This window comes from Citrobacter sp. CK189 (assembly GCF_030333505.1).
Lineage (GTDB): Bacteria > Pseudomonadota > Gammaproteobacteria > Enterobacterales > Enterobacteriaceae > Citrobacter_B > Citrobacter_B koseri.
The window spans coordinates 1-57,671 of the sequence record NZ_JAOWFV010000031.1; the positions used below are offsets into that span (position 1 = coordinate 1).

At 56.1% G+C, this 57,671-nt stretch carries 53 protein-coding genes (1 of these 53 running past the window's edge); 24 read left to right on the forward strand and 29 right to left on the reverse strand.

What is annotated here, in order from left to right; genetic code table 11:
- The first annotated feature begins 238 nt into the window (after positions 1-238).
- The 4 genes from yqaB (at position 239) to luxS (ending at position 3,525) form a co-directional block, all read left to right on the forward strand.
- Complete coding sequence (gene yqaB / locus OGV83_RS00885) at positions 239-805, forward strand: fructose-1-phosphate/6-phosphogluconate phosphatase (protein ID WP_012134803.1); 567 nt, start codon at positions 239-241, stop codon at positions 803-805.
- Positions 802-1,230: a YqaA family protein gene (locus tag OGV83_RS00890; RefSeq protein WP_071257946.1), complete on the forward strand. Its 429-nt coding sequence runs from the start codon at positions 802-804 to the stop codon at positions 1,228-1,230. Before yqaB ends, OGV83_RS00890 begins: the two co-directional genes overlap by 4 nt.
- A 73-nt stretch (positions 1,231-1,303) precedes the next feature.
- Positions 1,304-2,860: a glutamate--cysteine ligase gene (gene gshA, locus OGV83_RS00895; RefSeq protein ID WP_200026907.1), complete on the forward strand. Its 1,557-nt coding sequence runs from the start codon at positions 1,304-1,306 to the stop codon at positions 2,858-2,860.
- A 149-nt stretch (positions 2,861-3,009) separates the two neighbouring features.
- A complete protein-coding gene (gene luxS / locus OGV83_RS00900) occupies positions 3,010-3,525 on the forward strand; it encodes an S-ribosylhomocysteine lyase (RefSeq protein WP_012134800.1) in 516 nt (171 codons plus the stop codon).
- Positions 3,526-3,808: 283 nt separating this feature from the next.
- On the opposite strand, the gene emrB is transcribed toward luxS, so the two are convergent.
- From emrB to OGV83_RS00970, 14 genes are all read right to left on the reverse strand, one after another.
- Complete coding sequence (gene emrB / locus OGV83_RS00905) at positions 3,809-5,347, reverse strand: multidrug efflux MFS transporter permease subunit EmrB (protein ID WP_012134799.1); 1,539 nt, start codon at positions 5,345-5,347, stop codon at positions 3,809-3,811.
- Between the two features lie 16 nt (positions 5,348-5,363).
- Positions 5,364-6,536 carry a multidrug efflux MFS transporter periplasmic adaptor subunit EmrA gene (emrA, locus tag OGV83_RS00910; RefSeq protein WP_024130884.1) on the reverse strand — a complete coding sequence of 391 codons (1,173 nt, stop codon included), beginning with the start codon at positions 6,534-6,536 and terminating at the stop codon, positions 5,364-5,366.
- 128 nt (positions 6,537-6,664) lie between these two features.
- Complete coding sequence (mprA, locus tag OGV83_RS00915) at positions 6,665-7,195, reverse strand: transcriptional repressor MprA (RefSeq protein ID WP_012134797.1); 531 nt, start codon at positions 7,193-7,195, stop codon at positions 6,665-6,667.
- A 90-nt stretch (positions 7,196-7,285) separates the two neighbouring features.
- Positions 7,286-7,621: an L-valine transporter subunit YgaH gene (gene ygaH, locus OGV83_RS00920; RefSeq protein ID WP_047461737.1), complete on the reverse strand. Its 336-nt coding sequence runs from the start codon at positions 7,619-7,621 to the stop codon at positions 7,286-7,288.
- A complete protein-coding gene (locus OGV83_RS00925) occupies positions 7,611-8,348 on the reverse strand; it encodes an AzlC family ABC transporter permease (RefSeq protein ID WP_012134795.1) in 738 nt (245 codons plus the stop codon). The genes ygaH and OGV83_RS00925 overlap by 11 nt, the downstream gene beginning before the upstream one ends.
- 124 nt (positions 8,349-8,472) lie before the next feature.
- The gene (locus OGV83_RS00930) at positions 8,473-9,657 is read right to left on the reverse strand and encodes an MFS transporter (protein ID WP_012134794.1); all 1,185 of its coding nucleotides are present in this window, start codon (positions 9,655-9,657) and stop codon (positions 8,473-8,475) included.
- A 191-nt stretch (positions 9,658-9,848) separates the two neighbouring features.
- A complete protein-coding gene (gene proX / locus OGV83_RS00935) occupies positions 9,849-10,844 on the reverse strand; it encodes a glycine betaine/L-proline ABC transporter substrate-binding protein ProX (RefSeq protein ID WP_012134793.1) in 996 nt (331 codons plus the stop codon).
- A 189-nt stretch (positions 10,845-11,033) separates the two neighbouring features.
- Positions 11,034-12,098 (reverse strand): glycine betaine/L-proline ABC transporter permease ProW, encoded by a 1,065-nt coding sequence (gene proW, locus OGV83_RS00940; protein ID WP_047461746.1) that lies wholly within the window; start codon positions 12,096-12,098, stop codon positions 11,034-11,036.
- Positions 12,091-13,293, reverse strand: a complete 1,203-nt coding sequence (gene proV / locus OGV83_RS00945; RefSeq protein WP_286463026.1) for a glycine betaine/L-proline ABC transporter ATP-binding protein ProV — start codon at positions 13,291-13,293, stop codon at positions 12,091-12,093. The genes proW and proV overlap by 8 nt, the downstream gene beginning before the upstream one ends.
- Before the next feature lie 354 nt (positions 13,294-13,647).
- Positions 13,648-14,607 carry a class 1b ribonucleoside-diphosphate reductase subunit beta gene (gene nrdF / locus OGV83_RS00950; protein WP_012134789.1) on the reverse strand — a complete coding sequence of 320 codons (960 nt, stop codon included), beginning with the start codon at positions 14,605-14,607 and terminating at the stop codon, positions 13,648-13,650.
- 10 nt (positions 14,608-14,617) lie between these two features.
- Entirely contained in the window at positions 14,618-16,762 is a 2,145-nt protein-coding gene (gene nrdE / locus OGV83_RS00955; protein WP_110493910.1) for a class 1b ribonucleoside-diphosphate reductase subunit alpha, read from the reverse strand.
- Positions 16,735-17,145, reverse strand: coding sequence for a class Ib ribonucleoside-diphosphate reductase assembly flavoprotein NrdI (gene nrdI / locus OGV83_RS00960; RefSeq protein ID WP_012134787.1), 411 nt, complete (start codon positions 17,143-17,145; stop codon positions 16,735-16,737). The genes nrdE and nrdI overlap by 28 nt, the downstream gene beginning before the upstream one ends.
- The gene (gene nrdH, locus OGV83_RS00965) at positions 17,142-17,387 is read right to left on the reverse strand and encodes a glutaredoxin-like protein NrdH (protein WP_024130882.1); all 246 of its coding nucleotides are present in this window, start codon (positions 17,385-17,387) and stop codon (positions 17,142-17,144) included. The genes nrdI and nrdH overlap by 4 nt, the downstream gene beginning before the upstream one ends.
- 262 nt (positions 17,388-17,649) lie before the next feature.
- On the reverse strand, positions 17,650-18,081 hold the full coding sequence (locus OGV83_RS00970) for a carboxymuconolactone decarboxylase family protein (RefSeq protein ID WP_286463043.1): 432 nt from the start codon (positions 18,079-18,081) through the stop codon (positions 17,650-17,652).
- A 103-nt stretch (positions 18,082-18,184) separates the two neighbouring features.
- Between OGV83_RS00970 and pdxR the strand changes: the two genes are divergently transcribed.
- Positions 18,185-19,537: a MocR-like pyridoxine biosynthesis transcription factor PdxR gene (pdxR, locus tag OGV83_RS00975; RefSeq protein WP_286463027.1), complete on the forward strand. Its 1,353-nt coding sequence runs from the start codon at positions 18,185-18,187 to the stop codon at positions 19,535-19,537.
- 33 nt (positions 19,538-19,570) lie between these two features.
- Here pdxR and OGV83_RS00980 read toward each other — a convergent pair whose 3' ends face one another.
- Positions 19,571-19,897 carry an ElaB/YgaM/YqjD family protein gene (locus OGV83_RS00980; protein WP_024130880.1) on the reverse strand — a complete coding sequence of 109 codons (327 nt, stop codon included), beginning with the start codon at positions 19,895-19,897 and terminating at the stop codon, positions 19,571-19,573.
- A gap of 162 nt (positions 19,898-20,059) precedes the next feature.
- Between OGV83_RS00980 and OGV83_RS00985 the strand changes: the two genes are divergently transcribed.
- Positions 20,060-20,416 (forward strand): DUF2002 family protein, encoded by a 357-nt coding sequence (locus OGV83_RS00985; protein WP_012134782.1) that lies wholly within the window; start codon positions 20,060-20,062, stop codon positions 20,414-20,416.
- A 39-nt stretch (positions 20,417-20,455) separates the two neighbouring features.
- Here OGV83_RS00985 and alaE read toward each other — a convergent pair whose 3' ends face one another.
- Positions 20,456-20,905 (reverse strand): L-alanine exporter AlaE, encoded by a 450-nt coding sequence (alaE, locus tag OGV83_RS00990; protein WP_024130879.1) that lies wholly within the window; start codon positions 20,903-20,905, stop codon positions 20,456-20,458.
- 507 nt (positions 20,906-21,412) lie between these two features.
- On the opposite strand from alaE, the gene stpA reads away from it, so the two are divergent.
- Positions 21,413-21,814 (forward strand): DNA-binding protein StpA, encoded by a 402-nt coding sequence (gene stpA, locus OGV83_RS00995; RefSeq protein WP_286463028.1) that lies wholly within the window; start codon positions 21,413-21,415, stop codon positions 21,812-21,814.
- A 107-nt stretch (positions 21,815-21,921) separates the two neighbouring features.
- On the opposite strand, the gene OGV83_RS01000 is transcribed toward stpA, so the two are convergent.
- Entirely contained in the window at positions 21,922-22,449 is a 528-nt protein-coding gene (locus OGV83_RS01000) for a rhodanese family protein (protein ID WP_286463029.1), read from the reverse strand.
- Between the two features lie 190 nt (positions 22,450-22,639).
- On the opposite strand from OGV83_RS01000, the gene lysM reads away from it, so the two are divergent.
- The gene (lysM, locus tag OGV83_RS01005; protein ID WP_012134776.1) at positions 22,640-23,089 is read left to right on the forward strand and encodes a peptidoglycan-binding protein LysM; all 450 of its coding nucleotides are present in this window, start codon (positions 22,640-22,642) and stop codon (positions 23,087-23,089) included.
- Between the two features lie 6 nt (positions 23,090-23,095).
- On the opposite strand, the gene csiR is transcribed toward lysM, so the two are convergent.
- The 6 genes from csiR to glaH form a co-directional block, all read right to left on the reverse strand.
- On the reverse strand, positions 23,096-23,788 hold the full coding sequence (csiR, locus tag OGV83_RS01010) for a DNA-binding transcriptional regulator CsiR (protein WP_012134775.1): 693 nt from the start codon (positions 23,786-23,788) through the stop codon (positions 23,096-23,098).
- 56 nt (positions 23,789-23,844) lie between these two features.
- Positions 23,845-25,245, reverse strand: a complete 1,401-nt coding sequence (gene gabP / locus OGV83_RS01015; protein WP_024130878.1) for a GABA permease — start codon at positions 25,243-25,245, stop codon at positions 23,845-23,847.
- 129 nt (positions 25,246-25,374) lie between these two features.
- Entirely contained in the window at positions 25,375-26,658 is a 1,284-nt protein-coding gene (gene gabT / locus OGV83_RS01020; RefSeq protein WP_286463030.1) for a 4-aminobutyrate--2-oxoglutarate transaminase, read from the reverse strand.
- A 24-nt stretch (positions 26,659-26,682) separates the two neighbouring features.
- The gene (gene gabD / locus OGV83_RS01025; protein WP_110493914.1) at positions 26,683-28,131 is read right to left on the reverse strand and encodes an NADP-dependent succinate-semialdehyde dehydrogenase; all 1,449 of its coding nucleotides are present in this window, start codon (positions 28,129-28,131) and stop codon (positions 26,683-26,685) included.
- Between the two features lie 23 nt (positions 28,132-28,154).
- Entirely contained in the window at positions 28,155-29,423 is a 1,269-nt protein-coding gene (lhgD, locus tag OGV83_RS01030; RefSeq protein ID WP_286463031.1) for an L-2-hydroxyglutarate dehydrogenase, read from the reverse strand.
- Positions 29,424-29,450: 27 nt separating this feature from the next.
- Positions 29,451-30,428, reverse strand: coding sequence for a glutarate dioxygenase GlaH (gene glaH / locus OGV83_RS01035; protein ID WP_058667993.1), 978 nt, complete (start codon positions 30,426-30,428; stop codon positions 29,451-29,453).
- A gap of 254 nt (positions 30,429-30,682) precedes the next feature.
- Here glaH and OGV83_RS01040 point away from each other — a divergent pair, with 254 nt between their 5' ends.
- On the forward strand, positions 30,683-32,158 hold the full coding sequence (locus OGV83_RS01040) for an alpha/beta hydrolase (protein WP_286463044.1): 1,476 nt from the start codon (positions 30,683-30,685) through the stop codon (positions 32,156-32,158).
- Between the two features lie 36 nt (positions 32,159-32,194).
- Here OGV83_RS01040 and OGV83_RS01045 read toward each other — a convergent pair whose 3' ends face one another.
- The 3 genes from OGV83_RS01045 to OGV83_RS01055 are packed head-to-tail and all read right to left on the reverse strand — an operon-like array spanning position 32,195 to position 35,143.
- The gene (locus tag OGV83_RS01045) at positions 32,195-33,709 is read right to left on the reverse strand and encodes a tripartite tricarboxylate transporter permease (RefSeq protein WP_200096419.1); all 1,515 of its coding nucleotides are present in this window, start codon (positions 33,707-33,709) and stop codon (positions 32,195-32,197) included.
- Positions 33,710-33,719: 10 nt separating this feature from the next.
- Positions 33,720-34,154, reverse strand: coding sequence for a tripartite tricarboxylate transporter TctB family protein (locus OGV83_RS01050; RefSeq protein ID WP_286463045.1), 435 nt, complete (start codon positions 34,152-34,154; stop codon positions 33,720-33,722).
- An 11-nt stretch (positions 34,155-34,165) separates the two neighbouring features.
- Positions 34,166-35,143 carry a Bug family tripartite tricarboxylate transporter substrate binding protein gene (locus tag OGV83_RS01055; RefSeq protein WP_049010221.1) on the reverse strand — a complete coding sequence of 326 codons (978 nt, stop codon included), beginning with the start codon at positions 35,141-35,143 and terminating at the stop codon, positions 34,166-34,168.
- Between the two features lie 152 nt (positions 35,144-35,295).
- Here OGV83_RS01055 and tctD point away from each other — a divergent pair, with 152 nt between their 5' ends.
- Both tctD and OGV83_RS01065 read left to right on the forward strand, forming a co-directional pair.
- Entirely contained in the window at positions 35,296-35,970 is a 675-nt protein-coding gene (tctD, locus tag OGV83_RS01060; RefSeq protein WP_058667992.1) for a transcriptional regulator TctD, read from the forward strand.
- Complete coding sequence (locus OGV83_RS01065) at positions 35,957-37,369, forward strand: sensor histidine kinase (protein ID WP_047461775.1); 1,413 nt, start codon at positions 35,957-35,959, stop codon at positions 37,367-37,369. The genes tctD and OGV83_RS01065 overlap by 14 nt, the downstream gene beginning before the upstream one ends.
- 91 nt (positions 37,370-37,460) lie before the next feature.
- Here OGV83_RS01065 and OGV83_RS01070 read toward each other — a convergent pair whose 3' ends face one another.
- On the reverse strand, positions 37,461-37,817 hold the full coding sequence (locus OGV83_RS01070; RefSeq protein WP_012134762.1) for a KPN_00521 family repetitive protein: 357 nt from the start codon (positions 37,815-37,817) through the stop codon (positions 37,461-37,463).
- A gap of 213 nt (positions 37,818-38,030) precedes the next feature.
- On the reverse strand, positions 38,031-38,864 hold the full coding sequence (locus OGV83_RS01075) for a MurR/RpiR family transcriptional regulator (protein WP_286463032.1): 834 nt from the start codon (positions 38,862-38,864) through the stop codon (positions 38,031-38,033).
- A 213-nt stretch (positions 38,865-39,077) separates the two neighbouring features.
- Here OGV83_RS01075 and OGV83_RS01080 point away from each other — a divergent pair, with 213 nt between their 5' ends.
- The 10 genes from OGV83_RS01080 to iolB all read left to right on the forward strand — a co-directional run bounded on the left by OGV83_RS01080 (position 39,078) and on the right by iolB (position 52,225).
- Positions 39,078-40,583: a CoA-acylating methylmalonate-semialdehyde dehydrogenase gene (locus OGV83_RS01080; protein ID WP_286463033.1), complete on the forward strand. Its 1,506-nt coding sequence runs from the start codon at positions 39,078-39,080 to the stop codon at positions 40,581-40,583.
- An 11-nt stretch (positions 40,584-40,594) separates the two neighbouring features.
- The gene (iolD, locus tag OGV83_RS01085) at positions 40,595-42,520 is read left to right on the forward strand and encodes a 3D-(3,5/4)-trihydroxycyclohexane-1,2-dione acylhydrolase (decyclizing) (RefSeq protein WP_286463034.1); all 1,926 of its coding nucleotides are present in this window, start codon (positions 40,595-40,597) and stop codon (positions 42,518-42,520) included.
- Between the two features lie 315 nt (positions 42,521-42,835).
- Entirely contained in the window at positions 42,836-43,822 is a 987-nt protein-coding gene (gene iolG, locus OGV83_RS01090) for an inositol 2-dehydrogenase (protein ID WP_012134755.1), read from the forward strand.
- Between the two features lie 39 nt (positions 43,823-43,861).
- Entirely contained in the window at positions 43,862-44,791 is a 930-nt protein-coding gene (locus OGV83_RS01095; RefSeq protein ID WP_012134754.1) for a substrate-binding domain-containing protein, read from the forward strand.
- A gap of 54 nt (positions 44,792-44,845) precedes the next feature.
- Positions 44,846-46,393: a sugar ABC transporter ATP-binding protein gene (locus OGV83_RS01100; protein ID WP_115181253.1), complete on the forward strand. Its 1,548-nt coding sequence runs from the start codon at positions 44,846-44,848 to the stop codon at positions 46,391-46,393.
- 11 nt (positions 46,394-46,404) lie between these two features.
- A complete protein-coding gene (locus tag OGV83_RS01105; protein WP_047461785.1) occupies positions 46,405-47,433 on the forward strand; it encodes an ABC transporter permease in 1,029 nt (342 codons plus the stop codon).
- A 10-nt stretch (positions 47,434-47,443) separates the two neighbouring features.
- Positions 47,444-48,577, forward strand: coding sequence for a Gfo/Idh/MocA family protein (locus OGV83_RS01110; RefSeq protein ID WP_286463035.1), 1,134 nt, complete (start codon positions 47,444-47,446; stop codon positions 48,575-48,577).
- 12 nt (positions 48,578-48,589) lie between these two features.
- A complete protein-coding gene (locus OGV83_RS01115) occupies positions 48,590-50,494 on the forward strand; it encodes a bifunctional 5-dehydro-2-deoxygluconokinase/5-dehydro-2-deoxyphosphogluconate aldolase (protein WP_047461790.1) in 1,905 nt (634 codons plus the stop codon).
- Positions 50,495-50,509: 15 nt separating this feature from the next.
- The gene (gene iolE, locus OGV83_RS01120) at positions 50,510-51,400 is read left to right on the forward strand and encodes a myo-inosose-2 dehydratase (RefSeq protein WP_199977590.1); all 891 of its coding nucleotides are present in this window, start codon (positions 50,510-50,512) and stop codon (positions 51,398-51,400) included.
- 9 nt (positions 51,401-51,409) lie between these two features.
- Positions 51,410-52,225 carry a 5-deoxy-glucuronate isomerase gene (gene iolB / locus OGV83_RS01125; protein ID WP_286463036.1) on the forward strand — a complete coding sequence of 272 codons (816 nt, stop codon included), beginning with the start codon at positions 51,410-51,412 and terminating at the stop codon, positions 52,223-52,225.
- A gap of 57 nt (positions 52,226-52,282) precedes the next feature.
- Here iolB and OGV83_RS01130 read toward each other — a convergent pair whose 3' ends face one another.
- The gene (locus tag OGV83_RS01130; protein ID WP_112001715.1) at positions 52,283-53,824 is read right to left on the reverse strand and encodes a methyl-accepting chemotaxis protein; all 1,542 of its coding nucleotides are present in this window, start codon (positions 53,822-53,824) and stop codon (positions 52,283-52,285) included.
- 505 nt (positions 53,825-54,329) lie between these two features.
- On the opposite strand from OGV83_RS01130, the gene OGV83_RS01135 reads away from it, so the two are divergent.
- The 3 genes in view from OGV83_RS01135 to OGV83_RS01145 are tightly spaced (at most 20 nt apart) and all read left to right on the forward strand, a layout consistent with a single transcriptional unit that may run on beyond the window.
- A complete protein-coding gene (locus OGV83_RS01135; protein ID WP_047463951.1) occupies positions 54,330-55,832 on the forward strand; it encodes a sugar ABC transporter ATP-binding protein in 1,503 nt (500 codons plus the stop codon).
- Positions 55,829-56,824 carry an ABC transporter permease gene (locus OGV83_RS01140; RefSeq protein WP_286463037.1) on the forward strand — a complete coding sequence of 332 codons (996 nt, stop codon included), beginning with the start codon at positions 55,829-55,831 and terminating at the stop codon, positions 56,822-56,824. The genes OGV83_RS01135 and OGV83_RS01140 overlap by 4 nt, the downstream gene beginning before the upstream one ends.
- Positions 56,825-56,844: 20 nt before the next feature.
- Positions 56,845-57,671, forward strand: partial view of a sugar ABC transporter substrate-binding protein gene (locus OGV83_RS01145; protein WP_012134743.1) — the 5' portion only. It continues 232 nt past the right edge of the window; the window shows 827 of its 1,059 coding nt (coding positions 1-827); it begins with the start codon at positions 56,845-56,847; its stop codon lies beyond the right edge, outside the window.

Genomic DNA, 57,671 nt, shown 5'->3' on the forward strand with positions numbered 1-57,671 from the left:
ATCCGTAGCTCAGCTGGATAGAGTACTCGGCTACGAACCGAGCGGTCGGAGGTTCGAATCCTCCCGGATGCACCATCTTCTTCTCCACCATCTTCTTCTCCACCATCTTCTCCTCCACCATCTTCTCCTGAATACCTCCATTACCTCTCTACCCTGAACAATCCTCATTTCTCTGTCAGCGACAAAATCAGTCAATTACGATAAAGTAACATCTGGTCATTTGGTTTGTGAGAACACGATGTACGAACGTTATGCGGGTTTGATTTTTGATATGGATGGCACCATCCTGGATACCGAGCCGACGCACCGTAAGGCGTGGGACGAGGTATTAGGGCGCTATGGCCTTCGCTTTGATCTGCAAGCGATGGTGGCGCTTAACGGTTCTCCAACCTGGCGTATCGCGCAGTCGATTATCGAACTGAATCACGCGGATCTTGACCCTCATGCGCTGGCGCAAGAAAAAACTGATGCAGTGAAAAGCATGTTGCTGGATAGCGTAGAGCCTTTGCCGCTGGTTGAGGTGGTCAAAGCCTGGTATGGCCGTCGACCTCTGTCGGTGGGAACGGGCAGCGAAAGCGCAATTGCCGAAGCGCTATTGACCCATCTGGGGCTGCGTCGTTATTTTGATGCAGTTGTCGCTGCGGATCATGTTCTGCACCACAAACCCGCGCCGGACACGTTCCTGCTGTGTGCGGAGCGTATGGGCGTTGTGCCGACGCAATGCGTCGTGTTTGAGGATGCGGATTTCGGCTTGCAGGCAGCACGCGCGGCGGGAATGGATGCCGTGGACGTTCGACTATTGTGAGTGACGGGCTGTCGCTCCTGTCACTGTTTGCCAGCAGTTTTCTCAGCGCCACGCTGTTGCCCGGTAATTCCGAAGTTGTTTTAGTTGCCATGTTAGTCTCCGGGGTAAGTCATCCCTGGGTCTTAGTCTTAACAGCAACAATGGGTAATAGCCTTGGAGGGTTAACTAACGTTATCCTTGGGCGTTTTTTTCCGTTGCGCAAAACATCGCGCTGGCAGGAAAAAGCCACTGGCTGGCTTAAGCGCTACGGTGCAGTCACACTATTATTAAGCTGGGCGCCGGTTATCGGTGATTTGTTGTGCCTGTTAGCGGGATGGATGCGCATCTCGTGGGGGCCAGTGCTCTTTTTTTTATGCCTTGGTAAAGCGTTGCGTTACGTTATCGTCGCAACCGCTACGGTTCAGGGCATTATGTGGTGGCACTAATTGTGGGATAGACATTTACCGTCACCATTACAATTATGCTAATTAAAACGATTTTGACAGGCGGGAGGTCAATTTGATCCCGGACGTATCACAGGCTCTGACCTGGCTGGAAAGGCATCCTCAGGCACTAAAGGGGATTCAACGCGGGCTGGAGCGCGAAACGCTGCGTGTTAACGCTGATGGCACGCTGGCAACCACAGGTCATCCTGACGCGTTAGGCTCGGCGCTGACGCACAAATGGGTCACGACAGATTTTGCTGAAGCCCTGCTGGAGTTTATTACCCCAGTAGACGGCGATATTCAGCATATGCTCACATTGATGCGCGACCTGCATCGCTATACGGCCAGAAATTTGGGTGATGAGCGAATGTGGCCGCTGAGTATGCCTTGCTATATTGCTGAAGGGCAGGGTATTGAGCTGGCGCAGTACGGTACGTCAAATATTGGTCGTTTGAAAACGCTTTACCGGGAAGGGTTGAAAAACCGTTACGGCGCGTTGATGCAAACCATCTCCGGCGTACACTACAATTTTTCGCTGCCGATGGCATTCTGGCAGGCGAAGTGTGGCGTCGTGGACGGGGAAGATGCGAAAGAGAAAATTTCCGCAGGCTATTTCCGCCTGATCCGTAACTATTACCGTTTTGGGTGGGTCATTCCGTATCTGTTTGGCGCCTCTCCGGCTATTTGTTCCTCATTCTTGCAGGGCAAACCCACCACGCTGCCGTTTGAAAAAACGGACTGCGGTATGTACTACCTGCCGTATGCAACGTCGCTGCGTTTGAGCGACCTGGGTTATACCAATAAGTCGCAAAGCAATCTTGGAATTACGTTTAACGATCTGCATGAATATGTGGCAGGATTGAAGCGCGCGATCAAAACGCCGTCCACGGAGTATGCGGAGATCGGTCTGGAGAAGGACGGTAAACGCCTGCAAATCAACAGCAACGTGCTACAGATTGAGAACGAGCTGTATGCGCCGATCCGCCCTAAACGCGTGACGCGTAGCGGAGAAACGCCGTCAGATGCGCTTCTGCGCGGCGGGATTGAATATATCGAAGTGCGTTCGCTGGATATTAACCCGTTCTCGCCCATTGGCGTGGACGAGCAGCAGGTGCGTTTCCTGGATCTGTTTATGGTCTGGTGCGTACTGGCCGATGCGCCGGAAATGAGCAGCGACGAGCTGCTGTGTACGCGCACGAACTGGAATCGGGTGATTCTGGAAGGGCGTAAACCGGGGCTGACGTTAGGGATTGGCTGTGAAACCGCGCAGTTCCCGCTGCCGAAAGTGGGTAAAGATCTGTTCCGCGACCTGAAACGTGTGGCGCAAACGCTGGACAGCATCCACGGGGGAGAGGATTATCAGAAGGTATGTGATGAACTGGTTGCCTGTTTCGACAACCCGGAACTGACGTTCTCAGCGCGTATTCTGCGCTCGATGATTGATACCGGGATTGGCGGCACAGGCAAAGCGCTGGGCGAGGCTTATCGCAATCTGCTGCGCGAAGAACCGCTGGAAATTTTGCGTGAAGAGGACTTCATTGCTGAGCGTGAGGCGTCAACGCGTCGTCAGCTTGAGGTTGAAGCGGCGGATACCGAACCGTTTGATGCGTGGCTGGAAAAGCACGCCTGACAGAAAAGAAAAAGGCCACTCGTGAGTGGCCAAAATTTCATCTCTGAAAACAGGGATGATGATAACAAATGCGCGTCTTTCACATACTCAGACTCGCCCCGGAACGAAGAGTTCAGTTTATTTTAAAAAATATTATCGGAGGTGGCTAAATGCCGTTGTTAGATAGCTTCACAGTCGATCATACCCGGATGGAAGCACCAGCAGTCCGGGTCGCGAAAACGATGAACACCCCGCATGGCGATACCATTACCGTGTTTGACCTGCGTTTCTGCATCCCGAATAAAGAAGTGATGCCTGAGAAGGGTATCCATACGCTGGAGCACCTGTTCGCTGGCTTTATGCGTAATCATCTGAACGGCAACGGTGTTGAGATTATCGATATCTCCCCGATGGGCTGCCGTACCGGTTTCTACATGAGCCTGATCGGTACGCCTGACGAACAACGTGTGGCAGACGCCTGGAAAGCCGCGATGGCTGACGTGCTGAAAGTGAAGGAGCAGAATCAGATCCCGGAGCTGAACGTTTATCAGTGCGGTACGTATCAGATGCACTCTCTGAGCGAAGCGCAGGATATTGCACGTCATATTCTGGAACACGACGTTCGCATCAACAGCAACGAAGAGCTGGCCCTGCCGAAAGATAAATTGCAGGAACTGCATATCTAGTCGAATGCAATGCCCGGTGGCGCGATGCTTACCGGGCCTACAATGTGCGCGTTCTGTAGGCCGGATAAAGCGCAGCCGCCATCCGGCGTTATGCCCGGTGGCGCGATGCTTACCGGGCCTACAACGTGTGTTCTGTAGGCCGGATAAGGCGCAGCCGCCATCCGGCATTATGCCCGGTGGCGCGATGCTTACCGGGCCTACAATGTGCGTGTTCTGTAGGCCGGATAAAGCGCAGCCGCCATCCGGCAAAAAAAAGCCAGTTCATCATGAACTGGCTTTTTCATTAATGCGCGCCTCCGCCGCCGCCGCCCGCGCCGAAAGGTGGTTTGGCGAACCAGACCAGCCCAAGCAGCACGAGGAAGATCCCGGCCGACATCCAGAAGATCTCATTGGCGGAAATAATCAGCCCCTGATTGGTAATCTGCTGGGCGATCCAGCCTGACGCCTGCTGCTGCGTCATCCCCAGCCCCTGTAGCTGATCGTACATCGCCTGGGCATTGGGGTTGTACGGATTCACCGACTCGGTCAATTGCGAATGGTGCATCGCCTCACGGTTGGTCCACATGGTGGTGGTAATTGATGTACCAATTGACCCCGCCAGCGTTCGCGTAAAGTTAGACAGGCTCGACGCCGCCGCCAGACGTTCAGGCGGCAAGCCGGAGAGCGTGATGGTGGTGAGCGGCATAAAGAAGCAGGCTACGGCGAAGCCCTGAATAAACTGCGGCCAGGCCGATGCGCCGAAATCCATACCCGGTTCAAACGTCCACGCACGCCAGTAAAAGCAGACGGCATACATGATAAAGCTGAACGTGACCAGCCTGCGCATATCCAGCTTGTGGGCGAAACGTCCGATAATCGGCGACAGGATCACCGGGATTACCCCGACCGGCGCTGAGGCCAGGCCGGCCCACGTCGCGGTATAGCCGTATACCTCCTGCAATAGCTGCGGTAACAGCACAATCGCGCCGAAATAGAGCATATAGGCGAGACTGATACACAAACAGCCAATCGTAAAGTTACGCGACTTGAACAAGGAGAGGTCAACGATTGGGTTATCGTCGGTCAGCTCCCAGACAATCAGGAAACTGATGGCAATGACGGCGACCACGGTCAGGATGATAATCTCTTGCGAGGCGAACCAGTCCAGCTCTTTCCCGCGGTCAAGCATGATCTGTAGACTGCCGATACCAATCACCAGCAGCGCCAGGCCGATAGCGTCGATACGTCGCTGCTCGGTGCGGGTCTCGCGACCGCGCAGGGTTTGCAGCGTCATCAGCACGACCGCAACCCCAATCGGCACGTTGATGAAGAAAATCCAGCCCCAGTGATAGTTATCGCTGATGTAGCCGCCCAGTATCGGGCCGCAGATCGGCGCGACAATCACCGTCATCGACCATAGCGCCAGCGCGATAGAACGTTTTGCGGGAGGATAGTTATTCAGCAACAGGCTCTGTGAGAGCGGGATTAACGGCCCTGCGACGACACCCTGAACCACGCGGAAGAAGATCAGCATGTTCAGACTGTTGGAGACCCCGCACGCCCATGACGCAATGGCAAAGGCGACGGTTGACCACATGAACAGCTTCACTTCCCCGACGCGTTTCGCCAGCCAGCCGGTAATCGGGATGGAGATCGCGTTCGCCACCCCGAATGAGGTGATAACCCATGTCCCCTGGCTCAACGATGAGCCAAGGTTCCCGGCGATGGTGGGGATCGCCACGTTAGCAATGGTGGAGTCCAGCACCTGCATGAATGTCGCCAGCGACAGCGCAATCGTCATAATGACCAGCTGCGCGCCTTCCAGCGGTTTTTGCTGTTGCATTACACGCACCTCAGGATTATCCCGCGTTGGCCTGCACAATCTCTTCGATCAGCTTATTGACCGGAGCGAGATTAATTTCTCGTGCGTTACTCTCAGAAACCGGGGTACTACGAACCTGGCTTGCCAGCACCTGTCCGTCGCGGTTCGACGTATCCACGGTGACGAGGGTTGATAAACCGATACGCAGCGGATGCTGCGCCAGTTGCTGCGCATCCAGTTCAATACGTACAGGCAAGCGCTGCACGACCTTGATCCAGTTGCCGGTCGCGTTTTGCGCCGGAAGCAGGGAGAAGGCGCTGCCTGTCCCCATATCCAGGCCGACAACCTTACCGGTGTATTTCACGTCATCGCCGTAAATATCGCTGATGACCGTTGCCGGTTGGCCGATACGCATATGGGCGAGCTGCGTCTCTTTGAAGTTCGCGTCCACCCACAGGTTGGTGGCAGGCACGACCGCCATCAGCGGCGTGGTCGGGCTAATCTGTGCGCCAGGCTGTACGGCGCGGCGGGAGACGTAGCCGGTCATCGGGCTGACAATTTTGGTACGCTCCAGCGCCAGCCAGGCGTTGCGCACTTCCGTGGCCGCCTGTTGCACGGCAGGCTGATCTTCCAGCTTGCTGCCGAGGATCATCGCCTGGTTTGCGTTATATTGCTGAATAGCCACATCCAGCTGCGCCTGCGCGCTGGCGACGGCATCACGCGCGTGTTGCAGCTCTTCGCGACCGATCAGGTTCGCATTGCCCAGCGGCACGCGACGATTAAAGTCGCTTTGTGCCTGCGCCAGTGCGGTTTTCTGCACTTCAATGCTGGCCTGGAGCTGCTTGCTATTGATCATTAACTGGTGCGTCTGGCGAACGCTGGAGGCCAGCGCCGTTTTCGCTTTTTCGAATGCCTGTCTGGCATCCGTCTGGTCGAGCGTGACCAGCACGTCGCCCTGTTTTACAAAGTCAGTGTTATCAGCCCAGACTTTCGTCACGCTGCCTGATACCTGCGCCATGATTTGAACCTGGTTCCCTGCCACGTACGCATCATCCGTTTCTTCGATATGACGCAGTACTAAAAACCAATAAATCCCATATGCCACGGCAATTGCGATAAAGAGCAAGGTTAAAAGGATTAGCGCGCTTTTACGTTTGCCATTCTTCTTAACCGGTTGCTGCGGGGTTTGAGTCTCCGCATTTGCGCTCATGTTGTTCTCCACGATCTTATTTTTCATATCGGCTGGGCCGACGTTTTTGTCAGAAAGGCCAGCAGTATGACGTGCTGGCCTGTCAGTTTTTTCTTTTATAAATCTGGATGATTGAGCGTGTCGACGCGTTAGCGTAGCGCCTCAAGAACGGCGCCATCCTGATCCATCTGATCGAGACGCGTCAGGAGCTTACGAGTGATGTGCTCAAGTTGATCTTTTTCGGCGGTGCTGAGAGAGGACCATAGCTGGTGCAGGCAGTGATGCTGAGGCGGTAACACCTCGCGCAAAAACGCGTGACCTTTCTCAGTCAGTTGCAGATGCAGGCAGCGACGGTCGTTATCGCTTTCACGACGTTCGATCCAGCCGCGTTTCTCTAACTCATCTGCGATACGTGTTGCGTTGGTACGGGACGAGCCCAGCGCGCAACTCAGTTCAGATGGCTGAATACTGTGGTTTTCCTGAGACTCCAGCGTAATCAACGCCATAAACAACGTCTCGTTAATCCCTTGAGCTTTCAGCATCTTATTGCGGTTTTCCAGCAGTTTGCCTTGCATATGCATGCAAAGGCGGGTCAGAAGGATCTCCTGGTAAGGAAACTCTTCGTGGCGGCTGGCGCGAAATTTTAGCATTTGTTCAATGGGCGTAAACGAACTATCCATTTGGGCATGACCTCATTAATTTCAGCCGATATAGTAACGACAGTGACAAATAAAGTAAATGTATTATTAATTTAAAATGATTCTTTTGGGTTATAAAATGACCCCTATCTTCCAGGCGAGTCCATAGCCCAGAGCGCTCAGTAGCGTTGGGATGATGATGCTGCGCGTCTTGTAGAAACTGACGCCCAGGACGGCAAACCCGACCAGCGTCGGAATGAACCGGCTGGCGTCGTGCATCACTTCGGGAGCCGTAGACACCACCAGCAGGGCGCAGATGGACGCGATGCCAATGGTGTCGAGCAACACGCCCGTTGCGCCGCGCCTGGCGGGACGGGTGTTTCCCATTCGCAGACGAAGCGGTAAATAACGAAAACAATAATTGGCGCAGCCGACCAGCAGCCCCAGCAGCAAAACCTCATAACTCATCGGGCGCTCCTTGCCAGAACGACTGGATCAAGGCGGTCAGACACCCGCTGGCGATACCCGCCAGGATAGCCGCAGGAATGGAAAACAGCGTGACGCCTGCCAGCGCGCCGATTAACGCCGCCGTGACGCACAGCGTTTGTTTGCGTTGAAAAGAGGCGAGCAAAAAGCTCATAAACAGGGCTGGCAGCATAAAACCTAATGCCGCCTCAACGGCGGGGAAGCCTTTCAGCAATCCGCTCCCGGAAAATGCGCCAATGACCGTGCCGAGCACCCAGGATGCCCAGGAGCAGAACGCGATGCCGATCATCCAGTTTTCACTCCAGCGACGGTTATCCCGCACCAGTTTGGCCGTGGCGGCAGCAAACACTTCATCGGTGAGACCAAATGCCCACAGGGCGGTTTTAGGTTTACTGAGCCGTTGGCTGATGCGACTACGCAGGGAAGGGCCGTACAGCACATGGCGCACGTCCATCGCCATCACGGTCAGCGCGGCGACCCATAATGTGCTGCCCGCCGCGAGCATGGTGGTGATGACGAACTGGCTGGCGCCTGCGTAAATAATGCAGGAGAAAAAAACGCTTTCGAGGGGAGTAAAGCCCAGACGGGTGGCGTTAAGGCCAAACGCAAACGCCACCGGAATATAACTTATGACTATCGGTAAACTGTCTTTGAATCCTTCCGTTAATGTTGCCGGACGGGGCTCAGACTGGGGTGCAGGGCTTTCCATAAGATTATCTGATTCGTCACCGATGTTAAAATAACCAGCATAAATGAATCATATAACCTTAACAGAGTGGGGGACGCCTTAACACCCTGGGGAGCTCAATCAAAGGTAAACGCTTGCCATCTGCTTAATTTGCGGCTTCTTGTCGGTGAAAACCTCGCCACCAGACCAGTAGATTGAGTGCGGCGACGGTGGTACCGGCCAGACAAACGCCGGCCCAGCCGGCATGCTGCCAGGCCGATGCCGAAATCAACGAACCGGCGGCGCCGCCGATAAAGTAGCTGGTCATATACCCGGCGGTGAGCCGGTTACGCGCATCCGGGTGGACGCGGTAAATCACCGTCTGATTGGTGATGTGTACGCCCTGCACGGTGAGATCCAGCACCAGGATGCCAATAATCAGCGCCAGCACGGAGCTGTGTCCGTACCAGATAGCCAGCCAGGAGAGCAACAGCAACAGCAGACCGAAAGTCGTGGTGAGATGAGACTTCCCTTTATCGGCAAAACCGCCCGCCGGACGTGCGCCCAGCGCGCCAGCGGCTCCCGCCAGACCAAACAGCCCAATCATCCCTTCGGAATAGTTAAACGGCGGCGCGGCCAGTAAAAAGGCCATCGATGTCCAGAGAATGCTGAAGTTGGCGAACGTCAGGCAGCCTAACAACGCGCGGGTGCGCAGGAGGCCGTCGTGGATAAACAGGCTGAACACGGAACCCAATAGCTGCGGATAGTTAAGATGCGTTTCTGATTTCACCTTTGGTAAACCGCGCCACAGCGCGACGGCCATCAGCGCCATCAGCACAGAAGCGACCCAGAAGACGGTGCGCCAGCCGCCAAGATTCGCCAGCAATCCGGCAACGGTACGCGCCAGTAAAATCCCCAGCAGCAGGCCGCTCATGATGGTGCCGACCACTTTGCCGCGCTTATCCGGCGTGGCGAGCGTCGCCGCCAGCGGCACCAGGATTTGCGCCACGACGGAGAACAGCCCGGTGAGCGCCGTGCCGAGAATCATCATGCCGAGCGACTGACTGCTGGCGGTAATCAGCATGCCGCCTGCGGCCAGCAGCGTCATGGAGACGATGAGCGTCCGGCGTTCGAACATATCGCCCAGCGGCACCAGAAAGAGCAATCCGGCGGCATAGCCCAACTGAGCGGCGGTAACGATAAAGCCCGCCGAACTGGCGGAAAGCGAGAAATTGTTTGCGATAGTATCGAGCAGCGGCTGGGCGTAATAGTTACTGGCGACGGCCAGACCGGTTGCCACGGACATTAAAACAATCAGCGCCGGGCTAAGCCCGTGAGTGGATTTAGTCATTATTTTGAGTCAGATATGATTTCCTGGGGTATCAATCATAGCGGATGTTTATGAATGTGAGTGGTTTGTTGAGTGATGGATTGTGCGGTTGAGGTAGGGCGTATAGGCCGGATAAGGCGCATCGCGCCACCATCCGGCATTGGTGTGGTTACTGCGCCTGATGGCGCGCAGCTTTAAGGCCGACGAGTGGGTTATTTCTGCGCGGCCAGCGCTTCTTTTACCCAGCCGTCAAACTGCTGCTGGTGGGCTTTGATCCAGCCGTCAACGTGACCCTGAACATCGGCCTCGGACGATTTGCCTTCATGCATCATCGCGTTCTGCGCGTTGATATCCGCCAGCGGTACCTTCATGATGGCGAACAGCTTCGCCGCCGCCGGGTTTTTCTCTGCCCAGGCTTTGTTGGCGACAATGTGCATGGTGTTCACCGGGAAGCCATAGTTCGCGCCGTTCGGCAGTTTGGTATCAATGTCTTTCTGCTCGCCCGGCAGGGAAGAGAACGGCACCTGTAACCAGACAACATCTTTACCCGGCTTCATCACGTCGCTCACCCAGTACGGCGTCCAGGTGTAGTACAGAATCGGCTTGCCTTCTTTGAAGCGGGTGATGGTGTCGGCCATCATCGCGGCATAGTTACCGTGGCTGACGTCGACGGTTTTTTCCAGATCGAACGCTTTGTTCTGGTGGTTAATCACCGCTTCACAACCCCAGCCTGGCGAACAACCCATCATGTCAGCTTTGCCGTCGCCGTTGGTATCAAAGATTTTGGCGATTTTCGGGTCTTTCAACTGGGCGAGGTTAGTGATCTTGTACTGCTCGGCGGTTTTCTTGTCGATCAGATAACCCTGCGCGGCGCCCGTCACGAATACCCCCTCGCGATAGAACTTTTTGTCTCCGCCCGCAGCGGCGTACATATCATCATGCAGCGGCTGCCAGTTCACGGCGGTAAAAGTTGCATCGCCAGAGGCAATGGAGGTGTAACCGACGTTGTAATCAACTTCGCTTGGCTTATTGACGGTATAACCCAGTTTCTCCAGCGCGCGGCTGACCAGCAGCGTCTGGAAGGTTTCTTCGGTGATGGTGCTCTGCACCGGCTGTACGGTAACGCCTTTGCCCGGCAGGTCGGCAGCGAATGCGCTGGTAGAGACAAGGGTGGCAAACGCTGTGGCAAATAGAATGTTATGTCGCATCGTTGTTCCTTATTACACTTCATCTTTCAAGCTGCCTCTTTGTTGGCTGCACCCATGCACCCCGGTCACGTACTGCGTGTACGCTCCTGGGGACACATTCGTTTGCCGCCGCGATGCAACTTGAACGATTTTGTGTAAGCTAATGAATTGTAGACCCGGTAAGCAATGCGCCACCGGGCAACGGGTGAATTACTTAACGAAAGGGCGAGTGATAAGCCCAACGGGACCGGTGGTATACCAGCGGCGGTTGCCACGGCTGCGCGAGTCGCGACCAACGGCCTGGGTCAGGCGGTCCAGAATGATAGCGAGGATCACAATACCGACCCCGCCGACGGTTGCCAGCCCCATGTCGAGGCGGCCAATACCACGCAGCACCATCTGACCAAGCCCGCCGACGGCAATCATAGAGGCGATCACTACCATGGAGAGGGCAAGCATGAGCGTCTGGTTAACACCCGCCATAATGGTGGGCATGGCCAGCGGTAGCTGTACTTTGAACAGCATCTGACGCGGACTGGCGCCAAATGAGCGTGAGGCTTCGATCAAATCTGCCGGAACCTGGTTAATCCCCAGAATGGTCAGACGCACAATCGGCGGCAGGGCAAAGATAATGGTCACTACCACCCCCGGCACGTTACCGATACCGAACAGCATCACGATTGGCACCAGATAGACGAACGCAGGCGTCGTTTGCATCGCATCCAGCAGCGGGCGGACAATCTTCGCCGCACGCGGACTGCGCGCCAGCCATATCCCCAGCGGCAAACCGATGACCACGCAGAACAGCAGGGCGGTCAGCACCAGCGCCAGGGTAATCATCGCCTGTGACCAGGCGCCAATCGCGCCGATGGCAATCAGGGACACCAGCGTGGCGGCCCCCATCCCCAGGCCGGAGATCTGCCAGGCGATCAGTGCGAAAATGATAATCGCCACCGGAGCTGGCATACCCAGCAACAGCTGCTGGAAGCCATTGAGAATGTAATCCACCGGTACACGGATGCCCTGGAAAACGGGGCGGAAATGCGTAACGACCCAGTCGATCCCTTCAGTGACCCAGCTGTCCAGCGGGATCAGCGTCTTATGGAACGGGTCCATAATATTAAAATGTTCTGGCGCAGGCGCGGGAGCGCTGGTCAGCCAGTCTGCGCCGCCGCCATCGGCAGGCGCGCCCGAAGGCGTTCCCCAGGCGTCGGCGGATTGCGCGGCGCTATCCGCCGCTGGCGCGGTATCCCACGGATTAGTTTGTTCAGCCATTGTTTGCCCCCTCGCGATCTAAAGCCTGTAGCAGCATGCGTTTTGAAATAATGCCGACATACTGTTGTTCCTCGTCGACAACCGGCACCGCACAAGGCGCCTGTCCAACATGAGAGAGCAACTCGCTAAGAGGTGTTTGCGCATCCACCGCCAGTGACTCGTCAATAAGCGCTGCTTCAATACCTTGCGCCTGGCTTAATGCCACTTTTAATGAGTCGATGGAAACAATGCCGACAAACTTATTACCGCGTTCAATCACATAACCAAACTCACGGTCTTCATCCTGCAATAATTTCAGTGCGGAACGCGGACCAAAACCTGGCGTTTTACGAATTAATCCCACCGGGCTGCGGCGGGCAATATCTTTGGCGCTGAACACCTGGCTAATATCGACCCCACGGAAGAAGGTGCGGACATAATCATTCGCCGGGTTATTCAGAATTTCATCTGGCGTTCCCACCTGAACGACTTCGCCGTTTTGCATAATGGCAATACGATCGCCAATACGCATCGCTTCATCGAGATCGTGGGAAATAAAAACGACGGTACGCTGATGTTTTGCCTGTAGTTTTACCAGCTCATCCTGCATCTCGGTACGAATTAAGGGATCGAGCGCCGAGAAGGCCTCATCCATTAACAGAATGTCAGGGTTGATCGCTAATGCGCGGGCCAGACCGACACGCTGGCGCATACCGCCGGAGAGTTCATCCGGGTAGCCGTGCGCATAATTCTCCAGCCCCACCTGGCGTAAGGCATCCAGCGCTTTTTCACGGCGCTCTTCAGCGGCAACGCCGGCTAATTCCATGCCGAATGCCGTATTATCCAGTACGGTCATGTGCGGCATTAATGCAAATGACTGGAAAACCATCGCAATTTTCTTTCTGCGCACCTCGCGAAGCTCGGCGTCAGATATTTTTGCAATATCAACGCCGTCGATCAGCACTTGCCCGCGGGTGGGTTCAATCAGGCGATTGAGAAGGCGTACCATTGTGGATTTACCCGAACCGGATAATCCCATGATGACAAAAATCTCGCCTTCTTCAATGGCCAGACTGGCGTCTTTAACGCCAAGCGATAGCCCTGTTTTATCCAGAATTTGCTCTTTCGAAAGTCCTTTTTCAATATATTTGAAAGCTCGCTGCGGATGCTCACCAAATATCTTATAGAGATTCTTAACTTCTAATTTAATTGCCATGCAATAGAAAGATTCCTGTTATTTATTATGTCGATACGATACCTGATAGAAATAGTCACCTTTTTCTACCCTAACATACTGAGAATCTGAGACAACCCTGAATTTCCCTCAGACACAAATATTGCCGGAGGCCATTTGCCGGGATTTCCCATGATATAAGGGCTGAGCGGGAGTGGGGGGAGAGCGATATTTTTTGTAACGACCACCGAAAATGCGCCTGAATTGCTGAAATTCAGGCGAATAATGTGGCAGATATTGAGTGTAGATCACACAGAAATAATTGTGTGATAAAAACGTGATCCCGTTAAAATATTATCGCGGAAGTGTGATCGATATTTACCGCGATAATCGCCGTCAAAAATTCCAGTCTTCGTCTTCGGTTTCGATGGCTTTTCCCATCACATAGGAGGAGCCTGAACCGGAGAAGAAATCATGGTTTTCATCCGCATTCGGTGACAGCGCAGCAAGTATGGCAGGATTGACCTCCGCCATTTCTGCGGGGAATAACGCTTCGTAGCCCAGGTTCATCAACGCTTTATTGGCGTTGTAACAGAGAAAGGCGTTAACGTCTGCCACCCAACCGGTTTCGGCATACAGTTCTTCCGTATAGCGAGACTCGTTGTCATACAGCTCCATCAGCAAATCAAGAGCGAAATGCTTCAATTCGTCGCGTTCGGATTCCGACAGTTTCTCCAGCCCTTTTTGGTATTTATAGCCGATGTAATACCCATGTACCGCTTCGTCACGAATAATCAGACGAATCAGGTCGGCGGTGTTGGTCAGCTTGCCCCGGCTGGAAAAATACATTGGCAGCCAGAAGCCGGAATAGAACAGGAAAGATTCCAGGAATACGCTGGCGATTTTCTTTTTCAGCGGATTGTCGGCGGTGTAATGTTGCAGGATAATCTGCGCCTTGCGTTGCAGCGGCGCATTTTCCTCACTCCAGGCATAGGCCGCGTCTACGTCTTTCGTCTGGCAAAGCGTAGAGAAAATCGAGCTGTACGAGCGGGCATGTACCGCTTCCATAAAGCTGATGTTTGACAGCACCGCCTCTTCATGCGGCGTCAGCGCGTCCTGCATCAACGCGGGGGCCCCGGCGATATTCTGAATGGTGTCGAGCAGCGTTAATCCGGTAAACACGCGGATGGTAAGCTGCTGCTCGGCGGCGCTCAGCGTCTGCCAGGCGGGGATATCATTGGAAAGCGGCACCTTTTCCGGCAGCCAGAAGTTGCTGGTCAGGCGGTTCCACACTTCCAGGTCTTTATCATCCTGAATCTTGTTCCAGTTGATGGCGCTCACGCGTGATAGTTTCATCCTGCTCTCCTTATAGCGCGCATGATACGCAGCCTTCTATTTCAGTACCTTCCAGCGCCAGCTGACGCAGACGGATGTAATACAGCGTTTTGATCCCTTTTCGCCACGCGTAAATCTGGGCTTTGTTGATATCGCGGGTTGTCGCGGTATCCGGGAAGAACAGCGTCAGCGACAGTCCCTGATCAACGTGGCGTGTGGCTTCGGCATAGGTATCAATGATTTTTTCAGGGCCGATTTCATAGGCGTCCTGGTACATGTCCAGGTTCTCATTGGTCATAAACGGGGCCGGGTAGTAAACGCGTCCGGTTTTTCCTTCTTTGCGGATCTCTATCTTTGACACGATCGGGTGAATGCTTGACGTCGCGTGGTTGATATAGGAAATGGAACCGGTCGGCGGCACCGCCTGTAAATTCTGGTTATAGATGCCGTAGCGCATCACCTCATCCCGCAGCCGTGCCCACATTTCGCGGCCCGGAAGCGTAATGCCGCTACGGGCAAAGAGCGCACGAACCGTGTCGGTTTTCGGCTGCCAGTCGCCCTGCAAATATTGTTCGAAATACTCGCCGCTGGCATAGCGCGATTGTTTGAATCCGGCGAAGGTTTTACCGCGTTCACGCGCCATCATCATTGAGGTATTCAGCGCGTGCCAGGTCACGGTGTAGAAATAGAGGTTGGTGAAATCCAGCGCCTCCGGGCTGCCGTAGGCAATGCCTTCTCGCGCCAGATAACCGTGCAGATTCATCTGCCCCAGGCCAATCGCGTGTGACGCGGCGTTTCCGGCTTCAATTGACGGTACGCTGCGGATATGGCTCATATCCGACACCGCCGTCAGGCCGCGAATCGCCGTTTCCACCGTGCGGCCAAAATTCGGGGAGTCCATCGTATGGGCGATGTTCAGCGAACCGAGGTTGCAGGAGATATCATGCCCGGTCTGCGCGTAATCCAGATTTTCATCATAGGTGGAGGCGCTGTTGACCTGCAAAATCTCCGAGCACAGGTTGCTCATGTTGATGCGACCAGCAATCGGATTCGCGCGGTTTACCGTATCCTCGTACATGATGTAGGGATAGCCTGACTCAAACTGGATTTCCGCGAGCCGCTGGAAAAATTCGCGCGCGTTGATGTACTGCTTGCGTACGCGTTCATCGGCGAGCAGCTCATCGTACCGTTCGCTAATGGCGATATCTCCGAACGGTTTGCCGTAAATGCGTTCGACATCGTAAGGCGAGAACAGCGCCATCTGCGCGTTTTCTTTCGCCAGACGGAACGTTACGTCCGGGATCACCACGCCCAGCGACAGCGTTTTAATGCGGATCTTTTCATCGGCGTTTTCGCGTTTAGTGTCGAGAAAACGCAGGATATCCGGGTGGTGCGCATGCAGATACACGGCGCCCGCCCCCTGACGCGCCCCTAACTGATTGGCGTAAGAAAAGGCGTCTTCCAGCATCTTCATTACCGGGATCACGCCTGAGGACTGGTTCTCAATACGCTTGATCGGCGCGCCCGCTTCACGAAGATTCGAGAGCAAAAACGCCACGCCGCCGCCGCGCTTGGAAAGCTGTAGCGCCGAGTTAACCGCCCGACCAATGGACTCCATATTGTCTTCAATGCGTAACAGGAAGCAGGAGACCAGCTCGCCGCGCTGTTGTTTGCCGCAGTTTAAGAAGGTCGGCGTGGCTGGCTGAAAGCGCCCGGAGAGGATTTCATCGGTAAGCTGCATCGCCAGCGCTTCATTGCCCTGCGCCAGCGTCAGCGCCACCATTGTCACCCGGTCTTCAAAGTCTTCAAGGTAGCGTTTGCCGTCGAACGTTTTCAGCGTATAGCTGGTGTAATATTTCCACGCGCCAAGGAACGTCTGGAAGCGAAAACCGCTGGCGTGGGCGTGAGCAAACAGCTTCACCACGAAAGCGCGATCGTAGCGGGTTAAAACGCTTTCGTCGTAATAGCCTTCGCGAAGCAGATACTCCAGGCGCTCGTCCTGGCTGGCAAAGGAGACGGAATTGGGGCGGACATGGGTGGCAAAGAACACCTCCACCGCCTGCCGATCCTTGTCGAACTGAATATGGCCTGCTTTATCGTACAGATTCAGCATGGCATTCAGCGCGTGATAATCCATCGTTTCTTGCTTCACACGTTCTGCGGTTGTCGTTGCCAAAATTCGCTCACTCCTTTTCGGACGTTGTCGATGTCGCTTTGCGTTCCCATCAGTTCAAAGCGGTACAGCCAGGGGACGCCGCATTTTTGTGAAATGACCTCGCCAGCGCGACCGTAAGCCTCGCCAAAGTTACGGTTGCCGGAGGCGATCACGCCGCGAATTAACGCCCGGTTATGTTCATCATTTAAAAAGCGGATCACCTGTCGTGGAACCGCGCCTGCCGTACCGCCGCCGCCGTAAGAGGGGACGACCAGAATGTAAGGTTCGTCTACCCTGATTCGCTCGCGTTCATTAAGCGGAATGCGAATAGCGGGCAGCCCCAGACGCTGCATAAAGCGGTGCGTATTTTCGGAGCTGCTGGAAAAGTAGACGAGTTGGCTCATGCGCTGGCCACGCGCGCATCAGGATGCAGACGGTTGATCATATCCGGGCGGAAGCCTGACCAACTGGTATCGCCCGCGATGACCACCGGCAGCTGGCGAAAACCTTTTTCCCGCAGGGTATCTGCCGCGTCGGGAACCAGATCGACGTTCACCATCTCAAAGTCAAATCCACGGCTTTCCATCGCCCGTTTGGTGGCGTGGCACTGAACACAGTCGTTACGAGTGTAAATAGTAATGCGCATGATTCGTATTTCCATTTAAAATGAGAGAACGGCGCGATGATATGCGTCGGGTTGTGTGTGTCTTGATAGAGAGAATACTAGATGTAGATGAATAAAGTTTCAACCACACAAGATATGGGAAATATCGATTAATTTGCTTCTGCTGATTAGCTCAGCGGGGATGGGGGGGTATGGTTAAACGTCGCCCGATGGCGCTTACGCTAATCGGGCCTACGGTGTAGGCCGGATAAGGCGTTTACGCCGCCATCCGGCAATAGCGGGTTTACATCCGCATCCCAACAGCCAGACGGTTGAAGCAGTTCATCAGACTGATAGCAAAAGTCAGATCGCTGATTTCATGGGCGCTGAAACTTTCGAGTAGCGGCAGATACGCGTCATCTTCGGCATGCGTTCTTGCGATATCCGTGACGGATTCCGCCCAGGCCAGCGCCGCACGCTCCTGTTCGCTGAAGTGATGGCTTACCCGCCACCCGGCCAGCGCATCCAGTTTGCTTTGCGCCACGCCGGATTTACGCAGGGCTTTGCTGTGCATCTCCAGACAAAATGCGCAACCGTTGATCTGTGAGATACGCAGATAAATCAGTTCCATCAGCGTGGTGTCCAGCGCGCTGTTTTCCAACGCTTTTTTAGCCTGGCCCAGCGCACTATAGACTTCAGGGCTAAGTTCATAATAGGGCTGACGTAATGTCGTCATCATACTTCTCCTCGTTTAGACGTCAGCAATGTAGCACTATAATGGACTGCTAAAGAGAGCCATATTTTTATGAAAAAAGCAGACCATAAAGGATCGTTCACCTGTGCCACGCTATCAGCAAATCGCCCGTCAGTTAAAAAACGCCATTGAGCATGGCGAACTCAAGGCCGGGGCGCGTTTGCCGTCCAGCCGGACATGGTCGCAAGAGTTAGGCGTTTCACGCTCGACGGTCGAAAACGCGTACGGCGAGCTGGTGGCGCAAGGCTGGCTGGAGCGGCGCGGGCAGGCCGGTACGTTTGTCAGCGGGCATGTACGTCCAGAAAAAACGGTCGCTACGCCTGCCGTTTTCGCCGGAGAAAGCCAGACGCCCGATCCATTTCAAATGGGATTACCTGCGCTGGATCTTTTCCCGCGTGAGATTTGGGCGCGGGTGATGGGGCGTCGCCTGCGTACGCAGACCCGTTTTGATCTCGCGTTGGGCGACGTCTGCGGCGAAGCGGTTTTGCGCGAGGCCATTGTCGATTATCTGCGGGTGTCGCGCAGTATTGAATGCCTGCCGGAACAGGTGTTTATCACTTCCGGCTATGCGTCCTCAATGACCCTTATCCTGCGCGCACTGGCGAAACCTGGAGAAGGCATGTGGGTTGAAGATCCCGGGTTTCCCCTTATTCGCCCGGTGATTGCCCAGGAAAATGTCGGGCTGATGCCGGTTCCGGTCGATGATCATGGACTGAATGTGGCGGCAGGCATTCACGATTACCCGCAGGCGCGTTTTGTGTTGTTAACGCCGGCCCACCAAAGCCCGCTCGGCGTGGCGCTCTCTTTAACCCGTCGCCGCCAGTTACTTGAATGGGCGGCGAGCGCGCAGGCATGGATTATCGAAGACGATTATGACAGTGAATTTCGTTACCACGGCAAGCCGCTTCCGCCGCTGAAAAGCCTCGATGCGCCGCAGCGGGTGATCTATGCCGGAACGTTCAGCAAGTCGCTGTTTCCGGCGCTGCGTACCGCATGGCTGGTGGTTCCGCTTAATCAGGTGGCGCATTTTCGTCAACTGGCGGGGCTGATGGCCTGTAGCGTGCCGGTGCTGTGGCAGCAGACGCTGGCGGATTTTATCCGCGATGGTCATTTCTGGCGGCATTTGAAAAAGATGCGCCAGCATTACGCCAGGCGACGGCTTTGGATGGAAGAGGCGCTGCGTGAGCAGGGATTCGCCGTTGTCCCGCAGGAAGGCGGCATTCAGCTGGTGGTTGCGGTGGATGCTGATGACCGGTTGCTGACGGCGAAAGCCAATCAGGCCGGACTGGCGGTGCAGGCATTGAGCCGCTGGCGGCTTCAGTCAGAAGGAAGGGGAGGACTGCTGCTGTCGTTTACCAACATCACTTCAGCGGAAATGGCAAAACAGGTCGCACGTCAGCTACGGGAAGCCATAACCGACACGCCGTCGGCCGGATAAGACGCTCTGCGTCGCATCCGGCAAGATTCCCCGTTAACGGCGTAAACTTAACAGCGCCCCGACAACGATGCCGACAGCGGCGGCTGTCCCCATGCTGCACCAGGGTTTTTCTCGCACAAAGGTATCCGCGCATCCTACGGCATCACGCGCCGCCTGTTCTACTCGCGTGCGGCCATGCATACGGGCACGGGTTTCTTTCAGCAATGCCTGCGCTTTGCGCCGCGCGGTTTCCGCTTCATCTTTGGCATCGCTTCCCCATGATTTCAGCACGTCTTCAAGGGTATCGGCTAATTGACTGACATCGTTCTGAATATCCTGAACATTTTCATCGGCGTCTTTTCGGCTCGGTCGGTTAAACATATGATCCTCCATTGATTTCGATGTGAACTTCAGTGTAGTCCATATTTTTTATCTTCTGAGGCGCGTCACGGTATATTCGCGAGTTTATGGATTTTTCTGAAAGCGTTGCTAATGCTGGATCGGGTAAGGTAAGCCCGCAGTAAAGGATAACGAGGATAAAATATGTATTTACGACCCGATGAGGTGGCGCGCGTACTTGAAAAAGTGGGTTTTACCGTAGATGTGGTAACACAGAAAGCATACGGTTATCGACGTGGCGAAAATTATGTGTACGTTAATCGTGAAGCGCGTATGGGGCGTACCGCATTAGTGATTCATCCGACGCTAAAAGAACGCAGTTCTTCACTGGCAGAACCCGCTTCGGAAATTAAAACCTGCGATCATTATCATCAGTTCCCGCTTTATTTAGGCGGAGAAATTCACGAACATTACGGCATACCGCACGGCTTTAGTTCACGGATTGCGCTTGAGCGCTATTTGCATGGACTGTTTGGCGAAGCAAAACCAAATTCAAACTAATGAAGCGACTGGCCTTGCCAGTCGCGAAGAAAGCGGATCTCAGGCTTTGGCCTGGTGGTAGCTGCTGACTTTGAACAGGCGGCGGCAATAATCAAGGAAGTAGCCGTAAACCGCGCCCATCAGCATGGATATCACGATATTCGAACTGACTGCCGCTGTAATCTGGTGCCAGTCTGCGCCGACCGTCAACAAAATCGCGACATAAACCGGAGACTGGAAGGTGACGTAAGCCAGTACATCCGCCAGATTCTTCACCCAACTCGCCGGGCTCGCCTTACGCGCAACGCGCATAATCGCATCACGATACATTCCATAGGGCCACGCGATCAGAATATTGACCGGAATGGCGACCAGACGGGAAGACAGCGACTGTTCAAAGGTCATTCCAGAGAGGAATATCTCGATCAACATGTTCACGACAGAACAATAAACAACCATCGCGAACGTGTCTGCGACTGCATGACGCAAGCGTGACTGCGGTGAGAACATGTTAATGCTCCTTGTAAAAGGGTAAAAATCGCCATTGAACGTGTGGTTGTAGTGATTTAGCGTAGTGCTTTCGCTAATGTATAGCGTATATCTCTATATAATAACTAGCAACTAGTGTAAAATTTTTATTTATTGCCTTTTTGTCGATAAAATACTCTGCCGGTGTCTGTTTTTTGTTCGTTTCGGGATTTTCGTTGTCCGCCGTGACTAATGTTTTCCAAATCAATGGCTTAACTTTTATTGTTTTTTTCGGCATTTTGCGCAAGCGAGGCGGGAGCGAAAGGGCATCGACGGCTGCTGTTGTGTACGCCGGGGAGGGGCCGCTTTTTTAATTTTGCAGGCGTACGTTATTCTGGCTGATATATAACGGCGAAGGCGAATAAATATAAGCGGCGGTGTGCAGGCCGGATATTACTGTATATCCCACTCTCTGGAAATATAATCAATAATCGAATATACTTTCTGGCGTAATACTTGTTTTCCCCTGCGTTAAAAGGTTTTATTGTTATGACTTTGATGTTACAGAATTTAAATAATATCCGTACACTGCGCGCAATGGCCCGCGAATTCTCCATTGACGTTCTTGAAGAAATGCTCGAAAAATTCAGGGTTGTCACTAAAGAAAGACGCGAAGAAGAAGAAGAGCAACAGCGTCTGCGCGCTGAACAGCAAGAGAAAATTAATACCTTTCTGGAGATGATGAAAGCCGACGGCATCAATCCAGAAGACTTATTAAATATGGGGGCGGCAACGCCGCGTTCAGGTAAAAAACGTCAGCCGCGCCCGGCGAAATATCGTTTTACCGATTTTGATGGTGAGACGAAAACATGGACTGGTCAGGGGCGTACGCCTAAGCCGATTGCCCAGGCGCTGGAGGCGGGGAAATCTCTGGATGATTTTCTGATCTAATTTCGCGGTATTTTGCCGGATGAGACGGTGCTTATCCGGCTGATATCAACCTGGTCAGTACAAACCACCCGGCCCGCCGGGGACTGCGGCGATTCTGGCGCTACCGCTTAATGTGCTCGCCGGTTCCAGGGCATCTTTTCGAGCAGTCGCGCCATGCCGCAGAAACCCGTGAATCCCGCCAGCATTAACCCGGCGCCAACAAAGCCGCTGATCAGGAAGAAACCGCTACTGACGGTGTAACCCAGCGCAACGCCCAGTAGAACCAGCCCTCCGGCGGCAATTTGCACCTGACGCATCAGCGGCAGCGGCTGAGACTTATCTTCCGCCACGGGCAGGCCCGCAGCTTTCCAGCCTTCGATTCCCCCCTCCAGCAGCCAGACTTCTGCGGGGGCGGCGACCGCCTGGAGCGTTGCGGCATTGCCGCTGGTACGCCTGCCTGACTGACAGTGAAAGATGACGCGTTCAGCCCGTAACGCCGCCGGAAAAGCGCCGTGCTCAAGCGTGGAGAGCGGCGCCAGCTGCGCGTCGGGAATATGTTCGCGCAGGTATTCATCGGCGTCACGGATATCAATCAGCGTTGCCCCTTGTGCTATCAGCGCCTGTGCTTCGCGCGGGGAAATCGTCCCGGTTGTCATGGTTTCTCCTGGTGGACAATACGGTGTATTTAGCAGCGTAAATCAGCTTCCTGGCAGCGTAAAGGGTGTAAATGAGGAATGTCTTGTTCGCCTTACAGTTTGCGCCAGCAATATGTCATGCCGTTTCCCTGTTAAGCCGCTTCCCTCTGCTACACTCTCTGGGTGTCTATTGTGTACAACCGAGGTAAATATGGGTCTCTTCAATTTTGTGAAAGATGCGGGCGAAAAGCTCTGGGATGCCGTAACCGGAAATCATGATAAAGATGATCTGGCGAAAAAGGTGCAGGAACACTTAAACAAAACCGGTATTCCTGATGCCGATAAAGTCAATGTGCAGGTGACGGACGGTAAAGCGACGGTAACGGGCGACGGTTTAAGTCAGGAAGCGAAAGAAAAAATCCTCATTGCGATCGGGAATATTTCCGGGATCGGCAGTGTGGAAGATCAGGTTAAAACGTCAGCGCCTGCGGCGGAGAGTCAATTTTATACGGTGAAATCAGGCGACACGTTGAGCGCTATTTCAAAACAGGTTTACGGTAATGCCAACCTGTACAACAAAATCTTTGAAGCGAATAAACCGATGCTGAAAAGCCCGGATAAAATATATCCCGGGCAGGTTTTACGTATCCCGGAAGAGTAACCGGACTCAGCTCTGTTCCTGCTGAAGTTTACCGGCCATCGCCTGTTGAATAATCGGAATTGGCGTCAGTAAATGCTGGCGCATTAATTCGCTGGCGCGTGCGGCATCGCGCGCCAGAATAGCCTCCATAAGCGCCCGATGCTGAATATGTTTATCTTCGAGCATTTCAACGGACAGAACCGTTTTGCGCAGCCAGATAAAACGGTAGCGTGCCGCCAGATCGAAAAGTCGCTCGCGCATTTGCAGCAGATAATGTGAACCGCAACCGGCAACAATGGCCGTATGAAATGCCTGATGGCGCTGATCCCACTCATCCAGCATACGTTCGCTGGCATCGCTCGATTCCAGTTTGTTGAGCATATGCGCCCTGGCGAGAATATCGGCTTCCCACTCATCGCCGCCACGCGCAATAGCCAGTTGCACCAGCATGGCTTCCATATTGGCGCGGGCATCGAAAATATCGAGCAGTTCCTGCTCCGACATCGACGCCACACGATAGCCTTTCTGGTTCACCACCGTGACCAGCCGTTCCGCCACCAGTTGAGAAAGCGCCTCCCGCAACGGCCCCACGCCTAACTCATAGCGTGATGTTAACAGACTCATGCGCAGCTTCTCATCGGGCTGATAAACGCCGCGAATAATATCGTTTTTGAGCCATCGGTATCCATCTATGGCCGTCGGTTGGGCAGAGGCGGTCATGGTACAACTCCTGAATAGCATTGGGCTGATATCCCGGCGCGCGCCGGGACACAGGTCTAACGCGTATTTTGCAACGGCGTTTTTTGCCACAATACCAGTTTTTTCCAGCGGGACATAATCGGCACGGTACAAATGATCCCCAGTCCTAACAGCCCGGTAGAAATCACCTCCAGCTGTTGCGCCGGTCGGAATAGCATCACCACCAGCACAAAGCAGATAAAAGCGATAACCAGCCAGGTCAGCCACGGATAGAGCCACATTTTCAGCTTAATTTCGCTCCCTTCCGCCAGCAGGATTTTCCGCATTCTGAGCTGGGAAACCGCAATCACCAGGTAGACGAGCAGGGCGATCGCGCCGGAGCTGTCGATCAGGAATTTAAACACTTTCGCCGGGGCGTAATAATTTACCACCACCGTGAGAAATGCCGCCCCCGTGGATAACAGCACCGCCACATACGGCGTCCTGCTGCGGTTGAGTTTGCCCATAACGGCGGGCGCATCGCCACGACGGCTGAGGGAGTAGAGCATTCTCGACGCCGTATACAGCGCGGAATTCAGGCAACTGGTGACTGACAATAAAATCACGCAGTCCATGATCGCTTTGGCATAAGGAATATTCAGCAATTCCAGTACCGAACGGTAGGAACCAACGTCTTTGAGTCCCGGCATGTTCCACGGGATGAGCGCGACCACCACGAAAATAGAGCACAGGTAGAAGATTGAAATACGCCAGATCACCGAGTTGGTGGCGCGCACGATATGCTTATCCGGCGTGTCGGACTCGGCGGCGGCAATCGTGACAATCTCTGCGCCCATAAATGAGAACATGGTGATCAGCATCGCGCTCAGTACCGCGCCGAAGCCATTGGGCATAAAGCCGCCGTGATCCCACAGGCGTGAAACGCCGCTCACGTCTGCGTAGGGATAAAAGCCGCTAATTGCCGCCGCGCCCAGCGCGATAAACGCCAGAATGGCAATCACTTTGCACAGCGCCAGCCAGAATTCGAACTCGCCGTAATTTTTGACGCTCAGCAAATTACTGCCGGTTAATGCGATGGTGATCGCCAGAGAGAACAGCCAGATGGGGACGCCCGGTATCCATGAATGCAGGATGATGGCGGCAATATTGGCCTCCAGCGGGATAACCAGCACCCAGAACCACCAGTACAGCCAGCCGATGGTGTAGCCCGCCCAAGGGCCGATGGCTTTATCCGCATAAGTTGAGAAAGAGCCGGTATCCGGCGTGGCGACGGCCATTTCGGCCAGCATTCGCATAATCATAACGACCAGCAACCCGGCAAACAGGTAAGCCAGCAGTACCGCAGGCCCGGCTTGCGCAATTGCGACGCTGGAACCGACAAACAGACTGGCGCCAATGACGCCGGCGATAGACAGCATGGTGACGTGGCGGGATTTCAGTCCGCCACCTAAAGCATGTGATTCTGACAATTGCCCCATCTTCTTACCCCGTTATTGTTATTGAAGCTGTTGGCTGCTCTTGATGCGTAGGCCCGGTAAGCGGAGCGCCACCGGGCATCACAACATTGCCGGATGGCAGCGCAAGCGCCTTATCCGGCCTACAACGACCTAACCTTGCTTCGCCTCATCAAAACACTGGGCGATGATGTCCAGCCCTTGCTGAATTTGCGCTTCTTCGATAGTCAGCGGCACCAGAATGCGCAGCACGTTGTAGTACGGCCCGCAGGAGAGCAGGATCAGCCCTTTATCACGGGCGCGGGCGACGATGTCGGCGGTCAGCTTCGCGTCCGGTTTGCTGCGATCGCCATTTTCAAACAGCTCAATGGCGATCATCGCTCCCGGGCCGCGCACGTCGCCAATCTCGCGGTGCGTTTCAGCAATATTCAACAGCCCTTTACGCAGGGTTTGCCCCAGGTCTTTGGCTTTTTGCAGCAGGTTTTCCTGCTCGAAAATGTTCAGTACCGCCAGCGCGGCGGCGCAGGCGAGAGGATTACCGGCGTAGGTGCCGCCCAGACCGCCCGGCGGGATGGCGTCCATCACATCGGCGCGACCGGTCACTCCCGCCAGCGGAAAGCCGCCGGCAATCGATTTGGCGAAGGTGGTGAGGTCCGGGGCGACGCCCGTCTGTTCCATCGCGAAAAGCGTACCGGTACGCCCCGCGCCGCTTTGCACTTCATCGGCAATGAGCATGATCCCGTGTTCGTCGCAGAGTGCGCGCAGACGTTGCATAAAAGTGGGCGAGGCCGCATAAAAACCGCCTTCTCCTTGTACCGGTTCAATGATGATGGCGGCAATATCTTCCGGCGCGGCATCGTTTTTAAAGATGCGCTGGATGCTGGCAATCGCATCATCATCACTGATGCCGTGCAGGGCGCAAGGGTAGAGCGCGCGGTAAACGTGGCCTGGCATCAGCCCCATTCCGGCAGAGTAGGGATTGACTTTTCCGGTCAGCGATAGGGTGTAGTGGGTACGGCCATGATAAGCGCCGCTAAAAGCGATGGCGCCGCTACGCTTTGTCGCCGCACGGGCGATTTTCACCGCGTTTTCCACCGCTTCGGAACCGGTAGTCACCAGTAGGGTTTTCTTCGCGAAATCGCCTGGCACCTTCTGGTTCATGAGTTCGCACAGCTCCAGATACGGCTCGTAGGCGAGCACCTGAAAACAGGTATGCGACAGCTTTTTCAGTTGTGCTTCGACCGCCGAGACGATCTCCGGGTGCAGGTGCCCGGTATTCAACACCGCAATACCGCCTGCAAAATCGAGATACTCGCGGCCTTCTACATCCCAGACCCGGCAGTTTTCCGCGCGATCGGCAAAAATAGGGTGGATCTGTCCTACGCCGCGAGGGACGGCGTTACTGCGGCGATGCATTAATTCTTTATTGCTGCTCATCAGGTGTTCTCCAGTATTGTTTTTTTAAAGGCCGATACACATGTATTTGATTTCTAAATAATCTTCGATGCCGTACTTAGAACCTTCGCGGCCAAGACCGGAGGCTTTAATCCCGCCGAATGGCGCGACTTCGTTGGAGATAATGCCGGTGTTGATGCCGACAATGCCGTACTCCAGCGCTTCGCCGACGCGAAACACGCGGCTTAAATCGCGGGCGTAGAAATAGGCCGCCAGACCGAACTCGGTATCGTTCGCCTGCGCGATCGCGTCCGCTTCATCTTTAAAGCGGAATAGCGGGGCGAGGGGGCCGAACGTCTCTTCTTTAGCCACTTTCGCGTTATTGGGGACGTCCACCAGGATGGTGGGCTGGAAGAAGTTGCCGCCGAGCGCATGCGCCTTACCGCCGCAGAGCACTTTTGCGCCTTTCTCCAGCGCGTCGGCGATGTGCTCCTGCACTTTGGCTACCGCTTTTTCGTCAATCAGTGGCCCGGTGGTGACGTCTGCTTGCAGGCCGTCGCCGAGATGCAGCTTGCTCACCGCCTGCTGGAGTTTTTCCGCAAAGCGGTCATACACGCCGTCCTGTACATACAGGCGGTTAGCGCAGACGCAGGTCTGCCCGGCGTTGCGAAACTTAGAGGCCAGCGCGCCTTCTACGGCGTTATCCAGATCGGCGTCATCAAAGACGATGAACGGCGCGTTGCCGCCCAGCTCCAGCGACACCTTTTTGATGTCTTTCGCACACTGTTCCATCAGCTGACGGCCAATTTCGGTTGAGCCGGTAAACGACAGTTTGCGCACCAGCGGGTTGCTGGTCAGTTCATTGCCGACCGCTCCCGCAGAACCGGTGACGACGTTAAAGACGCCAGCGGGAACCCCGGCGCGGTTCGCCAGTTCAGCCAGCGCCAGGGCGGAAAACGGCGTCTGGCTGGCGGGTTTCAGAACCATCGTACAACCGGCCGCCAGCGCCGGGCCGGCTTTGCGGGTAATCATCGCCGAGGGGAAATTCCACGGCGTGATGGCGGCGGTAACGCCAATCGGCTGCTTGATAACGATCAGGCGCTTATCGGCCTGGTGGCCTGGAATCGTGTCGCCATAGATACGCTTACCTTCTTCGGCAAACCATTCAATAAAGGAGGCGGCATAGCTGATTTCTCCTTTTGCTTCCGCCAGCGGCTTCCCCTGTTCCAGCGTCATCAGACGGGCGAGATCGTCCTGGTGCTCCATCATCAAATTGAACCAGCGACGCAGAATATTCGCCCGCGCTTTGGCGGTGAGCGCGCGCCAGGCGGGCAGCGCGCGGTTAGCGGCGTCAATGGCTTCGCGGGTCTCTTCTGCCCCCATTTTCGGTACGCTGCCTAACGGCTGGCCGTTCGCTGGGTTGGTTACGGCGATTGTGTCGCCGCTTCTGGCGTCGCGCCATTGCCCCTCAATAAACGCCTGCTGGCGGAACAAGGTGGGATCGTTAAGTTGCATGATTGCTTCCTGTCTTAAAAGGGTTAACGGGTGAATGCGGCGTTTAATGAGTCCACGCGACGCGCCGCACGTAGCGTGCGTCCGGGATGACTCTGGCTTGCCAGCAGCGTCTGCACTTTGCTGACGATATGCGCCCCGATGGGAATGGCTGATGTGGCCGCCGGAGAGGGCGCATTGCAGGTGTGAATGGATCGTGGCGTGGTAACAAACAGGAAATCGTCGATCAGCTTGCCATCCGGCGATACCGCCTGCGCCCGTACGCCAGCAGGCCACGGCTGCAAATCTTTTAAGGTCAGGCTGGGGCAATATTTTTGCACCAGCCGCAGATAGCCGCTTTTGCACAGTGAGTTCTTCATCTCGCCAAGCCCTGAGCGCAGATTGTTTTGCAACACGCGGCGGATGCCGGACGAACCGAAAATTTCCAGCGTATCGGATAATGAAAAATCGCCTTTCCGGTAGCCTTCTCGTTTAAAAGCCAGCACGGCGTTAGGCCCGACGGTAACGCTGCCGTCGATCATCCGGGTGAGGTGGACGCCCAAAAACGGCATCGCCGGATCGGGAATGGGGTAGATCAAATGGTTAACGATTTGATTATGCTGCGACGCCAGGCGGAAATATTCGCCACGGAACGGGCAGATGATAAAACCGGGATCGACCCCCAGCATTTTAACCAGCCGGTCGGCCATCAGCCCGGAACAGCTAATCAGGGTTGAGGCTTCGTATATCTGCCCGCCCCGGGTTGTGATCACCACGCCCGCTGCATGTTCCTTCAGCGCGCAGACCTCCGCGTTGTAGACAATCTCACCGCCTTTGGCCTGGAAGATTTTCGCCATCGCCGCCGTCACGTCCCGGTAGCTGACAATCCCGCTGGAGGGGACAAAAATCCCTCCCAGACCGGTGATGTTCGGCTCCCGCTCCCGCAGTTCCGCCGCGCTTAACCACTCGCGTTCCAGGCCGTTTGCCGCCGTGCGATCCCACAGCGCCCGCATCCGCGTCATTTCCAGTTCGGATGTCGCCACCAGCATTTTCCCGCAGGTGTCGTAGCGAATGCCGTTTTGATCGCAAAAGGCTTTGGTGGCGCGATTTCCGGCGAGGCAAAACTGCGCTTTGAGGCTACCGGGAGTGTAGTAGACCCCGGCATGGATCACGCCGCTGTTGTGACCCGTCTGATGACAGGCCGGTTCGGACTCTTTTTCCAGCAGGGCGATGCTGGCGTCTGGATACACATCAATAAGCTGCATGGCGGTCGACATGCCGATAATGCCGCCGCCAATAATTACAAAATCATACATCCGCTCAATTCCTTCGTCTGACCGCGCTTATTGATGAGTCTGGTAGCAATGGGTGGAATAAGCGAAATAACCGCGCTGGCGCATCAGTTCACGGCGCAGATCCGGGTGTGGCGTAAAACGATCGCGCCCGTGCAGCCAGAACAGGTTGTTAATCAACAGGAATTTACCGACCGGCACCGGAACAGAGAGGATGTTTTTGCTGGTTTCCAGCGCATCGGAGAGATCGCTGAGCCAGACGCCCTCTTCAAAATCTTTTGGCTGGACGAACTGGTCGATATAGCGCATGACCGGGCGCCCCTGCTGGTCAACGTCAAATACCGGATGATAAACATCGTGGCTGACGTTTTTGCTCGGCGGCGCGGCAAAACGCATGGAGCGACGCGCCAGCGGGTGGCTGAAAAAGCGCTCCAGATGCTCCCAGTCATCAAGGTGTAGCAACAGTGAATTTCCGCCCGCCATATTTTGTTCGTCGATTTTCATCATCAGCACGTAGTCGGTAACTTCCTCAACGTAGGTGCCGTCGTTATGCAGCTCCATCACGCGGTGCGGTTGTCGCAGGTAGCTATCTGAATTATCGACGTTCTTCACCACAAAGCGCGCGTAGTACTGGCCGCTCATCGCATCGTAATTAGAACGCCCGATAAGGTGCGCCACCGCCGTCGCCAGCTTGACCATCTCGTCAGCCTGTTCTACGTTGTCGATCCCTTCGGCGTTGATCAGCAGTGCGCCTTCGGCGCGATCCAGCAGCGTTTTAATAAGCAGCGGCTGTAGCTGGTTGCCACATAAGGCGTCGAGGATCTGACCGACCTTAAAACGTAAAAAGGATTTGTATTCCAGCGCCTGTACCGGCCACTGTTCCACCTGCTGCAAAAATTGCGCCGTCGTTTTTGCGCTAAAGGTCAGCTCCAGCAGACGCGGCGACTGTACGGAAGGGGCGAAGGTAAATCCGGCGTCGCTGCGGGTGACACTATCAGCATTTGTTTTTACGGCGGTCAGTGCATTCATCAGAATCGATCCTCTCAGTAAATGGTCAGGGAGACATGGCGATGCTCATTTCGTAGCCATAAACTAAAAATATCTACATTTTTGATAAACGCATACAAAACTGACGATTTGTTTAATTTTTGTGATCAAAAACAACAAATATTTAACATTATAAATATCGGGGATTAAGAAATGAGACAGGATTTACATCCGCAGCCTAAACTGATTCTGTTTGTGAAATAGCAGACGAGCGGGAGACAGGGATTAAGCCATTGATAAAAAATCTATTCCGACGCCTTAAATGGATGAGTACCGGACTGGCATCGCTCATCAGGCATGTGGCGTTGACGCTGCTTGTGGTTCTGATCGTTTTTCTTGGCGTGCGGGTTTACCAGACAGAAAGCGGGCCCGATCTTCATCTCTGGCATACCTGGACCGGTAGCGAAATGTCTGCCAACGCGCTGGATAAGGCCACTTTTTCGCAGTACCTGGCGCGGGAAGAGGCGCTGTTTAGCCATCTGAAAACCGGGGTGACGGATAAGCTGAAGCCGGATGAGCAGACGCCCATCAACCGTTTTTACCATAACAGCCGGGTCTGGCCGCCGCAGTTTTCGCCTAACGGCAATCGCTCGTACGTACTCATGCCGCAGGGGAAACCGCGTGGCGTCGCCGTGTTACTGCATGGTTTAACGGATTCGCCCTACAGCATGAAATACGTTGCTAAGGATTATCAGCAGCATGGCTTTATCGCCGTTGTGCCGCGTCTGCCTGGGCACGGCACCGCGCCCGGCGCGTTAACGGCGGTGGAGTGGGAACAGTGGCTTGCCGCCTCGCGGCTGGCGGTTCGGGAAGCGACGCGGCTTGCGGGGCGAGATGTGCCATTGCATCTGGTGGGCTACTCAAACGGCGGGGCGCTGGCGCTCAAGTACACGCTGGACGCGCTGGAAGACAACACGTTGCGGCGTCCTCAGCAGCTTATCCTGCTGTCGCCGATGATCGGCGTGACGGCATTCGCCCGTTTTGCCGGACTGGCGGGTTTACCTGCGCTCTTTCCAGCGTTTGCCAAAGCGGCGTGGTTGAACGTCACGCCAGAATATAATCCGTTCAAATATAACTCGTTTCCGGTTAACGCCGCGCGTCAGTCTTATCTGCTGACAAAAGCATTACAACAGCAGATTTCGCGGGATGCGCGAAGCTCCCGCCTTAACGAACTGCCGCCGGTGTTGACCTTCCAGTCAATTATGGATTCCACGGTGAGCACCCGTGCAGTGGTGGATTCGTTTTATCGTTATCTTGGCAATAACGGCAGTGAGCTGGTGTTGTTCGATATCAATCAGGCCGCCAGTCTGCGTCCGCTGTTGCGCACCTCATCGTATACCGCCATTACTCAGTTGTTACCGCCTGCGCCGCGCAACTATCGCACGACAATTATCACGAATGCGACGCCGGAAACGCTGAATGTCGTGGCGCGCGATACCCCGGCCGGGGAGCATGTGGAGCAGGTTCAGCCGTTACCGTTGGCCTGGCCGCAGGAGATGTATTCGCTGTCGCATGTGGCGGTGCCGTTTCCGCTCAGCGATTCGCTGTATGGTCTGCAACCGGACGAACTGAACCGCTATGGAATCAGTATCGGGACTATCGCGCTGCGCGGGGAAACGTCCACGCTGGCGGTGGGGCTGGATACGCTGATGCGCGTGACGTCGAATCCTTTCTTCCCGTATATGCTACAACGGATTGAGGCGCGACAGTGATGATTGCCGGATGGCGCAACACCATCCGGCAATCCGTTACCCGATATCCACCTGTGGCTTATTGTTGCGCTTGCGAATAAGGCGCAGCAGCGGCGGGATGATAATCACCGCTATCGCCATCGTCAGCAGCGCTTTCGTCACACCGCTCTCCCACAAAATCGCCATATTGCCGTTGCTGATAGAGAGCGCGCGGCGCAGGTTCTGCTCCAGCATTTCGCCCAGCACAAAGCCGAGGATCAGCGGCGACATGGGGAAGTGCATTTTGCGCAGAATGTAGCCCAGTATGCCGAGCGCCACCATCAGCACCAGATCGAACGTGGTGCTGTGTACCGCGTACACGCCGACCGCAGACACGGCGGCAATCGCCGGGACAAGGAACCACAGCGGGATGGTCAGCATACGGGTGAACATGCCAATCAGCGGGATGTTCATGACCAGCAGCATCACGTTGGCGATCAGCAGCGCGGCGATCAGCCCCCAGACGATATCCGGCTGTTCGGTGAACATCGCAGGCCCTGGCGTGATGTTATACAGCGTCAGCGCTCCCATCATTACCGCCGTGGTGCCGGAACCCGGTACGCCGAGGGTCAGCATGGGGATGAATGAACCGCAGGCCGACGCGTTGTTAGCGGCTTCCGGTGCCGCCACGCCACGGATATCGCCTTTACCGAAGCTGTCGCTGTTGCCGCTGATCTTCTTCTCGGTCATGTAGGTGATGGCGCTGGCGATGGTGGCGCCTGCGCCCGGCAGCACGCCGACGAAGAAGCCAATCACCGATGAGCGTAACGTTGCGCCCACGCACTGCGCTCCTTCTTTGGCGTTAAACAACATGCGCCCGGTTTTGCGTACCAGTTTCTGGCCGCTGCTGGTATGTTCCAGCATTAATAGAATTTCTGAGACAGAGAACAAACCGATCACCACCACGATGAACTGCACACCGTCGGAGAGATGTACGCTGTCAAAAGTAAAGCGATAAACCCCGGTGTTGGCGTCTACGCCGACGGTCGCCAGACCCAGACCGATCAGCGCTGCCAGAAATGATTTCAGTGGATTTTGCGCCATCATGCTGCCGAGGCAGGCGATGGCAAAGACCATCAGCGCAAAGTATTCCGCCGGGCCAAACGCCAGCGACCATTGCGCCAGCAACGGCGCGAACAGGATGATCCCGCCGATGGCGATAAGCGATCCAAAAAATGAACTGACCGCCGAGATGGAAAGTGCGACGCCGCCGCGCCCCTGTTGCGCCATCGGATAACCATCGAGCGCGGTCATGATCGCCGCCGCATCGCCGGGCACGTTGAGCAGAATCGACGAAATACGCCCGCCGTATTCACAGCCGATATAAACCGTAGCCAGCAGGATCAGCGCGGACTCCGCAGGCAGATGCAGGGCGAAAGCCAGCGGCAGTAAAATCGCCACGCCGTTAATCGGGCCAAGACCCGGCAGCAGGCCGACAATGGTGCCGACGAAGCAGCCGATCAGCGCGATCACCAGGTTTTCCGGCGTCATTGCCACCGCAAAACCCTGAGAAAGATATATCCAGGTATCCATCGTTTCTCCGTTAACTCAGCCAGGCGCCGAGAGGTAAGGTGACGTCAAGCAGACGGTCGAAGGCATACCACAGCAGGATGCCGAGAACCGTGCCGGAAATGCCCGCAGCCGGGATTGTTGCGCCGAACAGAATGCCGATGACCAGGGTGAGAATGGCGGTGGCAACCGGGAAGCCCAGCCACTCAAATCCCCAGGCGTACATCAGCAGGACAATCACCATCGTGAGCAGCTTTTGCAGCACATGGTGGTGAGGCCAGCTAACGGTATCGGGATGACGCAATAACAGCGCCAGCGCGCAGAGCGCCATCAGACCGATAATGCCCAGCGGAAACGGGCGAGGGCCGACCGGTTCGTAGCTGTATTCACTCTGAATCTGCCAGGCGATGAACAGCCCGGCAACGCAGAGCAACAGCCAGATACCTGCAAAAATACGATCGCTCATGATTGCCCCCAGGTTTATTTCGCGAGGCCGAAGGCTTTCGCCTGCTCGCGGTAATCGGCGACCTGCTTTTTGACGTAGTCGTCAAGCTGCTTTCCGGTCATGTCGAATGCAAACAGGCCGCGCAGCTCGCGCTGCTTTTTAAACTCGTCGGTCTGCTGGAGCTTTTTGAAGGTCTCTACCCACCACTGGTAGTCGGCATCGCTGACTTTTGGCCCCACGTAGAAGCCGCGAATGATCGGCCAGACCAGGTCGTATCCTTGCTCTTTGGCGGTCGGGACGTTGGCTAACTGACCCGGCAGGCGTTCTTCAGAAAATACCGCCAGCACGCGAATTTTATCGCCGCTCAGGTAAGGCACCATTTCACTGAGATCGCCGGAAACCACCTGCACATGGTTGCCCATCAGCGCAGTGACCGGCTCGCCGCCGCCTTCAAACGCCACGTAGCGCATCTTGTGCGGATCGACATTGGCCTTTTGCGCCAGCAGCGCCGACTTCATCCAGTCCTGGCTGCCAATCGATGCGCCAGCGCCAATCACCACGCTGTCAGGATTTTTCTCCATCGCGGCGAGCAGATCTTTCAGCGACTTCCACGGGGAGTCGGCGCGCACGGCGATCATGCCGTAATCAGTACCGGCGCTCGCCAGCCAGCGCACGTCATCCACGCCGTAACGACCAAATTTCCCCTGCGACAGATTAAGCAGCGAGCCGCCGGAGAAGGCGACGACCGTCCCCGGTTCGCCAGGGCGCTGGGCGACGATAGCGTTATAGGCGACCGCGCCGACGCCGCCCGGCATGTAGGTGACGCGCATCGGTTTTTCGATAGCGCCGGTTTCCATCATGCTCACCTGAATCAGCTTACAGGTGAGGTCAAACCCGCCGCCGGGTTTGGCCGGGGCGATACACTCAGTACGCGACGGCGCGTCCTGCGCCAGTACAGCGGTGCTCATCAGTAAAACGCTGGCAGTAAGGGCACGAAGTAATTGTTTTTTCATTGTTTATCCTCACGCGGACGTCCGAGTTTTCAGATACGGAAGAAGATTTTTGTGATTATGTGAGCCGACATGTAGCAGTTCGGTTGCGTGATTGTTAAAACAATAACCTTTCAATTCCCTTTCAATGCGGCAGAAACTTTACAGGATGTGATATGCGTCTCTTATTAGCGGAAGATAACCGTGAACTGGCTCACTGGCTGGAAAAAGCGCTGGTGCAGAACGGTTTTGCCGTGGACTGCGTATTCGATGGCCAGGCGGCCGATCATCTTCTGCACACTGAGACCTATGCGCTGGCGGTGCTCGACATCAACATGCCGGGGCTGGACGGACTGGAAGTGGTGCAGCGCCTGCGCAAGCGTGGACAAACGCTGCCGGTGCTGCTGCTGACGGCGCGCAGCGCGGTGGCGGATCGGGTGAAAGGGCTGAACGTCGGAGCGGATGACTATCTGCCAAAACCGTTTGAGATTGAAGAACTTGATGCGCGGCTGCGGGCATTACTGCGGCGCAGCGCAGGTCAGGTGCAGGAGTTACAGCAGCTTGGCGATCTGGCGTTTCACGATGAAGGTTACTTTTTGCTTCAGGCGCAGCCGCTGGCGCTGACCCCGCGTGAGCAGGCGTTGCTGACGGTATTGATGTACCGCAGAACGCGACCGGTGTCGCGCCAGCAGCTGTTTGAACAGATCTTCAGCCTGAGCGATGAGGTCAGCCCGGAGAGCATCGAACTCTATATCCATCGTCTGCGGAAAAAATTGCAGGGCAGTAACGTGCGGATCACCACCCTGCGTGGGCTGGGTTACGTGCTGGAGTGCGGCGATGAGGTGGGCTAAACCCCAGTCGCTGTACCTGCAACTGTTGCTGTTCCTCGGATTGCCGCTGGTGCTGCTGTGGGGGTTGTCGGCATTTAACAGCTACGTTAGCGCGCTACAGGCCGCGACGCAGGCTTATGACAGGACGCTGCTCTCTTCTGCGAGAACGGTGGCGGAACGGCTGGTGGTGCGCCACGACAAACTGGAGGTGAATGTCCCCTGGGTGGTGCTCGACAGCTTTGAACTCAACATGAACGACCGTCTCTATTACAAAGTCGTGGACCCGGGCGGCAAGGTGATCTCCGGTTATGACGATCTGCCCGCGATGCCGCCTTCCACCTCGCGAACCCGGCTCTACCCGGCGCTGGCGTGGTTTTATCACACCCAGTATCGCGGACAGGCGATCCGCGTGGCGCGTCTGCTCCAGCCGGTAAATGAAGGGGCGATATTCGGGATGGCGGAGATCTACGTTGCCGAGACGCTACAGTCCCGGCGCTATCTGGCCGGGCAACTGCTGTTCTCCTCATGGGTGTCGCAAGGGCTGCTGGTGCTGCTGACATTGATTCTCGTTGGCTGGCTGCTGCGACGTATTCTGAAGCCGATGCGCCAGCTCTCCTCGCTGATGGTGCGTCGTGAACCGGGCCTGCTGACGCCCTTGCCGGAACTGCTGCCCTGGTCAGAGACCCGGCTGCTGATCGTCGCCTTTAACCGCTACATTGATCGCCTGCGCGCGCTGATCTCCCGTCAGGAACGCTTTAGCGCCGATGCGTCCCATCAGTTAAAAACGCCGCTGGCCGTGTTGAAAACGCAGGCGGCGGTGGCGTTAGCCAGTCAACAGCCGCAGCAGTGGCACGAAAGTTTGCGGGCGATGAGCGCGACGCTGGATAGCACGATTTTGCTGACGGAGCGGCTGTTGCAACTGTCGGCGGTGAAACGTAAAGAGCAGGGGGAGCGACAGTTCTTGCCGGTTAATCTGTATGAGGTGGTGCAGATGAGCTGTTTTAGCCGTCTGGCGCAGGCGCGCAGCAAGGCTATCGATCTGGGGTATGAAGGTGAGCAAGAGGCGGTGTGGATTGAAGGGGATGACGTTTTGCTCGGCGAGCTGTGCGCGAATTTGCTGGATAATGCGCTGAAATATACGCCGTCGCAGGGAACGGTAACGGCACGGCTATTGCGGGATGGCGAGGCTGTTGTGCTGGTGGTGGAAGACAATGGGCCAGGGATTGACGCTGAGCAGATCCCGCAGGCGCTGATGCCGTTTCATCGGCTTGCTAACGTGGGGAATGAGAGCGGGGCGGGGATCGGTCTGGCGCTGGTTAACGACATCGCCCGCCTGCACCGTACCCATCCGCAGCTGTCGCGCAGTGAAACGCTGGGCGGTCTGCGTGTGCGGGTGCGGTTTTTAACGACGGCGCAGTAAATAAAAATGTCATCATCGCAGGCTGGATAAAGGGTGATTCGCGGGAATAAAAAAAGCCGCATTAGCGGCTTTTTTCTCATGTCAGGCAAAATTATTCGCTGACTTTTTTCTCAAGTTCTGCTGCGCCTTCTTTGGTTTTGTTCCAGCCTTTCTCAGCACCTTCTTTCGTGGCATTCCAGCCTTTTTCGGTGCCTTCTTTGGTCTTATTCCAGGCCTTCTGCGAGCCTTCACTCACTTTACTGCTCAGGTTGTCGCTTTTACCTTCAGCGGCATGTTCAGATTTCAGTTTCAGCTCTTCACCCTGATTCTGCGCCTGGTGCAGTTTCTCTTTGGCGGTATTTGCGCTTTCATGAGCGGCTGCAACGTCGTTATCGGTCGCGTGTGTGGTCGCAGCAAAAACAGGGGAAGCCAGCAGAAGTGCAGATAAGGCGATCATTGTTTTTTTCATAAGAACCTCGCTTAACGTTATCAGTTATATGCGTGGTTAAGCATGACACGGCAGAAAGGCGGTGGCTTTAGGAATAAACTGTAATTGAATCAATGAGGTCTGGATGTGGGAGATATCAGTACGTTTATTTCATATAGTGTGCGCTGGTAAACGACACTCCACAACCCGGTGATGGCTGACAATAATTGGCTCCGTTACAGGAGCCAATTATTGTTATTTATGACTGTTTCCCTGCCTGTAAGCCAGAGCGACAACCAATGACTGCACCAGACAAAGCGTTGCGGACTGTGAGCGAAAAGCGTCTACCTGCGCCTCTTTGACCACAAAGCAGAGATCGCTGAAGGTCGCCAGTGGGCTTATCTGACTGTCGGTAATGACAATTTGCTTTGCGCCGACGTTGGCTGCGGTTTCGCTGACCATGACCGTCTCTTCTGCATAAGGGGAAAAGCTGATGGAGATAACGATATCGCGACTCTTGATTCGGCTGATTTGCTCTCGCAGCATACCCCCCATGCCATCAAGCAGTATTGGGCGGCATTCAAGGTGGCTGAGCGCGTAAGTCAGATAGGCGGCCACGCTAAAAGAGCGCCGCAGGCCAGCGATATAAATCGTGTCGGCCTCCGCCAGTAATTGAACGGCGCGTTGCAGCATGTCGGGATCGGTACGCGACGCCAGCTGTTGCAGCGCCTGAGCATTCGAACGGGCAAATTCTTGCAGAATGTCTAACGGCGTTTCCGGTACGGATTCGCTCTCCATCTCTCTGAACAGCCGCGCGCGATCGCTGTAGCTGGCCGTTTCTTCCACCAGGTTCATACGAAACAGTTGTTTCATTTCGTTGAAACCGGTGAAGTCAAACGCGTTGGCGAAACGGATAAGCGTCGATGGCGGCACGTCCGCCCGCTCGGCGATGACGGCGACGGTATCGAACGCTACGCTGTTAGTGTTATCCAGCACATAGCGGGACACCTGCTGCAATCGTTTACTGAGACTATCGTAACGGTCGCGAATTTGCTGCTGTAGCTCGCTCAGACTGGATGCTGTCGTCATGTTATCCCCCATACTTAGTTTTCTGATTCTAAACGCAAAACCGTACATTTTAAATGTTAGCGATACATCCGGCCCGGCGATGCAGCCTGTTAACATAAAAATCCATTCCTGATCACAATAATCAATATTTATTTTATTTCAACTTAAAATAGAACGTTTGTTTCATATACAGTGTTCGGGTAACAGTCACGTATTAACAGCGAGAGGTTCAGGATGGAGACGGTAGCGAATTTTATTCACGGCGAATGTGTTACAGGCTCAGGCCAGCGCATTCAGGCGATCTTCAACCCCGCCACGGGCGAGCAAATTCGTCAGGTGGTGATGAGCACGGCGCAGGAAACGGAGCGAGCCATTGCCGCTGCGCAGCAGGCGTTTGCCGCCTGGTCAAGGCAGTCGCCGCTGAAACGCGCGCGAGTGCTGTTTCGTTTTAAAGCGCTGCTGGAGCAGAACATGGATTCGCTCGCCCGGCTGGTCAGTGAAGAACATGGCAAAGTGTATTCTGATGCGGTGGGCGAACTGACGCGCGGTCTGGAAGTGGTCGAGTTTGCCTGCGGCATTCCACACCTGCAAAAAGGCGAACATTCGGCGAATGTCGGCACCGGCGTTGACAGCCATTCACTGATGCAGCCCCTGGGCGTGTGCGCCGGGATCACCCCGTTCAACTTCCCGGCGATGGTGCCGATGTGGATGTTCCCCATCGCGCTGGCTACCGGCAATACCTTTGTGCTTAAGCCGTCGGAAAAAGATCCCTCGCTGCCGCTTGCGCTGGCAAAACTGCTGAAAGAGGCCGGTCTGCCGGATGGCGTTTTTAACGTCGTGCAGGGCGATAAAGAAGCGGTGGATGTTCTGCTGACCGATCCGCGCGTTCAGGCCGTCAGTTTTGTCGGCTCGACGCCGATTGCAGAATATATTTATCAGACGGCGTCGGCGCACGGCAAACGCTGTCAGGCGTTGGGCGGGGCGAAAAACCACTGCATTCTGATGCCGGACGCCGACATGAATATGGCAACCAATGCGATTATGGGCGCGGCGTATGGTGCGGCGGGCGAGCGCTGTATGGCGCTCTCCGTGGTGCTGGCGGTGGGGGATAACACGGCGGACGAACTTTGCGCGCGGCTGGAAACGCAGATCGCCGCGTTACGCGTTGGGCCGGGGCTTGATCAAACGCCGGAAAATGAGATGGGCCCGCTGATCTCCGCCGCACATCGCAGTAAAGTGCTGGGCTATATCGACAGCGGCGAGGCGCAGGGCGCGCGGCTGCGGGTGGATGGTCGCGGCTTTAGCGTGAAGCGCCACGAACAGGGCTTTTTCGTCGGGCCGACCTTGTTTGATAACGTCACGCCTGAGATGACGATTTACAAAGAAGAGATCTTTGGCCCGGTACTCTCCGTGGTGCGGGTGAAGGATTACGCCAGCGCGGTGGATCTGATTAATCGCCACGAATATGGCAACGGGACGGCGATCTTTACCCGCGACGGCGGCTGCGCGCGTCGTTTCTGTGAAGAGGTGCAGGCCGGGATGGTTGGCGTTAACGTGCCGATTCCGGTGCCGATGGCGTTCCACAGCTTCGGCGGCTGGAAACGGTCTATTTTTGGTCCGCTTAACGTTCATGGTAATGACGGCGTGCGTTTTTATACCCGCATGAAAACCGTTACCGTCCGCTGGCCGGAGATGCAGCAGGATAGCGGCGCCGCGTTCTCCATGCCAACGCTGGGCTGACGGAGGGACTTATGACAACCGTACGTATGACCATGGCGCAGGCGCTGGTCAAGTTTCTCAATCAACAGTACGTCGATGTAGACGGGCAGGAGATGCCGTTCATTGAAGGCGTGGCGACCATCTTCGGCCACGGCAACGTACTCGGCATCGGGCAGGCGCTGGAGCAGGACGCCGGGCATTTGCGGGTGCATCAGGGCTGTAATGAACAGGGAATGGCGCACATGGCGACAGGGTTCGCGAAACAGCACCGTCGCCAGCGCATTTACGCCGTCACCTCTTCGGTAGGGCCCGGCGCGGCCAATATGGTGACGGCGGCGGCCACGGCGACGGCGAACCGTATTCCTCTGCTGCTGTTGCCGGGCGATATCTACGCCAGCCGCCAGCCGGACCCGGTATTACAGCAAATCGAGCAGTACCACGATCTAAGTATCAGCACCAACGACTGCTTTCGCCCGGTTTCGCGCTACTGGGATCGTATCAACCGCCCGGAACAGTTGATGAGCGCGATGCTTAACGCCATGCGCACCCTGACCGATCCGGCTGATACCGGCGCGGTGACGATCTGTTTACCGCAGGATGTGCAGGGCGAAGCCTGGGATTACCCGCAGAGTTTCTTTGTCCGTCGCGTTCACCATATTGAAAGACGACCGCCGGACCCACACCGGCTGGCGCAGGCGCGGGCGCTGATTGCCCGTAAACGCCGCCCGCTGGTGGTTTGCGGCGGCGGGGTGCGTTATTCCGGCGCGCATGACGCGTTTCGTCAGTTTGTGGAAAACCTGCACCTGCCGTTTGCGGAAACGCAGGCCGGGAAAGGCGCGCTGGTCAGCGACCATCCGCTGAATCTGGGCGGTATTGGCGTTACCGGCGGGCTGGCGGCAAACCAGCTTGCGCCGCAGGCCGATCTGGTTATCGGCGTCGGCACGCGTCTGACCGATTTCACTACCGGTTCGAAGGCGCTGTTTGCACACCCGGACGTAGAATTTCTCCTGCTGAATGTCGCCGAGTTCGACGCCCTCAAACTGGACGCCACGGCGCTGGTGGCCGATGCCCGCGCCGGTCTGACGGCGCTGACGGAAGGGCTTCAGGATTATCGCAGCGGCTGGGGAGACGAGGTGGCGCAGGCGAAATCGGCCTGGGACGAGGAGTGCCGCCGGCTGTGGTCTCGCCAGTGGCGCCCGGATGACGCGCCGGAAATTGCCGGGCACCTTGATGCGCAACTGGCGGAATACAGTGAAGCGCTGAACACGCGGCTGACTCAGACTCGCGTTCTGGGGATTATCAACCAGCACATTGAGGATGACGCCATTGTGGTCGGCGCGGCGGGATCGCTGCCGGGCGATTTGCAGCGTCTCTGGCAGGTGAAAACGCCCGACAGCTACCACCTGGAGTACGGCTATTCCTGTATGGGGTATGAAATTGCGGCCGCGCTTGGGGCGAAGCTCGCGAAGCCGCAGCAGCCGGTCTATGCGATGGTGGGCGACGGTTCGTACATGATGCTGCATTCCGAGCTGCAAACGGCGGTGCAGGAGGGGATAAAAATCACCATCCTGCTGTTTGATAACGGCGGGTTTGGCTGCATCAATAACCTGCAAATGGGGCATGGGATGGGCAGTTTTGGCACCGAGAATCGCGCCCGTCAACCACAATCCGGCCAGCTGGACGGCCCACTGGTGGCGGTTGATTTCGCCCAAAATGCGCAAAGCTACGGCTGCCGGGCGTGGCGGGTACATGATGAGCAGAGCCTGCTGACGGCGCTGGAGGCGGCGCGCGCGCATCCGGGGCCGACGCTGCTGGATATTAAAGTGCTGCCAAAAACGATGACTCACGATTACGCCTCATGGTGGCGCACCGGCGATGCGCAGGTGGCCGATTCACCGTCGGTGCGAAAAGCCGCCGAGCAGACGTTCGATCAGGTGAAAAAGGCGCGTCAGTATTGAGTGAGTAATGCCGGATGGCGCTAACCCGTAGGCCGGATAAGGCGTTCGCGCCGCCATCCGACAACTTGCGACAACGAAATTTTCATTTCATTTTTCCTGTTTTTTCATTCCTCGCCCTCTTTCTGAATGAAAGGGGGCCAGGCTCTGCATCTTCTCCATCGTTGTGTTGTGAGATTGATAACAAAATTTACCTCAATCATCACAAGAATGTTAACTTGCGCGCAAAAACATAATTTTCACTATTTATAAAAATGAAATAAATGTTTTATTTAAGGGGTCGTTAGTTCACCGCATTCACCAACACCGGGAGCCGTTATGTTTAACATTGCTTTACTGGGAGCTGGCCGAATTGGTCAGGTACATGCCGCTAACATCGCAACCCACAAAGAGACTACCCTGTGGTCTGTCGTTGATCCGAACGAGACCTTTGCCTCCCGCCTGGCTACGCAATATCAGGCCCGTCAGCAAAGTCTTGATGAGGCGATGACCGATCCTGATGTTCATGCCGTGCTGATTGCCTCCGCCACGGATACCCATGCCGATTTGATTGAACTGGCCGCCCGCCACGGCAAAGCCATTTTCTGTGAAAAGCCCGTACATCTTGATCTTGCCCGCGTGCGCGACTGCCTGAAAGTGGTCAAAGAGTTCGACGTGCCGCTGTTTATCGGCTTTAACCGTCGTTTCGACCCACAATTCCGCCGCGTTAAAACCGAAGCGCAGAGCGGGCGCATCGGCAAGCCGGAATCATTGCTGATTATCTCCCGCGATCCTTCTCCGCCGCCTGCGGAATATGTGCGCGTCTCCGGCGGGATGTTCCGCGATATGACCATCCACGATTTCGATATGGCGCGTTTCATCATGGGGGAAGAGCCTGTTTCGGTCTACGCCCAGGGAAGCAATCTGGTCGATCCGGCAATTGGCGCGGCAGGCGATATCGACACCGCGTTTATCGTGCTCAAGTATGCCTCCGGCGCGCTGGCGACCATCGTTAACAGCCGTCGCTCGTCTTATGGCTATGACCAGCGTCTGGAGCTGCACGGTTCCGAAGGTCTGCTTACGGCGGGCAATATTCTCGAAAACCAGGTGCAGCACTTTGGCCAGAACGGCTGCACCAGCGCGCTGCCTGAGCATTTCTTCCTGCAACGTTATCAGGCTGCCTATGCCGCCGAGTGGGAGCACTTTGTCGCCATCTTACGCGGCGAGGCAGTGCCGGAGTGCAGCGGTGATGACGGCGAGCGTGCGCTGTATCTGGCTGATAAAGCGCTGGAGTCATTGCACAGCCAGCGTGAAGTTCTCCTCTGATTTTCCATAACAACACACCCTACACAGAGAGACATAACAATGAAAAAGCTGATTTTAGCCGCCTTCATCGCCATGACAGCCGGGGCGGCAATGGCCGAGAACGAACAAATTGTTTTCAGCACGCCGAACCTGGCAATGCCGTTTGAAGTTCACATGCAGCGCACGGCGGTGAAAGCCGCGAAAGAGATGGGCGTCAGCCTACAGGTTCTGGACGGGCAGGGAAGTTCGCCGAAGCAGGTTGCCGATCTGGAAAACGCCATCACCCGTGGCGCCCAGGGATTCATCGTCTCCCCGAATGATGTCAACGCAGTTTCCAGCGCGGTGGATGAGATTCAGGACGCTAAGCTGCCGGTGGTGACGCTCGATCGCTCCGTCGATAGCCAGAAGCAGGTTCCGCATTTTGGCGCGAACAACTACAAGGGCGGCCAGGCCATTGGCGACTTTGTCAAAAGCAAATTTCCTGACGGCGCGGACATTGTGCTGCTGACCGGCCAGCCGGGTTCTTCTTCCAATATTGAACGCACCAAAGGCATTCGCGACAGCCTGAAGGCGGGGGGCGATACGTACCGCATTGTTGCTGACCAGACCGGTAACTGGATGCGTTCGGAAGGAATGCGCATTGTTGAAAGCGTGCTGCCGTCGTTGAAAAAACGTCCGCAGGTCATCCTCTCCGCCAACGATGATATGGCGCTGGGCGCGATTGAAGCGTTGCAGGGGCAGGGGGTGAAACCGGGCGAAATTCTGGTGACAGGATTTGACGCAGTGCCGGAAGCGCTGGCGCGGGTACGCGACGGCTGGATGGCGGCGACGGCGGATCAGCGTCCGGGCTTCGCGGTACAGACGGCGATGAGCCAACTGGTTGCGAACGTGCGTGAGAAGAAAGCCATCACCGGTGCGGATTATCCGCCGACGTTAATCACCAAAGAGAACCTGCAACAGGCCGAGCGTATCGGCGAAGCCGGTAACTGATTTGCCCGGAGCCGCCGTCGCTGCGGCGGCTCGCATTAAAGGAGGAGCAGACCGATGTTGCAACCCTTACTGAACGTTACCGATCTGGCAAAGAGTTTTTCCGGCGTCTGGGCGTTGAGCAACGTACAACTGACCGTCGGGACGGGGGAGATTCACGCGCTGCTTGGCGAGAACGGCGCGGGGAAGTCCACGCTGCTGAAAGCGCTGGCAGGGGCGCAGCCGCAGACCCGTGGGGACATCTGGTTCAATGGCGAAACGCTGCCGGTGGAGGATTCGCCGGTTGAGCGGCAAAACAAAGGCATCATTACCATCTATCAGGAATTTAATCTGCTGCCCAACATGACCGTTGCGGAAAATATGTTTCTCGGGCGCGAGCCGCGTAAACGTAATGTGATCGTCGATGCGAAGGCCGTGAACCAGGAGGCGCAGGTGGTGCTGGACTATCTGCAACTGAATGTCGCGCCGACCACGCCGGTTGCCCGCCTGAGCGTGGCGCAGCAGCAAATGGTGGAGATCGCCCGCGCGCTGACCCTGAACGCGAAGCTCATCATTATGGATGAACCTTCCGCCGCGCTGAGCGACAGCGAAGTGGAAAGCCTGCACCGCGTCGTGCGGGAACTTAAAGGCCGGGGCGTGAGCATTATTTATGTCACCCATCGCCTGCATGAAGTTTTCCAGCTCTGCGATCGCTTTACCGTGTTTCAGGATGGCCGTTTTACCGGCAGCGGCGCGGTCGCGGAAACCAACGTGGAACAGCTGATCCGCCTGATGGTGGGACGAGACGTGGCCTTTAATCGTCGTCCCCCCAGCGAAACCCACCATGAAGACAAACCGATTCGCCTTGCGGTGAAGGGGCTGTGTCGTGAAAAGCCGCCGCTGGACCCGCACGGCATTGCGCTGCACGACATCAGCTTTCACGTTCACGCCGGGGAGGTGCTGGGGATTGCGGGGCTGGTCGGCGCCGGGCGTACCGAAGTGGCGCGCTGTCTTTTTGGCGCTGACGGCTTTACTTCCGGGACGTTCGCGCTGGACGGCGCGGCGTATCACCCCCGTGACCCGATGTACGCGCTGGATCAGGGCGTGGCGCTGGTGCCGGAAGATCGCAAAAAAGAGGGGGCGGTGCTGGGACTGTCTATTCGCGACAACCTGTCGCTCTCCAGTCTCTCTTCGCTGCTGCGCTGGCGCTTTTTCGTCAATACCCGCAAGGAAGATGACCTGATCGAATCTTACCGCCAGGCGCTGCAAATCAAGATGGTCAACAGCGAACAGGAGGTGCGCAAGCTCTCCGGCGGCAATCAGCAGAAAGTGATCCTCGCGCGCTGCATGGCGCTCAATCCACGGGTGCTGATTGTTGATGAACCGACGCGCGGCATCGATGTGGGCACCAAATCCGAGGTGCACCAGGTGCTGTTTGATATGGCGAAACAGGGCGTGGCGGTGATTGTGATCTCTTCCGATCTGCCCGAAGTGATGGCGGTTTCCGACCGGATCATCACCTTAAGCGAAGGCCGGGTAACCGGTGAAATCCACGGCGATGACGCCACCGAAGAGCGGCTCATGATGATGATGGCCATCAACCATAACGCCCTGAACGCGGCATAACGGAGTTTCACATGACGCAGATAGTGACTAAAACGCAACCCCCTGCCAAACGTAACGGACGTATCGATCCGATCGCTTTTTTCGAGCGCTTTGGAGTACTGATTTTTATGTTCCTGCTGCTGATTTTTTTCCAGACGCAGAACAGTAACTTCCTGTCAGAACGCAATATTTTCAACATCCTGACCGAGGTGTCGATCTACGGGATCATGGCCGTGGGAATGACGTTCGTCATTCTGACTGCCGGAATCGATCTGTCTGTCGGCTCCATTCTGGCGGTATGCGCCATGACGGCAGCATACGTGATTAAAGGCGACAACTTCACCACGGTAGACCCGAGCGCCTGGGGCGGGATGAGCTGGCTGATTGGCCTTGGCATCTGCCTGGCGATGGGGACGGCGATTGGCTTCCTGCATGGCCTGGGCGTGACCCGCCTGCGCCTGCCGCCGTTCATTGTCACCCTTGGCGGGATGACCATCTGGCGCGGCCTGACGCTGGTGATTAACGACGGCGCGCCCATTGCCGGTTTTGACCAGGGCTACCGCTGGTGGGGGCGTGGCGAACTGCTCGGTATCTCCATCCCGATCTGGATTTTTGCGCTGGTGGCGATCGGCGGTTATCTGGCGTTGCACAAAACGCGCTGGGGCCGTTTCGTCTACGCCATTGGCGGCAACCCGGAGGCGGCGCGTCTTGCCGGGGTCAACGTCAAACGTGTGCTGGTCAGCGTGTATGTCGTGATTGGCTGTCTGGCCGGGCTGGCGGGGTTTGTGCTGAGCGCCCGTCTGGGCAGCGCGGAGGCGGTGGCCGGGATCTCCTTTGAGCTGCGCGTTATCGCCTCGGTGGTCATTGGCGGGACATCGCTGATGGGCGGCTATGGTCGCATCGGCGGCACCGTTATCGGCTCGATCATTATGGGCATTCTGATAAACGGTCTGGTGCTGATGAACGTCTCCGCCTACTACCAACAAATTATTACCGGGCTGATTATTGTGCTGGCGGTGGCGTTTGATACCTATGCCAAGAGCCGTCGTGGCGCGCTGTGAGGGATAAATAATGAAACAAGTGCGAATTGGATTGATTGGGACGGGATACATCGGCAAGGCGCACGCCATTGCCTATGCCCAGGCGCCGACGGTGTTCAACCTGCAAGGCCAACTGGTGCGCGAAATGGTGGCGGAAGTGACGCCGGAGCTGGCGACGGAACGGGCGCAGGCATTCGGGTTTCGCCGTTCGACCGGTGACTGGCGCGAACTGGTGGCAGACCCGAATATCGATGTGGTGGATATCTGTTCGCCCAACCATCTGCATAAAGAGATGGCGCTGGCGGCCATTCGCCACGGTAAGCACGTCTATTCGGAAAAGCCGCTGGCGCTGAACGCTCACGATGCCCGCGAAATGGTTGAGGCCGCAAAACAGGCCGGGGTGAAAACGCTGGTGGGTTTTAACTATATGAAGAACCCGACGGCGGCGCTGGCGAAAGAGATCATTGCGCGAGGGGAGATAGGCGACGTGATCCACTTCTACGGCACCCACAACGAGGACTATATGGCCGACTCGCTTTCCCCCATTCACTGGCACTGCTTTAAGGAGACGGCGGGGTTAGGGGCGCTGGGCGATCTGGCGGCGCATATCGTCAATATGGCGCACTACCTGGTCGGCGATATTCGCGAGGTCTGCGGCGACCTGAAAATTGTGGTGCCGGAGCGCCCGGCCAGCGCGGGATCGGCGCAGAAGGTGGTCGTGGAAAACGAAGATCAGGCGCACGCGATGGTGCGATTCGCCAGCGGCGCGCAGGGGGTGATCGAAACCTCCCGCGTGGCCTGCGGGCGCAAAATGGGGCTGTCATACGTGATTACCGGCACCAAAGGCGCCATCAGTTTTACCCAGGAGCGAATGGCCGAGCTGAAGCTCTATCTGCATGACGATCCGGTTAACCGCCAGGGATTTCGCACCCTGCTGGTGGGGCCCGCGCACCCGGACTATGCCGCGTTTTGCATGGGGGCGGGGCACGGCATCGGCTTTAACGATCAGAAAACGGTGGAAATCCGCGACCTGGTGAACGGCGTTGCCGCCGATGCGCCGATGTGGCCGGATTTTGAAGAGGGCTGGAAAGTGTCGCGCGTGCTGGACGCCATCGCGCTCTCGCATCAGGAAGGCCGCTGGCTGAATGTGAACGATATTGTCTGACGAGGTATCAACGTGGAAAAGCAGTTTGATGTGATATGCATGGGCCGCGTGGCGGTTGACCTCTACAGCCAGCAGATTGGCGCACGGCTGGAGGATGTCTCAAGTTTTGCCAAATACCTCGGCGGTTCCTCAGGGAATGTCGCCTACGGCGCCGCGCGCCAGGGGCTGCGTTCGTCGATGCTGGCAAGAGTGGGCGACGAACATATGGGGCGCTTTTTGCGCGAAGAGCTTAACCATGTTGGCTGCGATACCAGCCATCTGATAACGGATAAAGAACGCCTGACGGCGCTGGTGCTACTCGGCATTAAAGACCGGGACACCTTTCCACTGATTTTTTATCGCGATAACTGCGCGGATATGGCGATTACCGCCAGCGATGTTGACGAGCAGTACATCGCTTCATCCCGCTGCCTCGCCATCACCGGGACTCATCTTTCTCATCCGCAAACCCGCGACGCGGTGCTGACGGCGCTGACCTGTGCCCGCCGTCACGGCGTGCGCACGGTACTGGATATCGACTATCGTCCGGTGCTGTGGGGGCTGACCTCGCTGGGCGACGGCGAAACGCGCTTTATTGCCGCAGAGCAGGTCACTCGCCAGTTGCAGGCGGTGTTGCACCTGTTTGATGTGATCGTCGGCACCGAGGAGGAGTTTCATATTGCGGGCGGCGCTACCGATACCGTGCAGGCGCTGGCGCAGGTGCGTGAGGTAAGCGCGGCGACGCTGGTTTGTAAACGCGGCGCGCTGGGCTGCTCGGTGTATACCGACGCGATTCCGCCATCGCTGGATGACGGGCTGACGGTGACCGGCGTGCGCGTCGAGGTGCTCAATGTGCTCGGCGCGGGCGATGCGTTTATGTCGGGGTTGCTGCGCGGTTATCTCAATGATGAAGGCTGGGAGCAGGCCTGCCGCTACGCCAACGCCTGCGGCGCGCTGGTGGTCTCGCGCCACGGTTGTGCGCCCGCGATGCCGAGTAAGGTGGAGCTGGATGACTACCTCTCCCGCGAGCATCAGGTGCCACGCCCGGATCTTGATCCACGGCTTAATCATCTGCACCGCGTCACGACGCGTCGGCGGAACTGGCCGGAACTGTGCGTGATGGCGTTTGATCACCGCAGTCAGCTTGAAGAGATGGCGCTACAGTGCGGCGCCTCCCTGAAGCGCATTCCGGCGCTGAAAACGCTGATCCTACAGGCCAGCCGCGATGCGGCGAACAGCGCGGGGCTGGAAGGAAAAGCCGGTCTGCTGTGCGACGGAACGTTTGGCCAGGATGCGCTGAATGCGATAACCGGCGAAGGGTGGTGGATTGGCCGCCCGATTGAGCTTCCCGGTTCACGGCCGCTGGAGATGGAGCACGGCAACATTGGCACTCAGCTTATCAGTTGGCCGCAGGAACATGTGGTGAAGTGCCTGGTCTTTTTCCACCCGGAAGATGCCCACGGCCTGCGCCTGGAGCAGGAGCAGAAAATCGCCGAGGTGTATCACGCCTGCTGTCAGTCGGGGCATGAGCTGCTGCTGGAAGTGATTTTACCTGTGGGTATGCCGCGCAGCGATGAGCTTTACCTGCGGGCTATCTCCCGCTTCTACAACCTGGGCATTTACCCCGACTGGTGGAAACTGCCGCCGCTCTCCTCTGACGGCTGGACGGCGCTGAGTGACATTATCGAACGCCGCGACCCGCACTGCCGTGGCGTGGTGATTCTTGGGCTGGATGCGCCAGCCGAACAGTTACGCGCAGGGTTCAGAGCCGCTGCCGGACATGAGCTGGTGAAAGGGTTTGCGGTGGGGCGCACGCTGTTTGGCGAGGCTTCCCGCGCATGGCTGAAACATGACATTGACGATGCGCAACTGGTGACGCGCATTCGGGATAACTATCTGCAACTGATCGCCTGGTGGCGCGAGCGCGGGCAGGCATAACTTTAGGAGAACATTATGGCTGTGCAATTAGGCATTAATCCGCTGACATGGACCAATGATGATTTGCCCTCTCTTGGCGCGGAAACGCCGCTGGATACCTGTCTGAGCGAAGGTAAAGAGGCTGGTTTTGCGGGCTTTGAACTCGGTAATAAATTCCCACGCGAGGCGCGTCTGCTGGGGCCAATCCTGCAACGCCACGATCTGAAGCTGGTGTCGGGGTGGTATTCCGGTCGCCTGCTGGAGCGTAGCGTAGAGGAAGAGATTGCGGCGGCGCAGGCGCATTTGACGTTATTGCGCGAGCTGGGGGCGAAAGTGATGGTTTTCGCTGAGGTGAGCCATTGCATTCACGGCGAACAGCAGACGCCGGTTCACCTGCGTCCGCGATTCCCGCAGGCGCGCTGGGCGGAGTATGGCGAGAAGCTCACCGCGTTCGCCCGCTATACACAGCAGCAGGGGGTGCAGATTGCTTATCATCACCATATGGGGACGGTGATTGAGTCCGCTGAGGATGTGGACAATCTGATGACCCATACCGGCGATGAGGTTGGATTGCTGCTGGATACCGGTCATTTAACGTTTGCTGGCGCCGACCCGCTGGCGGTGGCGCAACGCTGGGCGAGCCGTATTAATCATGTGCACTGTAAAGACGTACGCGCCGACGTGCTGGCGGATGTGAAAAACCGTAAAACCAGCTTTCTGGATGCGGTGCTCAGCGGCGTCTTTACCGTACCGGGCGACGGCTGCGTGGATTACCCGCCGATTATGCGACTGCTGAAAGAGCACGATTATCACGGCTGGCTGGTGGTGGAGGCGGAGCAGGACCCGGCGATTGCCCATCCGCTGACTTACGCGCGGCTGGGATATAACAACCTGAGCCGCCTGGCGCGGGATGCCGGTCTTATCTGAGGAGGCGCTATGTCACGTTTACTGTCACGCTGGCAACAGCCTGACGCGCAGGGACGTACCCAGTCCGTCACCCCGGAGCGGGCAGGCTGGGGCTACATCGGTTTTGACACGTTTGAGCTTGAAGAGGGGCAGCAGTTGCATCTTCCCGCCGTTGCTGAAGAGCGCTGTCTGGTGCTGGTGGCGGGGAGGGCGTCTGTCACCACGCCAACCGCGCAGTTTTCAGAGATTGGCGAGCGGATGAGCCCGTTCGAGCGTATTAAGCCGTGGGCGGTATACGTTACGCCCGGAGAAACGGTACAGGTACAGGCGTTAACGAAGCTGGAGCTGGCGGTATGCGCCGCACCGGGCAAGGGAACGTATCCCACCCGCCTGATTGCGCCGCAGGATATCGACGGCGAGGCAAGGGGCAAGGGGCATAACCAGCGCTATGTACACAACATTCTGCCGGAAGATAAACCTGCCGATAGTCTGCTGGTGGTGGAAGTGTGGACTCACGAAGGCTGTACCAGTTCGTACCCGAGCCACAAGCACGACACTGACAATCCGCCTTACGAGACCCTTCTTGAGGAGACGTATTACCATCGCCTCAACCCGGAACAGGGATTTTGTATGCAGCGGGTATACACCGACGATCGCTCGCTCGATGAGTGTATGGCGGTCTACAACCGTGACGTCGTGATGGTGCCGAAAGGCTATCATCCGGTGGCGACAATGGCCGGGTATGACAGTTATTACCTGAATGTGATGGCAGGCCCGGTGCGCAAATGGATTTTCACCTGGGAAGACGATCACGCGTGGATTAACCGCGATTACCCTGCGCGTTGAGAACGCGGTAAATAAAAAAGCCCCTGGCGTATGCTGAGGGCTTTTTACTTTTCGCTGCTATCGTGAGGCGCCAAAAACCTGTACGGCCTGTTGCAGCCGTGACGCGCGTCCCGTTAAATCCCCCGCGGCATCCGTCACCTGCTCCACCATTTCCGCATTGTTGTCCGTCATGGAACCAATTCGTGAAATTGAATTGTTGATCTGTTCGAGCGCTAAAGTTTGTTCCCGCGTCGCCAGGCTTATCTCTTTGATCATGGTAGACATCTGCAACACGTCATCGATCATTCCGGTAAGGTGTGTTTCCGTCTGCTCGACCATTTGCACTCCCGTATTGACGTTGGTGACGTTTTTCTCGATAAGCTGTTTGATCTCTTTTGCCGCAGACGCAGAATGCTGGGCGAGGTTACGCACCTCTGCGGCAACGACCGCAAATCCGCGCCCGGATTCACCGGCGCGGGCCGCTTCGACCGCTGCATTCAGCGCCAGGATGTTGGTCTGAAAAGCAATACTGTCAATGACGCCGATAATGTCCACGATTTGACTGTTATCGCGTGAGATAGCCTGCATCATGGTGATGGTTTGCTTCATGATATGGCCGCCTTCAGTCGCATTGGCGCTGGTACTGTCGGCCATCGTCATTGTCTGGGCCGCGGTATCTGCGGTTTGTTGCACTGCGCTACCGATCTCTTCAATGGCTGCGGCGGTTTGTTGCAGGTCGGCAGATGTCTCTTCTGAGCGGCTCTGCAATGCCGTGCCTTCCTGAGACACGCGCTGGCTGATAGCCTGAATACCGGATATTTGCGTGCTGACATCATCAACCAGGGAGCGCAGATTAAGCCCCGATTGATTCACCAGTCGCATGAGCATTCCTATTTCGTCCACGCGCTGCAAATGGCAATTATCAGGTTTACGGCCCGAAACCACTTTTTGCATCTGCGCCAGCAGCGTATTAACCGGCTGACAAATTTGAACCTTAAGGTAAATAGCCAGGAGCAAAAATAACACGATGATGCTGCCTCCCTGAATAGCAGGAGGAACAGGTAAGAAAATAAATAACAGGGCTGCCAGACTGGTGATGGCTAAAGCATAATTGACGCGTTGGCTAACCGACAGCCATTTAAACATCGAAAGCCAGGACAGCGCTCCGCGACGGATAATTATGCCTTTAAAAAGTCGAAACCCTTTAATTCCATTATTATTTATTTTCTGATAAAGCTGTTCGCTGTGCGAAACCTCATCCCGGGAAGGCACGGTGCGTACTGAAATATACCCCGTTAATTTTTCATTTTGCCAGACAGGGGTAACATTTGCGCGTACCCAGTAATGATCGCCGTTTTGTCGCCGGTTTTTGACCAGCCCGGTCCAGCTATCGCCTTGTAGTATCGTGTGCCACATGTCAGCGAAAGCGGCAGAGGGCATGTCCGGGTGGCGAATAATATTATGTGGTTTACCCATTAACTGCGTTTCATTAAATCCGCTGGCGTCAATAAATGCAGAGTTAGCATAGGTAATATGACTGTCTTTATCTGTGGTTGATAATAACGTTGTTTTATTGTTAAGCAAATATTCTTTTTGCGTGACAGCTGTGTTGTTTTTCATGAAAACTCCATGACGCTATTTATATGAAATGCAAATTTCACCCATTGTGCATCAGGTAAATAATAGTAAATGGCGGTTTTATCTGAGGTGTTACATTCTCTACTAATCATCATTTATATGAAAGCACTTCAAATGAATTTTTATTTTTAATAAACCTGGCGTGTCATAAATATGAAACACATAAATGCAGGTTGATAAACTGGAATTGATATATATCGACTTAAACTAAATCTAAAAGATAAAAAGAGCTGATTTATCAGGGCTGATAAATGCCCGCTTTCCTTGATGGGTTTTAGCCCCCTCCGCGAAGCCCGTTGCCGCGTTGCGGTCAGTATTCTTATTCATGATGCGATCCCTTTGTGATGAGCTAACCCGATGTCATTTATAGACATCTGGATGGCTAATAATATTTTGCTTTATCTTATGCTTTTTATGTCGTTGTCAGTCAGGGAGAGCTGTGAAAAATTTCGTAAATCAAATGATTATCAGAAAGGATTTACAGCGGATGCTCTCCAGTCGCCTCGACATGCGCGGTATCAGCCTGGCCTTTTCCGGCTTTCAGGCGCTCTCCCGCGTTGATTTCACCCTGACGGGCGGTTCCGTGCACGCGCTGACGGGGGCGAACGGTGCGGGGAAATCCACGCTGATGGCGGTGCTCTGCGGCACGCACGACCATTACGAAGGGGAAATTGCAATTAATAACCAGCCGGTGCCGATACGCGAACCGCTGGACGCCAAACGGCTGGGCATTCATCTGGTGCAGCAGGAGGTGGATGTTGCGCTGATCCCAGGGTTGAGTATTGCGGAAAATATTATGCTCGATCAGCTGGCGCAGCCGGGACACCGCTACCGCTGGCGCGCTATTCGCCAGCAGGCGCGTGACGCGCTGGCTCAGCTCGATGTTCATCTGGATGTGCGCCGGGTCATCGATGGTTGCACGCTCGCCGAAAAGCAGCAGATCCTGCTGGCCCGCGCGCTCTCGCACCACTGTCGTTTTCTGATCCTCGATGAACCCACCGCGCCGCTCGATCAGCATGAAAGCGAACGGCTGTTTGCCGTGGTGAAACGCCTGCAACAACAGGGGATCGGCGTGGTGTTTATCTCCCATCGCATTCATGAGCTAAAGGCCATTTGCGACACCTTAACCGTACTGCGCGATGGCAAGTTGATTGAGTCCGGGCCGATGGCGGAACTGAGCGCTGACGCCATCGTCGAGAAGATGCTGGGTCATGAGTTAAACGATATCTATCCGCCAAAACGCCCCCCGCATGCTGATGAAACGCTGCTGCGCGTGGAAGGGCTGCATGATGAACGGCTGCTGAAAAATATCAGTTTGCACCTGCATAAAGGTGAAATTCTCGGTATCGCCGGGCTGGCGGGGGCCGGGAAAACCGAGCTGTGCAAGGCGCTGTTCGGCGCGTCGAAAAGCCGCGTTGAACGCGGCGAACTCAATCATCAACCGTGGACGCCGCGCGACCCGGTTGATTCGGTGACGCGCGGGCTGGCGCTGGTGCCGGAGGAGCGGCGCAAAGAGGGCATTTTTATTGATGAGTCCGTCGCCATGAACCTGGCGGTCGCCGCCGATAACCGTTTCTCGCGCTGGAGCTTGTTTGGTCATCGTCAGGCATGGCGCTGGGCGGAAGCGGTAATTGCCCGCGTCGGCGTGCGCGCTCGCGGGCCGGGGCAAGTGTTGCGTCGGCTTTCCGGCGGCAACCAGCAGAAAGTGGCGATCGGCAAATGGCTGCGCGGCGACGCCCGCGTGCTGATTTTCGACGAGCCGACCAAAGGCGTGGACGTGAAAGCCAAAACCGATCTGTTTGCGCTGATCGACGGCCTGGCGCGGGAAGGCAAAGGGGTGATTTACGCCTCCGGTGAGTTCGCCGAACTGGTGGGGCTGTGCGACCGCATCTGCGTGTTGTGGGACGGTCGCATCGTGGCGGAAGTGGAGGGCGCGCAGGCCCGCGAAGAGACACTACTTTATTATTCAACCGGAGGAACGGCGTTGTGAGTAAGGCCCTTTCAGTCAATGCAGCGGCGTCTGGCCGCCAGCAGATTTTCGATTTTCTCTATAAGTGGGGCATGCTGCTGACGGTTGTCGCGCTGATCGCCATTTTTGGCGTCGCGTCGGATAACTTCCTCGATCCCTTCAATATCATCAACATCCTGCGCTCTATTGCGATCGTCACGGTGATTGCGATTGGCGTCTCCATCTCGCTTACCGTCGGCGGCTTTGATCTTTCCGTTGGCTCAACCGCGTCGCTGGCGAACGCACTGGTGATTTCGCTATTCGTCTGGCACGGCTTTGGCACCACCGGGGCGATTGTCATTACCCTGGCGCTCTGTACGCTGGTGGGGCTGTTCAACGCTTTTCTGATTGTGGTACTGCGTATTCCCGACATGCTCGCCACGCTTGCCAGCCTGTTTGTGATTCAGGGGGTGGCGATGACCTACAGCTACGGCGGCTCTATTACTGAAAACATGGTGCTGCCGAGCGGTGAAATGGCTGAGGGGCTTATTCCTGCGGCATTCGGCGCGCTGGGGCAGGTGCCGACTATTGTTGTCGTGATGCTGGTTGTGACGCTGGCGGCGCAGCTCGCGCTGTCGCTGACCACCCACGGGCGACGGATGTACGCCATTGGCGGCAACCCGGAAGCGGCGCGCCTCTCTGGTATTCGCACCACCCGCTATAAAGTGGCGGCCTACGTCATTGCCTCGTTGCTGGCGGGGTTAGGGGGCATCCTGCTGGCTTCGCGTATTGGCTCTTCACAGGTTAACGCCGGGGGCGGCTATTTGATGGATGCCGTCGCGGCGGCGTGGATCGGTTTTTCGCTGGCCGGTTCCGGCAAACCGAATGCGCTTGGCACGCTGTTGGGGGCGGTGATCCTTGGCGTGCTCTCCAACGGGCTGGTGATGCTCTCGGTGCCCTATTACGCAATGGACATTATAAAAGGGCTGGTGCTGGCGGCGGCGCTGGCAATCACCTACATACAAAAACGTTAACAACACAACGGGAAACGATAATGAAAAAAACTGCACTTTCTTTGTTGGCGCTGGGATTACTGAGTTCGCTGCCGGGCTATGCGGCAACGCCGGTGCCAGCGGCCATTGCCGGGCATAATGGCCCGGTTCGCATTGCGGTGATCCGCAACCTTGGCTCTGATGACAACACGACCCAGTTCGTTGCGGGCGCGATTCAGGAGGGGAAAAAGCTCGGCTTTAAGGTCAGCACCTTTTTAAGCAATGGCGACGACGCGAAATTCCAGGATTTCGTTAACCAGGCGATCAGCCAGAAGTATGACGGCATTATTCTCTCTCAGGGGCGCGATCCGTACTCCACCGCGCTGGTGAAGAAAGCGGTAGATGCCGGGATCAAAGTGGCGGTGTTTGATACCGCCGTCAACGGTGAGATCCCGGGCGTGACGGTAACTCAGCAGGATGACGCCTCGCTGACCCATCTCTCCTTCGGACAACTGGTAAAAGATTTCAACGGTAAAGCCAATATTATCAAGCTGTGGGTCGCCGGTTTCCCGCCGATGGAGCGCCGCCAGGCGGCTTATCAGCAAATGCTGAAGGACAATCCGGGGATTAAAGAGCTGGAGTCTATCGGCGCGGTCTCTTCCGACGTGCAGGGCGATACCGCCAACAAAGTGGGCGCGGTGCTGGCGAAATACCCGAAAGGGAAAATCGACGCTATCTGGGGGACCTGGGACGCCTTTAGCCAGGGGGCGTACAAAGCGCTGAAAGAGAATGGCCGCACTGAGATTAAGCTCTACAGCATCGACATCTCCAACCAGGATTTGCAACTGATGCGCGAGGCGGGCAGCCCGTGGAAGGTGAGCGTGGCGGT

Bases quoted from the DNA above. Each gene is read 5' to 3' on its own strand.
- mprA (WP_012134797.1), bottom strand. From the start codon at position 7,195: ATGGATAGTTCGTTTACGCCCATTGAACAAATGCTAAAATTTCGCGCC.
- proW (WP_047461746.1), bottom strand. From the start codon at position 12,098: ATGGCTGAACAAACTAATCCGTGGGATACCGCGCCAGCGGCGGATAGC.
- yqaB (WP_012134803.1), top strand. From the start codon at position 239: ATGTACGAACGTTATGCGGGTTTGATTTTTGATATGGATGGCACCATC.
- lhgD (WP_286463031.1), bottom strand. From the start codon at position 29,423: ATGTATGATTTTGTAATTATTGGCGGCGGCATTATCGGCATGTCGACC.
- OGV83_RS01075 (WP_286463032.1), bottom strand. From the start codon at position 38,864: ATGACGACAGCATCCAGTCTGAGCGAGCTACAGCAGCAAATTCGCGAC.
- iolD (WP_286463034.1), top strand. From the start codon at position 40,595: ATGACAACCGTACGTATGACCATGGCGCAGGCGCTGGTCAAGTTTCTC.
- emrA (WP_024130884.1), bottom strand. From the start codon at position 6,536: ATGAGCGCAAATGCGGAGACTCAAACCCCGCAGCAACCGGTTAAGAAG.
- OGV83_RS00930 (WP_012134794.1), bottom strand. From the start codon at position 9,657: ATGACTAAATCCACTCACGGGCTTAGCCCGGCGCTGATTGTTTTAATG.
- tctD (WP_058667992.1), top strand. From the start codon at position 35,296: ATGCGTCTCTTATTAGCGGAAGATAACCGTGAACTGGCTCACTGGCTG.
- ygaH (WP_047461737.1), bottom strand. From the start codon at position 7,621: ATGAGTTATGAGGTTTTGCTGCTGGGGCTGCTGGTCGGCTGCGCCAAT.
- OGV83_RS01105 (WP_047461785.1), top strand. From the start codon at position 46,405: ATGACGCAGATAGTGACTAAAACGCAACCCCCTGCCAAACGTAACGGA.
- emrB (WP_012134799.1), bottom strand. From the start codon at position 5,347: ATGCAACAGCAAAAACCGCTGGAAGGCGCGCAGCTGGTCATTATGACG.
- nrdF (WP_012134789.1), bottom strand. From the start codon at position 14,607: ATGAAACTATCACGCGTGAGCGCCATCAACTGGAACAAGATTCAGGAT.
- glaH (WP_058667993.1), bottom strand. From the start codon at position 30,428: ATGAATGCACTGACCGCCGTAAAAACAAATGCTGATAGTGTCACCCGC.
- OGV83_RS01110 (WP_286463035.1), top strand. From the start codon at position 47,444: ATGAAACAAGTGCGAATTGGATTGATTGGGACGGGATACATCGGCAAG.
- nrdI (WP_012134787.1), bottom strand. From the start codon at position 17,145: ATGAGCCAACTCGTCTACTTTTCCAGCAGCTCCGAAAATACGCACCGC.
- stpA (WP_286463028.1), top strand. From the start codon at position 21,413: ATGACTTTGATGTTACAGAATTTAAATAATATCCGTACACTGCGCGCA.
- OGV83_RS01130 (WP_112001715.1), bottom strand. From the start codon at position 53,824: ATGAAAAACAACACAGCTGTCACGCAAAAAGAATATTTGCTTAACAAT.
- iolE (WP_199977590.1), top strand. From the start codon at position 50,510: ATGGCTGTGCAATTAGGCATTAATCCGCTGACATGGACCAATGATGAT.
- OGV83_RS01000 (WP_286463029.1), bottom strand. From the start codon at position 22,449: ATGACAACCGGGACGATTTCCCCGCGCGAAGCACAGGCGCTGATAGCA.
- OGV83_RS01065 (WP_047461775.1), top strand. From the start codon at position 35,957: ATGAGGTGGGCTAAACCCCAGTCGCTGTACCTGCAACTGTTGCTGTTC.
- OGV83_RS00980 (WP_024130880.1), bottom strand. From the start codon at position 19,897: ATGTTTAACCGACCGAGCCGAAAAGACGCCGATGAAAATGTTCAGGAT.
- OGV83_RS00970 (WP_286463043.1), bottom strand. From the start codon at position 18,081: ATGACGACATTACGTCAGCCCTATTATGAACTTAGCCCTGAAGTCTAT.
- OGV83_RS00985 (WP_012134782.1), top strand. From the start codon at position 20,060: ATGTATTTACGACCCGATGAGGTGGCGCGCGTACTTGAAAAAGTGGGT.
- OGV83_RS00925 (WP_012134795.1), bottom strand. From the start codon at position 8,348: ATGGAAAGCCCTGCACCCCAGTCTGAGCCCCGTCCGGCAACATTAACG.
- csiR (WP_012134775.1), bottom strand. From the start codon at position 23,788: ATGACCGCCTCTGCCCAACCGACGGCCATAGATGGATACCGATGGCTC.
- gabP (WP_024130878.1), bottom strand. From the start codon at position 25,245: ATGGGGCAATTGTCAGAATCACATGCTTTAGGTGGCGGACTGAAATCC.
- iolB (WP_286463036.1), top strand. From the start codon at position 51,410: ATGTCACGTTTACTGTCACGCTGGCAACAGCCTGACGCGCAGGGACGT.
- gabT (WP_286463030.1), bottom strand. From the start codon at position 26,658: ATGAGCAGCAATAAAGAATTAATGCATCGCCGCAGTAACGCCGTCCCT.
- OGV83_RS01055 (WP_049010221.1), bottom strand. From the start codon at position 35,143: ATGAAAAAACAATTACTTCGTGCCCTTACTGCCAGCGTTTTACTGATG.
- lysM (WP_012134776.1), top strand. From the start codon at position 22,640: ATGGGTCTCTTCAATTTTGTGAAAGATGCGGGCGAAAAGCTCTGGGAT.
- gabD (WP_110493914.1), bottom strand. From the start codon at position 28,131: ATGCAACTTAACGATCCCACCTTGTTCCGCCAGCAGGCGTTTATTGAG.
- OGV83_RS01070 (WP_012134762.1), bottom strand. From the start codon at position 37,817: ATGAAAAAAACAATGATCGCCTTATCTGCACTTCTGCTGGCTTCCCCT.
- OGV83_RS01095 (WP_012134754.1), top strand. From the start codon at position 43,862: ATGAAAAAGCTGATTTTAGCCGCCTTCATCGCCATGACAGCCGGGGCG.
- proV (WP_286463026.1), bottom strand. From the start codon at position 13,293: ATGGCAATTAAATTAGAAGTTAAGAATCTCTATAAGATATTTGGTGAG.
- proX (WP_012134793.1), bottom strand. From the start codon at position 10,844: ATGCGACATAACATTCTATTTGCCACAGCGTTTGCCACCCTTGTCTCT.
- OGV83_RS01080 (WP_286463033.1), top strand. From the start codon at position 39,078: ATGGAGACGGTAGCGAATTTTATTCACGGCGAATGTGTTACAGGCTCA.
- OGV83_RS01135 (WP_047463951.1), top strand. From the start codon at position 54,330: ATGCTCTCCAGTCGCCTCGACATGCGCGGTATCAGCCTGGCCTTTTCC.
- OGV83_RS01045 (WP_200096419.1), bottom strand. From the start codon at position 33,709: ATGGATACCTGGATATATCTTTCTCAGGGTTTTGCGGTGGCAATGACG.
- iolG (WP_012134755.1), top strand. From the start codon at position 42,836: ATGTTTAACATTGCTTTACTGGGAGCTGGCCGAATTGGTCAGGTACAT.
- alaE (WP_024130879.1), bottom strand. From the start codon at position 20,905: ATGTTCTCACCGCAGTCACGCTTGCGTCATGCAGTCGCAGACACGTTC.
- OGV83_RS01100 (WP_115181253.1), top strand. From the start codon at position 44,846: ATGTTGCAACCCTTACTGAACGTTACCGATCTGGCAAAGAGTTTTTCC.
- luxS (WP_012134800.1), top strand. From the start codon at position 3,010: ATGCCGTTGTTAGATAGCTTCACAGTCGATCATACCCGGATGGAAGCA.
- nrdH (WP_024130882.1), bottom strand. From the start codon at position 17,387: ATGCGCATTACTATTTACACTCGTAACGACTGTGTTCAGTGCCACGCC.